Here is a 54867-nt window from a genome sequence, read left to right as displayed (position 1 = left end):
CCGAGGTGCTGGAGAACGTCAAGAACATCGACACCGTCGTGCTCGACAAGACGGGGACCGTGACCACCGGTGCGATGAGCGTCGTGGCCGTCCGGCGCAGCATCGGCTCCGGTGTCTCCGGCGCCGACGATATCCTGCGCATCGCCGCATCGGTGGAGTCGGCCTCCGAGCATCCGGTGGCCAAGGCCATCGTGGAGTCGGCGCGGACGCGTGGGCTGACCTTGTCGCCGGTGACGGGCTTCCGGAACGAGCCCGGTATCGGCGTTACCGGTGTTGTTGACGGCCAAGAGGTTTCGATTGAAGCCATCGCGGGTCAGAACACCACCGCGGCGGTCAGCTGGGGTGGATTGCGTCGCGGCGAGATCGAGGTGGCGGACACGGTGAAGCCCTCGAGCCGGCAGGCCATCGACGAGCTCAGGGCGATGGGCATCACCCCGGTGCTCTTGACGGGCGACAACGCCGAGGTGGCCGCACGGGTCGCCGGGGAAGTCGGCATCGCGGCGAGCAATGTCATCGCCGGCGTCAAGCCCACCGAGAAGGCCGACGTCGTGACACGTCTGCAGGCCGAAGGGAAGAAGGTGGCGATGGTGGGCGACGGCGTCAACGACTCCGCCGCCCTGGCCACTGCCGATATCGGGATGGCCATGGGCACCGGTACCGACGCGGCGATCGAGGCCAGCGACCTGACCCTGGTGCGCGGCGACCTGACCACCGTGCCGACGGCACTGCGGTTGTCGCGCAAGACGCTTGGCACCATCAAGGCCAACCTGTTTTGGGCCTTCGCCTACAACACCGCTGCCATTCCGCTTGCGGCCCTGGGTTTGCTCAACCCGATGATCGCGGGTGCGGCGATGGCGATGTCATCGGTCTTCGTGGTGCTGAACAGCCTGCGGCTGCGAACCTTCCGTTAGATTCCCCTGCCGTCGACACGCCGTGTGGTGGCGGTTCCGTATCGCACGTTGTCGCCACAAGGCGGCGTGTCGATGTGGGAACTAGAAGAGCAGGCGCCACAGGCCGATCAGGCCCACCACCACGATGACCACACGTAATGCGCCGGGCGAGAGCCCGCGTCCCCAGCGCGCACCCGCGAGCCCACCCACGAACGAGCCCACCGCGATGATTCCGGCCGCCGTCCAGCTCACCCGGTCGAAGGCAACGATCGTGTATGCGAGGGCGGCAACGATATTGGTGATCATGGCCAGCACATTTTTGGCCGCGTTCATCCGCTGCATCGATTCGGGTAACAGTGCGCCCATTACCGCGATCTGCATGATCCCTTGGGCTGCAGTGAAATACCCGCCATAGATCCCGACAAGGAAGTTGCCCCCGGTGAGCGCAGCCATGCGGCCCGGAGGTACATCATCGGCATCCAGGCCCTGCGCTTCGGAACGCCGGCGCGCCCAGGCCTGGATTTTCGGGCCGACTACCACGAGAACCAGTGCGAGGATCAGCAGCACCGGCACGATGGTGACGAACGTCTTCTCGGGCAGATGCAGTAGTAGGAATGATCCGATGAGGGCGCCAAGCAGCACCGCGGGTATCTGCCACTTGAGCCGGGGCCATTGTCCGGATAGCTCACGGCGATATCCCCACACGCCGGTCATGCTGCCGACGGTCAGTCCGACCGCGTTCGACATGGTCGCCACCACGGGCGGGTAGCCGAAAGCGATGAGGGTGGGGAAGGTGATGAGCGTGCCGGATCCGGCAACCACGTTGATCGCGCCGGCACCGAACGCGGCAAGCGCGATCAGAATCATCTCCTGCACCGGCACTCGTGCCAGCCTACGACCGTTAGCCAGTCGAACCAATTCCTCCTCTCAGTGAAACCCGCCACAGCGTGAGGCTCGACGCAGCGGTTCAGATGGGCAAAATGGTGGGCATGCGTCTGAGTCGATCCGCCGGTATGGCGGCGCTAGTGCTGGCCTTGTCCATTCCTGGGTGCACCCGGGACCAGCCCACAGCCCCGGTGGTGTCGAACGTGCCCATCCCGACCTTCGATAACGCGCAGCTGAGCATGCGTTTTGCCGCGTGTGCCGATCTCAATGGGTTTGTGAACGCCAAGTGGATCGAGCAGGCCACCATCCCCGCGGACAAGTCCAGCTATGGCAGCTTCGACATGCTGGCCGATGAGTCCCGGAAGGTTCAGCACGAGATAGTCGAGGGCGCGGTGTCCGGACTAGGCACCGCCGATCATGAGTCGGTCAACTATCAGGTTGGTCTCCTTTATCGTGCCGCTACGGACGACGCGAAGCTCGACGCTGCCGGATATGACCCGATTCGTCCGACGCTCGCGGCGATCGATCAGATCAACTCACCCGAGGAGCTCGCGGCTTTCCTGGCCGCCGACGCCGCCACCGGTCAGCACTTGGTGTTCGGGTTCGAGGCCGGCGCCGACTACGCCAACGCCACCGAGCAGATCGGCTACGCCAGGGCCGATGCGCTGGGTATGCCCGCCAAGGACTACTACACCGATCCCAAGTACGCATCGGTCTTCAATGCCTATCGCACCTACATCGCATCGACGTTCGGATTGATCGGAGCGGACCAGGAGGTTGCCAAGGCCCGCGCCGAACAGGTGGCCGCGCTCGAATCAGCACTGGCCGCCGCGACGTTGAGCCCTGTGCAGCAACGTGATCCGGCCAACCAGTACAAGCTGGTCACCGTCGCGCAGGCGGATGCGCTGACACCACATTTCGAATGGGGTGCCTACCTGAAGGCACACGGCGCTCCGGCCGTCAGCTCGTTCTCCCTTGCCGAGACCGAGTTTTTCACGACGTTCGATCGGCTACTCGCCACCATGGATCTGGACACCTGGAAGTCGTATCTGACCTTCCATGCCGTGCACAGGTCTGCCGACGCGCTGTCACAGGCATTCCGCGACAACGCCTTTAAATTCAAGTCGGCCCTTACCGGAACCACGGCACAGAAGCAGCGCTGGGAGCAGGGCCTGGAGATCGTCAACACGCTGGTGGGCCCCGCGCTGGGACAGTTGTACGTCGACCGCATGTTCAGCGATCGCGCCAAGCGCTCGGCCACCGAAGTGGTGAGCAATGTCAAGGAGGCCCTACGTAAACGCATCGAGGCCGTCGACTGGATGAGCCCGCAGACCAAACTCGCCGCAAAGGGTAAGTGGGACAAGCTGATTCTCAAGGTGGGGTTCCCCGACAAAGACCGTGATTTCTCCAAGCTGAAGCTGACCGGCGATAACTTCTACGCCGATCGGGCAGCGGCGTTGAAGTTCAATCACGACTTCGACATGGCCAAGATCGGGCACCCCACCGACCGGTCGCTGTGGGGAATGACGCCGCAGACGGTCAACGCGCAGTACGACCCCACCGAGAACAGCATCACCATTCCCGCGGCGATCCTGCAGGCGCCGTTCTATGACCCCAAGGGCGACCCGGCGTTCAATTACGGCGGTATCGGTGCGGTGATCGGCCACGAGTTCACCCATGCGTTCGACGACGAGGGCAGCCAATTCGACGGTGAGGGCAACCGGGTCAACTGGTGGACACCGAACGATCGTGAGGAGTTCGAGAAGCGCGCCAACCGGCTGGTGGAGCAGTTCAATGCCTACACGCCGATCCCGGGCCACCCCGAGCTGCATGTCGACGGCAAGCTCACGTTGGGTGAGAACATCGCGGATCTGGGCGGCGTCAACACTGCCTATGACGCGCTGGTCGCCGAGCTGGCCAAGAAGAACGATGACCACAAGATCAGCGGCATTGTCGGGTTCAACGACACGCAGCGGTTCTTCCTGAACTACGCGCGGATCTGGCGCGACAAGCAGCGCCCCGAAGCTGCGATTACCCAGCTGGCCAGCGATCCGCATTCGCCCCCGGCGCTACGCGTCAACGGGGTGGTGTCCAATGTTGCGCCGTTTGCTGCCGAATTTGGTTGCGTGGCAGGCGATCCCATGGTGAACTCGCCGGAGAAATTTGTGAAGATCTGGTAGGCGCTCACCTTCGTTGCCGAACAGACGCATAGTGCAGGGAAATCCCAGGAAGCCTGTGCACTGAGCGTCTGCTCGCGAAAACGAGGCTAGGAGTAGGTCAGCAGCACGGCCTGCTCGAACGGGAGTTTCCCGAACGTGCGGCCCTTCACCAGCGTCGCCGCTTCGTCCCGGCTGACCACGCGCGGATTGACGACGTCGTGGGTCTTCCCTCTGCGCACGACCCTTCCGCCGCCGGCCGCCTGCAGGTTCTTCAGCCAGTCGCGGTCTGGACCGTAGGTCAGCAGGATTGCCACGCCATCGGGCGTCTTGAACGCGGTGACGGGCGTTCGGAACTCTTTGCCGGACTTGCGGCCCTTGTGCTCGATGATCGCGAAGCTCGGTGCCCAGCCCGCCCACAGCCGCTGGACGGGGTTGGTGACGTACTTGTTGAAGCGCGCGACCGATTGCGGTATTTGCATACCACCATCAAACTGTGATCCATGGCATACCTCAAGCCCCCATGGTTTGTGCGCAAGGTGTTCAACCGGGTGGCCATGGCCGCCAACATCGGCGAGACGCTCACCATCACCAAGCGGGCCAGCGGCGAGCCGCAGCAGATCCCGGTGGCCACCGTGGATGTCGACGGCATCAAGTACCTGGTGTCCACTCGCGGCGAGAGCCAATGGGTCAAGAACATCAGGGCGAACCCGCAGGTGACGCTGACGGTCAAGGGCTCCAGCGCCACGTACACGGCCAGCGAGGTACCGGTGGCCGACCGTGCGCCCATCATCGCCGCCTACAAGCCCAAGGCCGGCAAGGTGGTCGACGGCTACTTCGCGCAGCTTCCCGACGACGCCGATCACCCCACCTTTGCGCTGACACCCGACTGATCCACTACACCCTGTAGTGGACGATTTGGCGCCAGCTGAGACACTGGATGCCGTGTCTGATGCTCTTCGCGCAAGCGGCTCATCGCTGCCCGAGGCGACGCCCAACTCCGCACGTCTGTTCGCCGACGCCTCGGCCGTCATCCCAGGTGGAGTCAACTCACCGGTGCGTGCCTTCGCCGCGGTTGGCGGCGTGCCGCCGTTCATCAAGTCTGGTGCGGGATGCTGGCTCACCGATGTCGATGACAACCGGTACGTGGACCTGGTCTGCTCCTGGGGCCCGCTGATCCTCGGCCATGCGTACCCGGCCGTGGTGGAGGCCGTGCAACGGGCCGCCAAGGACGGCCTGTCTTACGGCGCGCCCATCGAGGGTGAGATCGATCTCGCACGCGAGATCGTCGATCGCGTACAGCCGGTAGAAAAGGTGCGTCTGGTCAACTCCGGCACCGAGGCCACCATGAGTGCGGTGCGCCTGGCTCGCGGATTCACCGGTCGGCCCAAGATCGTGAAGTTCGCCGGTTGTTACCACGGGCATGTGGACGCACTGCTGGCCGATGCCGGATCGGGCGTGGCCACCTTCGGCCTGCCTTCCTCGCCCGGTGTCACCGGCGCCTCCGCTGCCGACACCATCGTGTTGCCGTACAACGATATCGGCGCTGTGGCCCGAACCTTCGCCGAGCAAGGCGATCAGATCGCCGCCGTCATCACCGAGGCGGCCGCCGGCAACATGGGCACGGTTGCACCCGCCCCGGATTTCAACGCCGGGCTGCGGCGCATCACCGAGAACCATGGCGCGCTTCTCGTCATGGACGAAGTCATGACGGGTTTCCGGGTCAGCCGTTCGGGCTGGTTCGGGATAGACCAGGTGGCCGGTGATCTCGTCACCTTCGGCAAGGTGATGAGTGGCGGTATGCCCGCCGCGGCGTTCGGCGGCCGTGCCGACATCATGGAGCGGCTCGCGCCATTGGGCCCGGTGTACCAGGCCGGCACGCTATCCGGTAATCCGATCGCCGTTGCGGCGGGGCTGGCCTCGTTGCGTGCGGCAGATGCGAAAGCCTATGAAACGCTGGACCGTAACGCCGACGCGATCATCGCTCTACTCACCGCATCCCTGGACGCGGAGGGGGTGGCGCACCAGATCGGCCGGGCAGGCAGCATGTTCAGCCTGTTCTTCGGGGCCGAGCCCGTGCAGGACTTCGAGGGCGCCAAGGCAACCGAAACGTGGCGTTACCCCGCATTTTTCCATGCACTGTTGAGTCGCGGCGTGTATCCGCCGCCGAGTGCGTTCGAGACCTGGTTTGTTTCTACCACTCTCGATGACGAGGCGTTCGACCGTATTGCCGACGCTTTGCCCGCCGCTGCCCGTGCCGCGGCCTCTGTCGAGGAGAGGTAAGAAACTTTATGACTGACCGTCTTCGCGTAAGCGGCTCATCCCGGCCCCGCACCATCGTTCATTTGATGCGCCATGGCGAGGTACACAACCCCGAGGGCATTCTGTACGGGCGGCTGCCGAATTTCCGGTTGTCGGACAAGGGGCAGGCGCAGGCCGCGAAGGTGGCAGAGTCGCTGCGGAGCAACGGTATTGCCGCGGTCGTGGCCTCGCCGCTGCTGCGGGCCCAGCAGACTGCCACGCCCATTGCCGATGCCCATGGGCTCACCATCGTCACCGACGACGAACTCATCGAGGCCGGTAACTCCTTCGAGGGCATGAAGGTGTCGGTGGGTGACGGCGCATTGCGCGATCCCCGCAACTGGTGGAAGCTGCGCGACCCGTTCACCCCGTCCTGGGGGGAGTCGTACCGCGATATCGCGTCCCGGATGACGGCGGCGATCGACCGTGCGCGCAGTCGCGCCGAAGGTGCCGAGGTCGTGTGCGTGAGCCATCAGCTGCCGGTGTGGACTGCGCGCCAGTACCTGCTCGGTAAGCGACTGTGGCACGACCCGCGCAAACGCCAGTGCAACGTCGCCTCACTCACCTCGCTGGTGTTCGACGGGGACGAGTTGGTCGACGTTGTGTACTCGGAACCGGCAGGGTAGCCAGTGCGACGTGTGCTCGCGGCGACGGCCGCGCTGATTCTGCTCATCACCGCGTGTTCGACCGGTGATGACGCGGTGGCGCGCGGCGGGCAGTTCCAATTTGTGTCTCCCGGCGGTAAGACCGACATCTTCTACGATCCGCCCGAAGCACGTCAGACGCCCGGCCTGATCCAGGGGCCGAACCTGCTGGACCCCACAAAGACGCTGTCGATCAATGACTTTGCCGAGAAAGTCGTCGTCATCAACGTGTGGGGGCAATGGTGCGGACCCTGCCGTTCGGAGTTTTCGGCACTGGAAGACGTCTATAAGGCCACTCACGCTCATGGCGTCGAATTTCTCGGCATCAACGTCCGGGATAACGAGATCACCAAGGCGCAGGACTTTGTGACCGACCGCAAGGTGCCGTACCCGTCCATTTATGACCCGTCGATGCGCACGCTCATCGCGTTCGGCAGGAAGTTCCCGACCGGGGCCATTCCCGCGACCTTGGTGCTGGACCGACAGCATCGGGTGGCGGCGGTCTTTCTGCGCGAGCTGTTGACCCAAGACCTGCAGCCAGTGGTTCAGCGCATTGCCCAAGAACCTGTGAAAGAGCCCGCGGGGGTAAATAAGTGATCCTCGCCGATGCCGGCTCCGCGTTCCAGGACGCGGCTACTAGCGGGCCACTGCTGCTGGCCCTGGGCGCCTGTGCGCTGGCCGGGCTGGTGTCGTTCGCCTCGCCGTGCGTGATCCCGCTCGTGCCCGGCTATCTGTCCTACCTTGCTGCCGTGGTGGGTGCCGATGACCAGGATGGTGCCCGCGCGGCGCGGCTGCGGGTCGCCGGATCGGCATTGCTGTTCGTCGCCGGGTTCACCGCGGTGTTCCTGCTGGGCACCGTGGCCGTGATGGGCATGACGACCACGCTGATCACCAATCAGGTGCTGCTGCAACGCATCGGGGGGGTGATCACGATCGCGATGGGGCTGGTGTTCATCGGGCTGGTGCCGGCCCTGCAGCGCGATTTCCGGTTCACACCGCGCCGCATTTCCACGGTGGCCGGAGCGCCACTGCTCGGCGCGGTGTTCGCGCTCGGGTGGACACCTTGTCTGGGTCCGACCCTCACGGGCGTGGTCGCGGTGGCATCGGCCACCGAGGGAACCGACGTCGCTCGCGGAATCATGCTGGTGATCGCCTATTGCCTTGGACTGGGAATCCCGTTCCTGCTGCTGGCCTTCGGTTCGGCGCGCGCGGTGCGGGGTATGGACTGGCTGCGACGGCACGCCCGGACCATCCAGGTCATCGGTGGTATCGCGTTGCTGGCGGTAGGGGTCGCACTGGTCACCGGTGTGTGGGCTGATTTTGTTGCCTGGGTTCGTGATTCATTCGTTTCGGACGCGAGGTTGCCCATCTAGTGATGATCGCCAAGCGTCTCCTTGCTTACTCGCGCAACACCTGGCGCGGCCTGACGTCGATGGGCACCGCGCTGGCGCTGCTGGTGCTGCTCGCGCTGGGAGCTATACCCGGCGCGATGCTGCCGCAGCGTGCACTCAACCAGGCCAAGGTCGACGAGTATTTGGCAGAACACTCCACCATCGGCCCCTGGCTGGATCGTGTGCAGGCCTTTGACGTGTTCTCCAGCTTCTGGTTCACGGCGATCTACGTTCTACTCTTCGTCTCGCTGGTGGGGTGCATCATTCCCCGGACCGTCGAGCACGCCAAGGCCCTTCGTGCGCAGCCCGTTCCGGTGCCCCGGAACCTGGGGCGACTACCCAAATACCAGGAAAGGGTCGTCCGGGCCGACCAGTCCGACGTCGCGTCGACCATCGAGGGCCAGCTGAAGGGCTGGCGCAGAACCATCCGCGAAAAGGGCGAGATCACCGAGATTTCCGCGGAGAAGGGCTACCTGCGCGAGTTCGGGAACCTGGTCTTCCACCTTTCTCTCGTCGGTCTGTTGGTCGCGTTCGCGGTAGGCAAGCTCTTCGGATACGAGGGCAATGTCATCGTCATCGCCAACAACGGTCCGGGGTTCTGCTCGTCATCGCCCGCCGCCTTCGATTCGTTCCGGGCGGGCAACACCGTCGATGGCACCAACCTGGACCCGATATGCGTCAAGGTCAAAGACTTCAGGGCCACGTACCTTGCCTCGGGGCAGGCGCATTCGTTCGAGTCGAACATCGAGTACCAGGCCGGTGACGATCTTCAGAGCAACGTCTGGCGGCCGGAGCGGCTGGCCATGAACCATCCGCTGCGTGTCAACGGCAACCGCGTGTATCTGCTCGGCTACGGATATGCCCCCACCTTCACGGTGACCTTCCCGGACGGGCGTAAACGCAGCGAGACCATTCAGTGGCGGCCGGATGACCCCACCACGTTGCTGTCGTCAGGGGCCGTACGTATCGATCCTCCTGCTGGCAGCTATCCGGATCCCAATGTGCGCCGCAAGAACCAGATCGCTATCCAGGGTCTGTTCGCGCCCACAGAACAACTGCACGGCACCCTGCTCTCATCGAGCTTCCCGGAGATGCGCAAGCCTGCGGTGGCCATCAACATCTATCGCGGGGACACGGGCCTGGACTCGGGTCGCGCGCAGTCGATCTTCGAGCTCGATCCCCGCATGATCGAGCAGAAACGGCTCAATCAGGTGGCGCGCGCCAATCTGCTACCTGGGCAGTCGGTGAAGCTCAATGACGGCACCATCGTCAGGTTCGACGGTGCCGTCAACTTCGTCAATCTGCAGGTGTCGCGCGACCCCGCCCAACTGTGGGTGCTCGTCTTCGCGCTGACCATGATGTCGGGCCTGGTGGTGTCGCTCATCATCAAGCGCCGCCGAGTCTGGGCGCGGCTGTCTCCGGGGGCGGCCGCAGGTACGGTAAATGTCGAGCTGGGAGGGCTGGCACGCACCGACAGCTCCGGCTGGGGCGATGAATTCGAGCGGTTATGCGACCGTTGCCTGGAGGGTCTGCCCCGGCTGGGCACAGTCAGGGACGGGAACGGCCACAAAGATGAGGATGCCGAATGAATTCCACCAATATCGATGTGAATCTGGCCAGGTTCTCCGACTACGCCTTCACTTCGGCGATTGTGGTGATGGTCGGCGCGCTGGTGCTCTTGGCCATCGAGCTGGCCTACCGGCAGAGCAGCAAGACCGCCCAACGGGAGCTCGTCAGCTCCGGCGGCGAGGTGGTGTCTGCCGACGAGAATCAGCCGGGACTGGTGGTGCCGCAAGGCAAGCGCCCTCTTGGTGAGCGCGTCGGTGGCGCCGGGCTGGCGCTTGTATACCTGGGTATCGGCCTACTGTTGGCGTGCATCGTGTTGCGCGGCGTGGCCACCACCCGGGTGCCCTGGGGCAACATGTACGAGTTCATCAACCTGACGTGTGCGTGTGGACTGGTCACCGGGGCTGTGGTGCTGCGCCCGCGCGCCAACAGCGAACAGGGGCGCCGGGCGCTCTGGGTTTTCGTGCTGATTCCGGTGCTGATCCTGCTGACGGTGTCCGGCCGGTATCTCTACACCTATGCGGCCCCGGTGATGCCTGCCCTGCAGTCTTACTGGCTGCCTATTCACGTGTCGGTGGTGAGCCTCGGGTCGGGTGTGTTCCTGGTGGCAGGAGTGGCGAGCATCTTGTTTCTGCTCAAGATGTACTTCCCGGACAACACTGTGGTGCAGCGTCTGCCTGACGCGCAGTCGCTCGACCGGTTGGCGTATCGGACCACCATCTTCGGATTCCCCATCTTCGGGTTCGGCGTGATCTTCGGCGCCATCTGGGCCGAGGAGGCGTGGGGGCGGTTCTGGGCATGGGATCCCAAGGAGACCGTGTCCTTCGTTGCCTGGGTCGTCTATGCCGCCTACCTGCATGCACGGTCCACCGCAGGGTGGCGGGACAAGAAGGCGGCGTGGATCAACGTGGCCGGATTCGTGGCCATGGTGTTCAACCTGTTCTTCGTCAACCTGGTGACGGTCGGTCTTCACTCGTACGCTGGGGTGAGCTAGCGGGGGGTCCGGGGCAACTGTTCCGCCAGATCCGTTCATCACACCTGCGATAGGGTGCGATGCTGAGTCCTTCTGAACAGTTGTTCCGGGCTCTCCGTGTCCGAACTGCACATCCAACCAATGCATTGGGGGATCGATGTCTGACTATCCCGCGCACCGCGCGCCGGATGGACCGTCGCCGTACGCCGACGAGGCGCAGGGTGGACCTACGGCCCCGCCGTGGGCAGCACAGGAGCCCGCGCAGCCGGTGATGTACGGCCAGAGCGCGCCGCAGCAGCCCCACGAGATGACTCAACAGTTCCAGGCGGTCCCGTTCCAGGATCCGTTCGCACCACAGCAGGACATCGCGGGCCTGGGACATGATCCCTCAGTGCCCTCGCTGAATACGCTGGGCGGCTCATTCGCACCGCTCGATTTCACGCCGTCCGGTGGGCAGGAGGGCACCGATCCCACTGCGGTCGGTGCCGCCGGATCATCCGGCGGCCAAGGCGGCCCCGGAGGTTTCAGGGCCGACAACCGATTCAGCGACTCGGCCGAGCGGCCCGGACAGCTGACGCCCTTCACGGCGGACCGCTGGGCGAGCGACACTCCCGCATCGGGTATTCCTCAACAGACACAGCAGGGCCAGCAGCCCGCTGCCGGCGGCTCGCGGTACTACACCCCGGTCGGCGGCCAGCAGACCGGGATCGGATCCCAGATTCGGCCCGAGCTACCGCCGTCTTCGCGCGACCTGTCCACGTCAGCGCTGTTGCGCCCGCACAAGCCGGCGCCGTCCGCCGGGTGGCGCAAGACCGTCTACCGTGCGTCGTTCGGAACGATCAACCTCGGCGAGGGTACTAAGAAGACAGAGGAAAACGACCTCGTCGCGCAGGTGAATCAGCCGTTGCAGGGCTGCTACAAGATCGCGCTGCTGAGCCTCAAGGGAGGCGTCGGCAAGACGACCGTCACGGCAACTCTCGGCGCTACCTTCGCGTCCATCCGTGGTGACCGGGTCATCGCCGTCGACGCGAACCCGGACCGCGGCACGCTGAGCCAGAAGGTGCCGCTGGAGACGCCGGCCACGGTGCGTCACCTGCTGCGCGACGCCAACTCGATCCAGCGTTATAGCGATGTCCGCAGTTACACCTCGCAGGGGCCGAGCCGCCTGGAGGTGCTCGCGTCGGAAAGCGATCCGGCGGTGTCCGAAGCGTTCAGCGCCGAGGACTATTCGCGCACGCTGGAGATTCTTGAGCGCTTTTACAGCGTCGTACTCACGGACTGTGGTACCGGACTCATGCACTCGGCGATGTCCTCGGTGCTGGAGCAGGCCGACACCCTCGTGGTGATCAGCTCAGGCTCGGTTGACGGTGCGCGCAGCGCCTCGGCGACCCTGGACTGGCTCGATGCGCATGGTCATCGCGAGCTGGTGCGCCGCTCGGTTGCGGTCATCAACGCGGTGCGTCCGCGCTCGGGCAAGGTCGATATGCAAAAGGTTGTCGACCACTTTTCGCGGCGGTGCCGTGCGGTGCGTTTGGTGCCGTTCGATCCGCACCTGGAAGAGGGCGCCGAGATCAGCCTGGACCGGCTCCGTCCCGCGACGCGTCGTTCGCTCATTGAGCTGGCTGCCGTCGTCGCGCAGGGTTTCACCGGTACACAGCGCCAGCAACAGCAGACGTTCCAGGGCTAGTCGTTAGTCGTGCGGCCGGCCGGCCGCACCACCTCAGTGCTCGGACGGGTCGTCCCGACTGATGCGCCAGAGGAATTCGGGGTCATCGTCGGGGCCGGTCACGCGGGTCTGCGGACGGGTCGGGACCGACTGACTGATCCGCCATCCGGCGTAGACCAGCGCGCCGAGCACGACCGCGATGAGCACGTAGTACACAAGAGCCTCCTGAACAACTAACTCCGAATATACGCGCGGCTAAGGCTGGTGTTCGGTGCAGCGATAGGGTGGTGACGTGGCTGAACGGTCGCCGGGGAGCCGGCTCGCTATCGATATCGCGTTGTACACGCTGGCGCGGTTGGGTCTGGCGGTCGTCCTGACTCTCATCATCTTCTGGGCGGCCCGGCTCATCGGATACCAGGACTTCCCCTTGGCGATCGCGATCCTGTTCGCGTTGATCATCGCGCTGCCGTTGGGGATGGCGGTGTTCGCACCGCTGCGCCGTCGGGTGACTGCCAGTATCGCCGTCGTAGACGAGCGCCGCCGGGCCGTGCGTGCCGATCTGCAGGCGCGGCTGCGCGGCGAAAAACCCGATGAAGCCGCAGGGCCGTCGACCACCGACAAGGACTCCGCCTAGCGCTCGTGCAGCACGGACTGTGGCGCGTTATCCCAACATCCGCGCCGCCACCGCCGTCTGCCGTGCGGCGATGCGGGTGTGCCACTGCTGCGCCGTCACTGTGCTGTCCTTGTAGAACGGCAAGGTGCCGGGGAGACGGTCGAAATCCATCACTTCAGCATGGGGGCCGTCGTCGTCGAGGATGGGGCGGTCTGTCCGCTGCCAGCGGAACTTCAGGAAGCCGCGGCGGTGTCCCACGGTCTCGATCCAGTTGGCGATACCGGGGTTCTGGTCACTGATCACCAGCCGAATCATGCCGTCGGGGTCCACATGGGACTGCTGTGCGTTCAGTGACGTCTGATGGTTGGCGTAGTCCAGCGACACGTACCACATGCTGCCCACCTGGAAACCTTGGTACGGCGCATCGGATTTCGGCACGGTCACGACGAGAGCCTGGTGAGGTTCGAGTTCGAAGTAGCCCACCGATGAGAACTGGGTGGCTAGCCCGCCGGGAGTGATGCGCGGTGGTTCGAAGACATTGGCGGGATTGTTCATGTAGAACCACTGGGGGAACTGCAGCCAGGTCTTCACTCGATTGACCAAATGCAGCCCTGCGCCCATATATCGTCCGGCGATGAAGTCCTTGGTGATGGGGGAAGCCCCCGAGCCGATGGTGTCGGCACGGCTGATCACTACCGTGCCACGCTTTTCGGACCAGTCGTTGTAGGCCTCCCGGACGATCAGCTGAGCGGGCCGCGGCGCAATGGGGATGTGTTGGTGGCAGTCCGCGATTGGCGTCGCACCGATGCTGACCCGGTAGCTGCCGTCCTCGGCGATTATCAGGTCACGATCGTCGAAGGCGGTGACGTTGCCCGGTATTTCGGTATCGGTGTAGTCGCTGTCGAGCAGCTGGAAGTTGAGGTCGACGGTGCTGCCGCGAGTACCGCTGAGTACGTAGTCATGGCGTCCGTCGATCTGCGTGGCGAAGTACAGGAAATCCGGGTTGTCGAGCCCCATTTTGGTGAAAGGGCCTGTCCCGCTGAGCAAGATCGGATGATCGGTGCTGAAGTTGAAGACCAAATGCAGAGAAGCAGCGATACTCCCGGCGAGGTACTCGAGGCCTTCGAGGAGGTCCGATTCCGATTCGATATGAGGCGCGGTGGTGACGAGCCGTTCGGCCTCGGCAATGGCGTCGGTGAACGGTCGTGTCACCGCGTCGTCGAACTCATCGGTGCTCACGCACTCCACCACTTTCACGTTCGATCGAGAAGTACTCGACGTATCGTCGGTATGCGTCGTCCACCTCTGCTGTCGTCAGTCCGAATTGTTCGAGGCTGTATCGGTGCTCGCCATGCTTGTGCTGTTTGTTCCTGCGCAACGACGTCTGCATGGCCGCGACCGCTTCGTCAGAGAGTGGGCGTCCGGCCGCCTTACAGATACGGCGCGCTGCGCTCATCGGATCATTCAGCAGTTCAGGGTAATTGATGTCGATAAACGACTCAGGATGGTCGCCGCGAACCGCGATCGCGCGGTCGATGATCGCCGCGTTCTTGCCGAGCCAGTATCGGGAGAGCCGATGATGGTCCACGCGGTCGCTGAACAGTGCCTGGTAGTGCGCCAGCATGCTTGACGACGACGCCGTGGTCTGTGCCGGGTCCCGGTGGGTCCAGACCACCACTGCGCCCGGGTAGACCCGCAGTAGCACGTCCATGTGCTCCAGGTGCGCAGGGGTTTTGAGTATCCAGCGCCCGCGGGGCTGTTGCCACTGGAGTACTTGGAGAAGTAGTCGGTGCAGCTCGTAGGCGGGCTGCATGTCCTGTACGGCAAGCCAACTCGCATAGGCTGGGACGTGGAACATCACCTCGGGCATCTGGCTGTGCAGCGCAAAATCGAGCAACAGAACATCCTCCTCGGGCGACTCCGCCTCCACCGAGTGGATGGCGAAGAACTGAGGTGCCAGATACCGCAACGAGCTTTCGTCTTTGGCGGCCTTGGCTATTCGCAGATCGGCCGCGCCGGCGGATTCGCGCGGGTGGGGGAGAGGCTGGGCGCCTTCCCACGACCTCATCGAGCCCGCTGCCGGGTCGGCAGCAAGGAGCCGGTGCAGCAGGGTGGTTCCGGTGCGCTGGAGGCCGACGATGACGATCGGCGGCTCCACCTGCAGTTCCGCGATCTCGGGGTGTCTTCTGATCAGTTCACGCAAACGCAGGCGCGTGCTCAACATCCCGATGAGACGCACTTGCACCATCTTTCGGCCCAGGAAACTGAGCTCTGCTTCGTCGCGCAGCGAGGCCACCAGAACCTCCAGCGCGGTGTCGAGGTAGCTGTCGGGAATCCATGGCAATCCGGCGGCTCGGCTTGCCGCGACCCGTAGCCCCTGCGCGTCGAGCCTCGGGGCCGCGCCGATCCGCGCAAGCGGTCGTCCGGCATGATTCAGCATGCGGATCGGCCACGGACGGGTGACGTGGAATGCCGGTCTCGTCATTGCCTGGTCCAACGGTCCTATCCCGCAGCACTTTGTGAGAATAGGAGATTGTCGTCCTGGACTGGTTGCGCGCGTGCCATCCACATGTCCCGGTAGTAGTTCATGCTCAGCCGCCACGGCGGTCTCGATCCCTGGCGTGGCAGGTCGGCCAGCACGCGTTCCACATAACCCGGGCGGTACCCCGTGAATGGCTCCAGAGTCACCGATTCGTCATTGAGATGTGGTGTCACAGAGGCGATTCGGTTGGAGGTGAGGTAGTCGAGCAGCCTGCTGACGTACCGCGACACGATGTCTGCCTTGAGCGTGTAGCTCGCCGCCTGATATCCGACGGTGAATGCGAAATTCGGTACCCCGTCGAGCATCATCCCCTTGTAGCAGACGGTACTGCTGAAGTCGATGGGCTCGTCGTCGCGGTAGAACTCGATACCGCCGAACAGGCGCATATGAAATCCGGTGGCCGCCACCACGACGTCGGCCGGCACCTGCTCACCGGAGGTGAGAACGAGGCCGGTCTCGGTGAACCTCTCGATTTCTCCGGTCACCATGCTGAGGTCCCCGCGTCCGATCGATTCGAACAGGTTGCCGTCGAGGATCAGGCACAACCGGTTGTCCCAGATCTTGTAACGCGGCCGGAAATGGGTCTCAAGGTCGTAGCCTTCTGGGAGTTCGCGTTTGGCACGGGCAATGATGGCCTCGCCCATGCGTTCTGGGACCCGGCGGGCGAGGTAGAGGGAAAGTGTCATGAGGGAGATGTTCTTGGCGCGGATGATCTGCAGTGCCAGGCTGTCGGGAAGCCAGCGCAAGAGCAGATTGGCGAAGCGATCACGTTGCGGGCGGCTGACAACGTAGCTTGGCGAGCGTTGCACCACGCTGACATGTCGGGCCTCCTCGGCCAGTCGCGGGGCGAGGGTCATGGCGGTGGCTCCGCTGCCGATGAGGGCCACCCTTTTGTCTTTCAGGACCAGGTCCTCGGGCCACTCCTGCGGATGCACCACGGGGCCTGGGAAGTTGTCGATCCCGGGAAACTCCGGCAAGTATCCCCCGTCGTAGCGGTAATAGCCGGTGCACACCATGAGAAACGAAGAAGTCATGGTCCGGAGGCCATCCGGGGTATCCACCACCACGGTCCACGTGGCGGTAGCCGATGACCACCGCGCCTCGCGCACTCCGTGGTTGAACCGGATGAGCCGCTCGAGATTCTCCTTGGCGACCACATCTTTGAGATATTGCAGGATCGTGTCACCGTCCACGATCGCGTCTTGGCCGGTCCACGGTGCGAAAGAGAAGCTGAGCGTGTACATGTCCGAGTCGCAGCGCACGCCCGGGTAGCGGAAGAGGCTCCATGTGCCGCCTATCTCCGAACGGTTTTCCAGCACCGCGACGTTCAACGACGGGCAGTGCCTGGCGAAATGCCACGCCGCACTGATTCCGGCGATACCGGCACCCACGACGAGGACGTCGACAGCTTGGTCGTGTTCGAAGCTCACCTGGGTCTCCCTGCCTGATTCGAAATGATTATGGCCGTATATTCCTGATCTATGCGCCGAACCAGCAGTCGATCGCTGGTCCTGACGGGTGCCACGTCCGGGCTTGGGTCAGCATTGGCTCAGCTCCTCGCCGACTCCGGCCCCTATGGACTGATTATGTTGTGCCGCAATGAAAGACGCCGCGATGAGTTGATCAGTCGATTCGGGGCAGATGGCGTGCACTACGTGGTGTGCGATCTCGCCGTGCTGGCGAGCATTCGGGAAGCCGCAGCCCAACTCAATGATGCTGTGCGCGTTGGTGACCTGAGGCCGATCGGCTCGGTGGTGCTCAACGCAGCGATTCATCCGGGGCGCCGACCGGGACCCGCGTACGGGGGCCTCGACGGCACGATGATCACCAATCTGGTAGGGCCGCACCTGCTGCTGGCGCTGCTGTCGCCGTCTCTGGGCGACGGAGCGCGGGTGGTGTTTGTGGGTTCCGGCGCTCACGATCGTCAACGTTGGTGGACCGGGCTTCCGCAACCCTCCAGTCTTCCACTGGCGCAGGCATGCCTGCCCGGTGCGCTGGGCGGGCCGCAAGCCTATGTGACCAGCAAGAGGGGCACGGTGGAGCTCTGTCGCGCCTACTCCGAACGAACCCCGGCCGACTACGCTGTGCTCTCGTACGATCCGGGGATCATGCCGGCGACCGGCATCACCAGAAACATGAATAGGGTGTCTCGCTGGCTGTTCCGTACGGTCCTCACCACATTGGAGCGTTCCGAGGGCTTCAGCACACCGGAACGGTCGGCCGACTGGTTGTACGGCTTCCTCACGTCCGGTGATACGCCGCCCGGTCTCGCCTACGCGAAGATTGATCACTATCTGTCGTGGCCCACCGCGAGTTCGATCGACGACGCGCGAGCGCTGTTTCAGGAGGCCAACGAAATCGCGGGTATAACTGCCGGTTTGGTGGCCCCGTGGTGGTTGGGGGCAGGTCCGCGGCAAGCAGGCTGACCCGCTCACATCGCCCGCTCCTTTGTGGCGGCCCGGGACAGGATGGACCCGGGCATGAGCCGCTGGAGCTGCCGTTTCACCATGTAGGTCGTCAGACCTGCGACACAACGCACCAGCGTGGCGTACACCGTGACCGGAGTGACACCGTCGAATCCTCGTTCCAGCCGGTCGACGGCCTCGGCCATGGTCCCGGTGGGAGGGAACAGCGGGGGGAAGAAGCGGCCGCGGCCCAGGACCACCTGGCAGCGCCGCAGGATCAGGTCTTCCATTGCCTGGCCCAGTAATTCCCCCATCAGGCCGTTCTCCTGGAACGGGAAGTATCGGGAATCCACGACAAGGCGTAGATGTGCGCCGTAGCCTTCGACCGACTGGTACAGCGGTGACCGGGATGCGAGACGGCGTAGACCGTCGGCGAGGGTGGCACGTTCGGCTCGGCGCTGGATGTGTAACTCTGGGGTGTCGACGCTCCGCAGGGCGTGCCAGGCAATGTGCGCACCGAGGTTGTTTCGATATCGGCTCTGTAGATCGGCCACCGCACGGGCGTTCGTTCCGCGCGCAGCGTCTACCACCGTCGATGTCGCTAGTGTCGCCGCCACCGGAAACATCATGTCCGATAAGGGTTTAGCGATGGTGACGATATCCACGGCGCCGGGCATCCATGTCTGTTGAAGCAGGAACGTCTCGGCGCTGCGCCACACGCCGGTGAGCACTTCGTCGATGCCGACGAGGAATCCGCGGCGTTGTCTGGCGTCGGCGACTATGCGCAATAGCTCGGGCGGTATCGCGCGGCATGACATCCCTTGGATCAGCTCACACCACACCAGCCCCACATCCGGGTGCTCCAGGGCCTTGGCGAGCTCCTGGGCTGCCTGGGCGCCGAAGGGGTCGATGAACACCACATCCGGGTAGTACGGCTCGAATGCGCCGTCGACGCTGGCCGAACGCTGGGGTCCATAGCGGCTGACATTGAGCGTAGAGATGGTCTTACCCGAGAAGTTGCCCCGGAAGGTGACGATCCGTGGTTTGTCGGGGCGTGCCAGCCGCGCCAGTGACAGCGCGGCCTCCACGCTCGTGGCCCCGCTGACCGCCGGCAGGATTTCATCGAAACCGCTTATTGCACACAATAACTTAGACAACCGTGCGGTGTAATCCGCCTGCTCGTCGTGCTCATTCAATACTGCTGCGAGGTCCGGTGGATTGTGCCCACGTAGGTTGGCGCCGTTACCGAGCGCGCAGTCAAGCAGTGTTGTGCCGTCCCGCAACAGGATCCGTGCTCCGTCGGCTTCCGAGAAGTCGAAATCGAGGCCGAAGGCCTCCATCAGGTCGGCTGCCGATGGATTCGAGAACCGGCGGAAGTGGTCGTTGCGCGCCCGACGCGACGTGTGGATATCGGCGAGCACCGTTTCCTGAAACTCGTCGACGTGCCCATGGCGGCGTAGTGTTTCGACAACCAGCGTCAACGCAGTGGCGTTCGCGGCGAATGTCGAGGTCTGCGCCATGGCGTCCAGCGGGTTGTTCCAGACGCCATACGCTTGTTGTGACATCGAGTAGGAGCCGAACGGAGCCTGGAAGTCGGTGAGGTTCTCACCGAAGACGAATACGTCACCGTCGGGCCATCGGCCGGCATCGGTGACACCCAATGGACGGCTCTCCGCTATCACTCGGATCATGTTGTGCCGCTGTGCTGTCGACAGCAGCTCAGCCGAGTCCTGGCCAGGATCGAGGACCACCAGCCCCGACCAGGGCCGCGCCGAGAGCTCCGTCAGTGCCTCTGTAGGAGATGACACGAACCGCACATGTCGTGTCATCCCCGCATGGTCGCCCTCGCCGAGAGGATCGAAGTACCGCCGCAGTCTTTCACCGCGGTCCGCAACCAGAATCCAGCTCTCGGAGTGTCGATCGTCATCCACCTTGCTGGTGTGACGGATCAACCGGATAGCCCCCGACAACGCCTCTTCCAGCGAGTTGCCGTAATAGGTGACGTAATCCGTACCGCTAGGTAGTAATTCGTTGATCAGGTATCCGGCCTGTGCGCTCTCAGCCGTGATCGCCAGTCCCGCGACGAGAATGTTGGGTCGTTTGGACTTGTTGAGCCCGATCAGGGTGTCGATCGTGTCCCGGGTGGCGGCACGGTACCTATCGGCGTTCAGGGCGGCGCCCGCCCGTTCTTGGCCGCTCACCTGGACATTGCCTCGGCAGTATCCAGTGCCGCCGATAATTCGGCGAGTGCCTCTTTGTACCCCGCGGCGATATCGGCGAGCGCGGGGATGATCTCGGGGCAAGCGATCAGCCCCACGTTGAGCCGGTCGTCGTGAGAGGCAACCGTGACGAACAGCGCACCACCGTCGAATGGTGCGCCGAAGGGATAGAACCCGGTCACCCGTGCTCCGGCGAAATACAGATCCGCGTGCCGCCCACCAATATTCGACAGCACGAGGTTCTGCATCACCTTGTGTCTGTCGGCCATGCGAAGACGGGAGTACGCACGGAACAACAGACCCCAGTACCGGGCACTGAAGTCGAACCAGTCGTGGATCCGCCCGGGCCCCAGCGCTTCGGCATGTACCTTGGCCGCATCGGTGATGGATGCGATCTCCCGTGCTCGCTGCACAGGGTCGTCGGTGCGCGTCTGCAGACTGGTCAGCAGACCGGTGGTGCGGTTGCGGCCATGCTGCCCGGGTTTGTCGTGCACCGAGACCGGGACGAAGGCTCGCAGCGGTTCGTCCGGGAGTTCGTCGCGTGCCATGAGGTACTTGCGCATCACGGTCGCGGTCAGCGCCAGCATGACGTCGTTGAGCTTGACGTCCAGCCTCCTTTTCACCTGCAGCACATCGGCGATCGGCAGGCTGACCCACGCCAGGTTTCGGTTGGAGGTCAGCGTGGTGTTGAACGACGTGCGCGGCGCGGACATCGGCGCGGGTACGCCGGGCGGAAGCTCCGGGGCATGGCCGTGGCGACGTGACCTGATGTTCTCGGCCAGCATTTTGGCCATTTTGAGGGGCTTACCAGTAAGGGTGCGCAAGCCCCCCAGCATCAGGGCGAGTGGCTCGATCGGCCCGGCATCGCGGACCACCGCCAACTCGGTGGCTTCATTGCCGCATAGCTGACCCAGCTGCGAATTGCCGCGAACGCCATCGAGGCTCGCGTTATGGCGCTTGATGAGAATCGCCACATTCCCGTCGCTCAGGCCCTCCAACACCCAGATTCCCCACAGCGGATAGCGCTGATCAAGGGGCACCGAGGCGATCTCGGAGCAGCGCTGGGCGAGCTGCGCGTCCGTGCCCGGCGAGGGGAGGACGACGCGATGCACATGGCGATTCAGGTCGAACGAGCTGTCAGCGACCCAGAAGGGATGCCCGAGGTTGTACCACGGGTCGTACGCCCTCTCGGTATAGGTGGGGATCTCGGCGACTCGCGAGTTCAGCCAGTCGCGGACGGCTTCAAAGCTGTAACCGTCCGGCATGGTGGACGTGTCGAGGATGACGACACCGTAACCCTGGTGATAGTGCGTGGGTGTCTCGAGGTATAGGAAGCTCGCGTCGTATCCGGTTAGCTGTTCCATGCTCAGTTCTTCCTATCGGCGGCAGCGGAATTCGGTTCGGTCACAAGGTTCTCGGGGTTTGTGATCACTGGCTTCACATCAGGGCTGATCGCTCCGATTCGACTTGGCGCGCCATCGGCAAGCGCTATCGTCATGGCATTGTTGGTTTCTGAATTTGGGGAGGTTGACATCGACTCGTCGGCGGAGGTATGGCAGGAGCGGGGCGGGCTCGTCGGAGTGATCCGCAGGGCTGTGCTGTCCGTGGGGCACCACAATCTGGCGGCGCCGATCCGGCGGTCCTCCGTCCTCGCGGACCGTGTGCTGTATCGGCTCGCGGGTGGGCGGTGGACCATCACGGCCGTCTCGCGGATTCCATCGTTGACCTTGTTGGTCACGAACGGGCGCGGAGAGGTAGTCGTTGTGCCGTTGCAGTACTTGATGATCGACGGGGCGGTATACGTGGTCGGCACAAACTGGTCTCGGCCGAACCATCCGCTGTGGTCGTCGTGGTTGATCAAACGGCCCAACTGTCGTGTGAACATCGGTGGCAGCGAGAGGGCCTGCACGGCAGAGCCTTTGCGGGGAGCCGAACGTGATGTTATCTGGGCCCGTATCTTACGGCTGTCTCCATACCACGCAGATGTAGAACGCAAGGCGCAACGCCAGCCCCGTGTGTTCAGGTTGAGGGAGTCCATTGTCAGCGTGAACTAACTACGCGCACAGCGAACTTGGGGGATGGAGAGCTGGAAGATACCCGGTTGGAGAGCCGGTAAGACGGAGAGCTGAGTTCCAGCGCGCGACGATGGATGATGCGCGCGAGCATGAGCTGCATCAACGATTCGGCCAGCCCCTTGCCGACGCACATGTGCGGCCCGCGTCCGAACGGTGAGTATGCACCTGGCGTGCGGTTGGGCCCCACCGAGTCGCCGTACCGGTCGACGTCGAACCGCATCGGGTCGGGGTAGAACTCGCTGAGGAAGTGGGGGACGGTGGTGCCGACAAACACCCCGTCGCCGCGCCGGATGCGATGCCCGTGGAACTCGAAATCCTGTGCTGCCACGCGAATGATGAAGGAGGCGATCGGGTGTAGCCGCATCGCCTCCATGACGGCCCCGTGTAGTACGGGGGTGGAGTGAAACAGGCCGTCATGGGTAATCCCACCCGCGGCGAACATGGCGTCCACTTCGTGCTGGATCCTCGCCAAGACCGTGGGGTGTTTGAGGATCAGGTAGAGCGCGTAGGTCGCTGTTGCCGAGGTGGTTTCGACGCCCGCGAAGTAGGGCAACACCGAGTGGAACAGCATATTGCGCTGGTTGGTTGTCTCGGGATCATCGCGGCAGGATTCGAGGATGTCTTCCAGCAGTGCCGACTGGCGGGGCGCGTCGCCCGCCTGTGCGCGCCGTGCCAGAGCGACGGCCGACTGCGCTACGCCGACCATGCGCGACCGTGCGTTGACGTAGCGCGGTAGGCGCAGCATGAACTTCGGAATATGTTGTACCGGAGCGATCTTCAGGATGTCGCGGGTTACGAGCGCGATATCCTCGATGTCGCTGTCTGTGGGCCGGACGCCGCCGACGAAGGTGCCGACCTGTGCGATTGACAGCTTCTGCATTGCAGGCAGGACCGGCACCGATCGCCCTGGCTGCCAGTGCTTGTCGACGGCATCGTCGATCACCTCGACGGCTTCGGCGTAACGGCCGGAGATGGCCTCGCGCGAGTAGCCTCGCTGCAGCAGTGTGCGCCACTGCTTGTGCTGGGGTCCGTCCACGGCAACCAGCGAGTCTCTGCCGCCGAACTGTTCCTCGACGAAACGCCATGAGCTGCCGACTGTCAGGCACTCACGCCCTTGCTTGCTGCTCATGAAGGTGGCCGCGTCCGCTCCGGCGAGCACCGTGTACGTCTGATACGGCGTCTTGACTGTGAACACGGGGCCATGCCGCAGATACTTGTCGAACAGGTAGAAGGTGGGATCCAACATCAATCCCACGGTGTCGCCCAACCGGGGGAACCTGGACAACGCCCGGGCCACGCGCAGGCCCGGAGGGCTGACATAGGTCGTGGGCGATCCGGCGCGCGGACCGCTAGCCGTTTGTGTCAATTTCCACCCCTAGATGCCTGACCTGACGAACGATCGAATGCCTGTTTCTCCAACAAGTTGACACACTAGAACGTGTACTAATTTCTGTCCGCGCAATCGATAACCTTGATATGGACACCCTGCGTGTGAGCCCGAACCGGTGGCCTAATCTGCATGTAAGCAATGCGAGTGATATCGCTTATCGCACTATTACCAGTAAAGATAGATAAATAGAAGGTGTTAAGCAAATATCAGAGGTTTTCTGAATTTTACGGGCCCCGTCTCGACGGACCGCCTATGATGCCTGGTGTAATTGACTAGAGGTTCTATTTTTTGATCCTGGGGGCCAGTAATTTCATGCAACCGCCGCAGTTGCCCTTCGCCCGTGAGGGATTGTTCGTGCCAGCACCTCTGCAGCGGGAGCTGCAACGTGCCGGGACCGTGCACCGTGTGATCACCGCTGTCGGAGACCCCGCGTGGCTAGTCACCGGACACGCGGCAGTGCGGCAGTTATTCGATGACGATCGCGTGGGCCGGTCGCATCCCGCACCTGATACCGCCGCCCGGTCCGGCAAATCGGCCTTCTTCGGCGGACCGATCGGCAACTATGAGACCGAACGCGACGACCACGCCCGGGGCCGGCGTCTCATGCAACCGCACTTCACGCCAAAGCAGATGCGGGCGTTGGAAAGCCGCGTGCGCGAGCTGGCTGCCGAACTGCTGGACGCGATGATCGAGCAAGGGCCGCCAGCGGATTTGTATACAGCCATCGCCCAGCCTCTGCCGATGATGGTGTTGTGCGAACTGCTGGGTGTGCCCTATGGGGACAGGGCCGAGTTTCGTGAATGGACCACGGCCGCATCGAATACTCGCGATCGGAGCTTGTCTGAGTGGGGGATGGGACAGCTTTTCGTCTACGGGATGCACCTAGTTGGTCGTAAGCGTGCGGATCCCGGCGATGACGTGATCTCCCGGCTCTGTGCGGTGGAGGGTGTTGCTGACCACGAGATCGCCTCGCAATCGATGGCATTGCTTCTTGGTGGGCATGAGACCACCGTCGTCCAGCTCGGTCTGGCCACCCTGCTGCTCTTGGCGAATCCCGAACAGTGGGCTTTGCTTGTGGCACAACCGGAACTGGTGCCCAATGCGGTGGAGGAAACCTTGCGTGCCTCGCGCACCGGCGGTGGGGAGATTCCCCGATATGCACGTGAAGATCTCGACCTCGACGGGGTACATATCGCCGCCGGAGACCTCCTCTTGCTGGACGTCGGTGCGGCCAATCACGATCGGGATGTGTTCGGAGGACCGGACCGGCTGGATGTCACCCGGCATGCTGCGGCTCATGTCACGTTCGGGTATGGCGCGCGTTATTGCGTGGGCGCACCGCTCGCACGGTTGCAGCTCACCGAGGTGCTTGGGCAGCTCGTCGAGCGGCTACCCGGCCTGTGCCTGTGCAAGGACGTCTCGGAACTGACGATGCGGGCCGATCTGCTCACTGGGGGCTTGCTCGAGTTGCCTGTGTGCTGGTAGGCCCGCTTGTCAACATAGATTGACATCACAAAGATGTCAATCTATGTTGACAGACATGAGCGATCTTCCGACTGCCGATCTGGATGCTGCCGTCAGCAGCACCGACCCGGCCGTGGGGCTCCGGGCCGTGCAGGCGCTGCGACGCCTGTGTGAACGGCTGGAGGCGATCCATGTCGCCAACGCCCGCGGTCAGGGCTGGAGCTGGCAGGCCATCGCCGAGGCGCTCGAAGTGAGCCGTCAGGCAGTGCATCAGAAATACAACCGTGCGAGGAAGTGAGCAGCCATGTTTGAGAAGTTTCAGAAGTCGGCCAAGGTCGCCGTGGTGCTGTCACAGGAAGAAGCCCGTGAGATGGCGGAATCGCGGATCGGGGCCGAGCACGTTCTGGTTGGGGTGCTGGACAGCGCCGGCGGACAGCTTTCGGAGCTGCTGGGCGGGTACGGGCTGACTGCCGACACGGTGCGCGACCGACTCCGTGCCGGAACCCACGAGCCGCCGCTGGATGACGAGGACGCGCAGGCGCTCAAAGCCATCGGCATCGATCTGTCCCAAGTGCGTGACAATGTATCGAAAGTCTTTGGGCCGCAGGCCTTCGACGGAGCCTTCGAAAAGTCGGGGCGTCGCAGGGGGCGCGTACGTGGATGGCGTCCGTTCGGGATGATCCCGTTCAACTCATCGGCCAAGAAGTGCCTGGAGCTGGCCCTGCGGGAAGCTATTGCGCACAAAGACAATTGGATCGGATGCGAGCACATGATGCTGGGAATCCTGCGCGGTGGCGACCCGGTGGCACTGGCGGTCATTACCGAGCGCGTGCCCGCCGAGGAACTGCGGCAAGCCGTGGTCGGCTTGCTCGATCAGGCTGCGTAACTATCCCGGCCGTTGATGGAACGAAGGCTCCGCCACGGTGGGGATGACCCGAGGTCCGTCCACATGTCGCGTTAGCTGAGACGCGCAGCTCAACGCGGTGTGTGCGGTACCTTCTCGGTCGCGACGAGACGGCCGCCTCGGCCATTATCACCGACGTGACATATGGTCAATAGCTCGTTGTCCACCGCCCCCGCCGGGATCGGCCGACTCCGGCCGCCTCGCCGTGCTGTCCTCGTCTTGCCGAGCTTTTTGCCCAGGTAGTGGATGGTTGTAACCACATCGTGGGCCGCATACCCCTACCGGGGTAAGGGTTTATCGATTTCTTAACTTCAGATTGAGTAAAAGTTAACAAAAGGTGTACTGTGGGTGACATACAAGCGGCGCCTAGCGCTTTCGTTGCCAGTGGGTTTCCGGGGGCCGCACCTGAATATGCGGATTTACGGAGTCACGATGTATGCACTCACGAAGGCACGGAACGTTCTTTGCTGTACGGCGCTGTTAGCTCTTCCCCTGTTCGGATTGGGAGTGCAGGGTGTCGATGTTCTGCGCGAGCCAGCGGTCGGGGAATCGCTGGCGGGCCCGATCGAGCCGCCAATACCCGGACCGGGCGGGGGAGACGGTTCCCGTCAGTCATTCACCAATCAGCAGCCCGGCAGGGATGGCAACAGCGGCTGGGGAACGCTTCCCCAGGGCCAGGGACATGCGTGCCAGAACAGCTGGATATTTTGCGATGCCACCGGTAACCCGAATCGCTCAGATCTGCCTCCGGGCTACAACCAGGGGGGCGGATGGGTGAGTGCGCCGGACCACACCGGTGTTACGTGCCAAAACACAGGTGTTGTCTGTAAGAACTTCTCCTGAGGCCATCGTGGCCCCAAGGGGTTTAGCTCAACCAGGCGAGCGCTGAGGCGGTGAGAATCGCCCAGCCGAGCATGGCGAGCCCGGTATCGCGTAGCGTCGGAATCAATTCTGGCCCTTGTGCTTTGATGACAACCGGTCGGGCAGCCTTGACCATCAACGGCAACATCACCAGCCCGAGCAGGCGCCACGGGTGCCCGAAACCCAGTCCGGCGCTGACCAGAGCCGGAACCGTCAACAGTGCCGGGAACAGGATGCGGGTACGCGCGTCGCCCAACCGCACAGCCAGCGTGATCTTGCCGGACTCTCGATCGGTGGGGATATCGCGCAGATTGTTGGCAACCAGCACCGCGCTGGAGAAGCTGCCGATCGCCACCGCCAGTGCGAGGCCGATGGGACTAGCCTTCGAGGTCTGCACATACTCGGTACCCAACACGGCCACGAGGCCGAAGAATATGAAGACCGCGATTTCGCCAAAACCACTGTACCCGTAGGGTTTCGAACCGCCGGTGTAGAACCAGGCGCCGGCGAGGCAGACCGCGCCGACGGCCACCAGCCACCAGGCGGTGGTGATGGCCAGCGCCAGCCCCGCTGCCGCGCCCAGGGTCAGGAATGCGATGGCGACGGTCTTGACGGCCGTCGGTGACGCCAGCCGAGAGCCGACCAGCCGCAGCGGTCCCACCCGGTCGTCATCGGTCCCGCGGATTCCGTCCGAATAGTCGTTGGCGAAGTTGACTCCGATAATCATGCATACCGATACGGCCAGCGCTAGAAGCGCTTTCCACCAGACGGGAGCGCCGGCGGCTGCTGCGGCACCCGTGCCGGCAATTACCGGGGCGAGGGCGTTGGGCCAGGTGCGGGGGCGGGAACCTTCGATCCATTGCGCAATGCTGGCCATGTGGCCGATCCTGCCATGGCCGCGTCGAAACCTTCGCTACGGGAAGATCAAGCCGGGTGTCTTCGAGAGCGCCGCGGAGAAACGCGCCTGGACATCCGGCCAGTTCACCACGTTCCAGAACGCCTTCACGTAGTCGGCCTTCACGTTCTTGTACTGCAGGTAGTACGCATGCTCGAAGACGTCCATACCCAGGAGCGGAACAGTACCGAACGGCACATTGGACTGCTGGTCGTACATCTGGAAAGTCAGCAGCTTCTTGCCGAGGGTGTCGTACCCCAGCCATGCCCAGCCCGAGCCCTGAACACCGTTGGCTGCCGCGGAGAACTGCTCGCGGAACTTATCGAAGCTCCCGAACTGCTGGTCGAGAGCGGCGGCTAGCTCGCCCTGTGGTTTGTCACCGCCGTTCGGGGAGAGGTTTTTCCACCAGATCGAGTGGTTCACGTGGCCGCCGAGATTGAACGCGAGGTTCTTTTCCAACAGCACGATCGTGGCGTTGTCGCCCGTCGCTCGAGCCTCGGCGAGCTGCTCCACGGCATCATTGGCACCTTTGACGTATGCGGCGTGGTGTTTGTCGTGGTGCAGTTGGTTGATCTCGCCGGAAATATGCGGTTCCAGGGCTGAATAATCCCAGTCGAGATTCGGTAATGCATACACGCCGGTTGTCTCCTTCGTAGGGGCCGTTCCTTCGCGGGGCTGATCGGCACAGGAGGCGAGTGCCAGGGCTCCGGCGGATGCCGCTGCGGTAGCTATCAGGAACTGTCTTCGATGTAGTTGAGGCCCAATCGAATTCATCTCTTCACCGTAGCCTTGACCGCAGACGCGTCAAGGCTGGAGAACGGGCCGCATCACCGGCGTGCAAGTGTGAATTTCCAACAGCAATTCATGTACTCGCCACGCGATGGCTGCGATCAGCAGTGTTAGTTCCACCATTCGGTTGCGGCAACTATGGGTATATTGCTTGGTGAATGTGAGAAAATTGCACCCGCAATATGTCGGGAACTATTGCAGGTATATGGGCGACTAATTGTTTGTAGAGTGCGGCCGTATACCCAACTGGTCGTAGGCCGAAGCGTTGAACGACAATGTCGGCATGCTCGCAGTGATCGGTGGTAGCGGTTTCTACTCGTTCTTCGACAAACCGGTGCGGACCGTCACCCCGACGACGCCGTACGGTCAGCCCAGTGCGCCCATCACGATTGGGCTGGTGGGGGAGCGTGAGGTGGCGTTTCTGCCACGGCACGGCAGTCGCCACGAATTCTCGCCGCACACCGTGCCCTATCGCGCCAACATGTGGGCACTACGTGCGCTCGGGGTTCGACGGGTCTTCGCGCCGTGTGCCGTGGGCAGCCTCACCCCCGATCTGGGTCCCGGCGCCATCGTGGTGCCCGATCAGCTGGTGGACCGCACTAGCGGGCGCGAGCAGACATTCTTCGACAGTGGCGGTATCCATGTGGAATTCGCCGACCCGTACTGCCCGGGGCTGCGGGCCGTATCGCTGCAACCGGAGAGCGTCGACGGAGGCACGATGGTGGTGGTGCAAGGACCGCGGTTCTCGACCCGGGCCGAAAGCCGGTGGTACGCGTCGCAGGGTTTCACTCTGGTCAACATGACCGGATACCCCGAGGCGGTGCTGGCTCGCGAACTTGAAATTTGCTATGCCGCAATCGCTTTGGTCACCGATCTGGATGCCGGAATCGAACACGGGCAGGGCGTCCGGGCAGTCGACGTGTTCGCCGAATTCGAGCGGAACATCGGCGGATTCAAGGAGCTGGTGCGCTCCGCGGTGACCGCGACCGAATCCGTCGACACCTGTGGGCACTGCCGTGCACATGACGGCGTCACACTGCCGATCGAACTTCCTTAGGGAGCGTAGCGGGTCTGTCCGTGCGGGCTCTTGGCAAAGGACAGCACCTTCGACGGCACCACTGTGTATACGACGGCGAATTGATCGCCCTCGCCGAATCCGCCCTCGCTGGGTGTGAACTTCCAGTCCTCGCCGTACTTTTCGAAGTAGGCGTCCGCGAGGTTTTGTAGGACTGCGGCATCGAGCACGCGTTTGGCCGTCCCTTCGACGACGACGTCATGCCCGTCATTCCAGGTGTTGACGCCGGTCGCGACGGCCACCGTGCAGTTCGCGTCGAGATTACGGGCCTTCTGCTCGGCCGGGCCCGTGCAGAACACGAAGAAGTCCCCTTGCCACAGGCCGACCAATGGAGTCATGTGCGGTCTGCCATCGGCGCGGACAGTGGTCATCCAGTACAGCTCGGCAGTAGCCAGCAGCGCAGATACGTCGTGCCATGCGGGCGCGGTGGCACCGGGCTCGCTGAACCGCTGATCGAAATGAGAAATGAGGGTCATGGTGATACAGACCCGGCCCGCCACCGAGATTCATCGCGGGTACCGTAACGCCATGCGTGATTCGGTCACCGTGCACATCGCCGCTCCCGCCGACAAGATTTGGGCATTGGTCAGTGATATCACCAACACCGGGAAGTTCAGTCCGGAGACATTCGAGGCCGAATGGCTCGACGGCGCCACCGGCCCTGCGGTGGGTGTGCGTTTCCGCGGTCATGTGAAGCGCAACCAGAAGGGGCCCGTCTACTGGACGGTGTGCCGGATCGTCGAATGCGACCGCGATCGTTCCTTTGGTTTCGCAGTGCTCTGGCCCAACGGTAAGACGGTGATCACCTGGCGCTATCGGTTCGAGCCCGTCGGCGACGGCACCGACGTCACCGAATCCTTTGAACTGACACCGACATTGCAGCTGCGCATCTATTGGGCCCTTCTGGGCTGGGCACGCGGACGCACAAACCGTAACGGCATGCGTGTGACCCTCAACCGGATCAAGGCGGTCGCCGAGGCCGCCTGACTCGGTCGCCGGGGCCGCCTGATCAGAGGGAGTCCAACGCCGACAGGCCCCGCCCCTCGGACCACACCGCGCTCTGAACGAAGTGATTGTCGTAGGTTTCCTGCGCGGCCTGCAGCTTGCCGATATCGGCTTGGCCGTGGACGATTCGGTCGAGCAGCCGGAAGTAGTCGAAGCGCTGAACCCCGGGGGAGAGCACCGTGAAGATGTTGGCGTCGCTGTTCGCGGCGGCGCCGAACGCGTGCGGCATCAGCCGGGGAACCAGCAGTGTGTCACCCTGTTCCAGAATCTCGATGCGATCTCCCGCCAGGATTTCCAGCCGCCCCGACACCAGGTAGAAAAGCTCGATGGATCGAGTGTGGAAATGTGGGGCCGCGCCGTTGGCGCCCCTGGGCAAGTAGATGCTCAGGACACTGACCGCCCCAGCTGTCGCGTCGGAGTCCATCACCAATCCGGTCTCGTTACCTGCTGCGGTGCTGACAATCTCGCGGTCGCCGTCCCGAACCAGAAGCGCGGACCCCGGCACAAACTGCTTACGTGTCATGGCGTCAACGCTATGAACTCAAGTCAGCTTGAGGTCAAGAGAAGCGTTTGACGAGGGCGCGGCGGTCCAGTTTTCCGATCCCGCGCCGGGGTAGTTCATCGAGGAGGTGTAGTTCACGCGGGGCGGCGGTGTCATCGAGCGTTGCGTTGACGTGCGCGCGGAGATCCTCCAGCGTCGGGATGCCCTCGGGGGAAGGCACCACCGCGACGGCGACCCGCTGGCCCAGCCGGTCGTCAGGAACGCCGAATACAGCGCATTCGGCCACCAGCGGGTGGGTGGCAAGGGTGGCCTCCACCACCTGCGGAACCACGGTGAGCCCGCCGGTGCCGATGGCCTCGTCCAATCGTCCCAGCACCCGCAACCGGCCGTCGTCGAGCTCGCCGAAGTCATCAGTATGGAACCATCTAAGATCTGCAAATGCCTTGTGGTCCGGAATATTTCGATACCCGGATGCCACCGTGGCACCACCGAGGCTGATCCGTCCCTCCGGGCCGATGCGCACCTGGACCCCGGCGAGAGCCACCCCGTCGTATACGCACCCGCCGCAGGTCTCGCTCATGCCGTAGGTCCGGACTACCGGGACACGTGCCTGCGCTGCCCTGATGGCCACGGATGCAGGGAGCGGACCACCGCCCAGGAGCACGGCGTCAAAAGAGGCGAGTGCCTCCGACGCTGCGGGATCTTTCAGCGCCTTCGCTAATTGTGTTGCTACCAAAGAGATGTACCGACGATTCGCGGTCATCTCGGTGGCCGCGCGCACGAAGTCGGATATGGAGAAACCGGCCGAGACGTCCATGACGACGGGTTCGGTTCCGGCCTGAATGCTGCGCAGCAGCACCTGCATTCCGGCGATGTGATGGGGCGGTAGTGCCAGTAGCCATTGGCCAGCACCGCCCAGGCGGGCATGCGTGGCCGAACCGCTGGCGGCGAGGGCATCGCCGGTAAGCATGGCGCCCTTGGGTTTTCCCGTTGTACCTGACGTCGAGATCACCACCGCGACATCCTCGGCGATCGGTTCGTCGGCGGCGAGTTCAGAGGCGAGGAAATGGGCCTGATCGGCGTCGTCGGCGGGCACGGGCAAGACCGCGTCGCCACGGCCATCCAACAGCTCCGCCAGGCGGGGCAAGAGGCCGAGCATGGTCTGCCCGCTGGGTACGGGCACGGCGCGCAGTAGCCGGGTCACGCCGGGTGGTCGGAGGCCTGACCGGAGCCCGGTTCCTCACGGTGATCTGCGGGCTCACGCGGATCATCAAGGGGCCACCCCTTTTTCGCCAGTCGCTCGCGGATGCGCTCGATATCGTCTGCGGTCGGCAGCTCGTCGGTTACCTGGGTGATGAGCACGGCGATGTCGATGTTGTCGAAGTCGCCGCGGGCCATCAGTTCACGGGCCACGGTTTTGACTTCGTCGTTACTCAACCTGCGGCCCAGCAGCGCCAACAGCGGGACATAGTCAGGCGGCGGGACGCCTTCGGGGTATCCCGCCCGAAGCCAGGTGACGATCTTGCTCAGAAATGCGTTCACGGCCTCAAACTCCTGTACGGACGGGCGGCCGTCCTCTTCGTGTCGACTGCTAGGGATCGTAGTGCTGTTGGCTGGTGTTGTCGCCAGGCAAAACTAGCCGCAATCAGCCAGGAAGCCCGCGCGCATTCCGAACAGTCAGCACCCGGAAGGTTAACGGAATGTGAACTCCTTGCGGGAAATATCAAACTGGCCGGTCAGCGCCCAAACTTGGTCTTCCATCAGCTGGTCAAAGTCAAGGCCTTTACCCCAGAATTAGCGCCATGGACGCAACCATGATCATTCTGGTGCTGTTGATCGCAACAGCACTGGCCTTCGACTTCACCAACGGGTTTCATGACACCGGTAACGCCATGGCGACGTCCATCGCAACGGGCGCGCTCAAGCCCAAGACCGCGGTTCTGCTCGCGGGCGTCCTGAACCTTGTCGGCGCCTTCCTGTCCGTCGAGGTCGCGGTCACCGTGACCACCTCGGTCATCAAGGTGCAGGACAGCAAGACCGGTCATTTGCTGCCTAACATCACCCCGTCTATGGGCCTGACGATCATCTTCGCGGGTCTCATCGGCGGCATCCTGTGGAACCTGCTGACCTGGCTCTTTGGTATTCCGTCCAGCTCGTCACACGCGCTCTTCGGTGGCCTTATCGGTGCCGCCCTCGCCGCCATCGGCTTATCGGGCGTCAAGTGGGACGGCATTCTGCAGAAGGTCATCATCCCTGCGCTCGCTGCGCCGCTCATCGCGGGATTGGTTGCCGCTGCCGGCACGTGGCTGGTCTATCGGATCACTCGCAACGTGGTGAAGAAGCGTCGCGAGGAGGGCTTCCGCTGGGGCCAGATTGCCACCGCGTCCCTGGTTGCGCTGTCACACGGAACCAATGACGCGCAGAAGACCATGGGTGTCATCGCCCTGGCACTCATCACCACCGGCCACCTGACGGGCAACGTCAAGGAGACCGGCCTGCCGTTCTGGATCATCGCCAGCTGCGCGCTTGCGATCGGCCTCGGCACCTACCTTGGCGGGTGGCGCGTCATCCGCACCCTGGGCAAGGGCCTGGTCGAGATCGAGTCGCCGCAGGGTCTGGCCGCAGAGGCGTCCTCGGCCGCGATCATCCTGAGTTCCAGCGCCGCCGGCATGGCCCTGTCCACCACGCACGTGGCCACCGGTTCCATCCTGGGTAGCGGTGTCGGCAAGCCCGGCGCCGAGGTGCGCTGGGCCGTGGCCGGCCGCATGGTGCTGGCCTGGCTGGTCACCCTGCCTGCTGCCGGCATCGTCGGCGCGCTGTCCTACTGGCTCTCCAAGGGCATCGGTGACCTCACCACTCCGATGATCGGCGACCTCATCATCTTCGCCCTCCTCGTTGGGCTCTCCGGTTACATGTGGTGGCGCGCTCAGCAGGAGAAGGTCGACTCCAGCAACGTCAACGCCGATTGGGACGACTCCACCAACTCGGTGGTGCCCGCCGATGTCCGCGAGGCCAAGACCGACGCGTCCGTCGTCAGCAAGGATGCCTCGAACAAGGACTCGGCCAACGACACGGCCTCGGTCTAACCAGCCCAGCGACCCAGACCCGAAGCGACGTAGACCCAAAGAATAGTAAGGAAGCCTCAATGAACTACTTGGAAGCCATCGGCAAGGTGCTCGTTGTTGGGTTGGTCCTCGGTGCGGGTCTGCCGGCGGTGTTCGCGGCGGGCCTGGTCGCCTACTCGTCGGGAGTCGGTGGCACCAATGACGACGGCACGGTCACCGCATCCAACCCGGCCGTGAAGTTCCTGGGACTGGCGCTCTTCACTCTGGTTGGAGCGGTTGTCGTCCTCGCGCTGTTGTGGATTACCCGGACAACGATCATCCACCACACGGGCGTCGACTTCTTCCCGTTCGTCAAGTAATAACGCGGCCAACTCCAAAGACACCCGGCGGAAGCTACCGCCGGGTGTCTTTGCGTAATGGGTGGTCCGGGGGGATCTGCACGAAAATCAGCGTGACGCCGTCGGGGTCGGCGACATGCATTTCGTGGAGGCCCCATGGCTCTTGCTGCGCGGCACGGGTTATCGACACCCCGCGGCCCTCGAGGTCGGTTTGCGCGGCGTAGACGTCGCGTACCTGGAGCCACAACGCACCGGGAAATGCCGCCGGCGGCCCCTCTGTACGGCCGTGCCCGGCGATCTCGACGAGGGACTGTCCGGCGAAGAACACCATGCCCGCCCCGTAGTCGCGGGCTATGGCAAGGCCCAGCGTGTCTCGGTAGAACGTAAGCGTTGCGTCATAATCCTTAGGACGCAACAGTATTCGGCTGGACAATATCTCCATACCCGTGTCTACCACGGAGACGGAGCCCTATCAGAGAGTTTCGCGCCCCGACATTGCCACCCGTGTCACCAGGCTGGGTGCCACGGCATTGGTGGCAGCCGACATCACCGAGATCCTCGGTGCGATGCGCACCACGCGCGTGCGGGCTGCCAGCACCATCCACTCGGCGGCCTCCGCGGAGGTCAGCGCCGCCGCGTTGGTGTATGCCTCGGTCGGCGCAATCATCGGGGTGCGCACCAAGGGGAAGTACAGGGTGGTGGTGTGCACGTTGTACTTGCCGTATTCGGCATCCACGATCCGGCTGACCGTCGACAACGCGGCCTTGGAAGCGTTGTACACCGCGAACTGCGGCACGACGTCCGTGAGCACGCCCCAGGTGGCCACGTTGATGATGTGGCCACTGCGGCGCTCGACCATGCCGGGAGCGAACCCGCGGATCAGGCGCAACGGCGAGAAGTAGTTGAGCTGCATGGTCCGCTCGGCGTCATGCCAGCGATCCAGAGACTCGTAGGTCTTACGCCGGATGGAGCGGCCGGCGTTGTTGACCAGGATGTCGACTCCGCCGTGACGCTCGTTCACGGTCTCCACCAGCTTGTCGATGGCGTCGAGGTCGGACAGGTCGCATGCGATGGCATCCGCGGTGCCGCCGGCGGCGGTGATGCGCGCGGCGACCTCGTTCAGCAGGTCCTCACGTCGTGCCACCACGATGACCTTGGCGCCGAGCTTGCCGAATTGGTACGCGGCCTCCTCGCCGATACCCGAGGACGCGCCGGTGATGAGGACGCGCTTGTCCTTGACCGAGACGCCGTAGTTTGCGTCGAGCTTCGCCCGGAGGAGCGATGGGCTGGGGAAAGGCTGCATCAGGGCGCGGGCAAAGGCGGTGTTGAGTCGCTTGCTCACCGAGTTCTTACTCACGAGTAAGAATGGTAGGCCCCACGAACTGAATGGGGTACCGGTGGGCCCTCGTGACGTACGTCTCGTCCTAGGCTGGGCCCCACTGACCCGATGACGACAAGGACGTAGCTATGGGATCACTGGCAGGTAAGACCATCATCATGTCGGGAGGCAGCCGCGGCATCGGGCTGGCGATCGCGCTTCGGGCCGCGCGGGACGGCGCGAACATCGCGATCATGGCGAAGACGGCCGAGCCGCACCCGAAGCTTCCCGGCACCATCTACACCGCTGCCGAGGAGATCGAGGCCGCCGGTGGCCATGCACTCCCCATTCTCGGCGATGTCCGCGACGACGAGATTGTGGCTTCGGCTGTGGCGCAGACGGTCGAGAAGTTCGGCGGCATCGACATCGTGGTCAATAATGCGAGTGCGTTGAATCTCGCTCCCTCGGAATCGATTTCGATGAAGGCCTACGACCTGATGCAGGACATCAACGCCCGCGGCGCCTTCTCGCTCTCGAAGTCGGCGATCGGCGCGCTCAAGGAGGCCGAGAACCCGCACATCTTGACCCTGTCACCGCCAATCACGCTGGAACCCAAGTGGTTCGATCAGACCACCACCGCATACACCATCTCGAAGTTCTCCATGAGCCTGGTGGCCATCGGGCTGGCCCAGGAGCTACGCGAGTACGGCATAGCGTCGAACTCGCTGTGGCCGCGCACCACAATCGATACCGCCGCCATCCGCAACATCCTCGGCGCGGAGCTCGTCGCCCGTTGTCGCTCGGCCGAGATCATGGCCGACGCCGCGTACGAGATTCTGACCAAGCCCAGCCGTGAGGTCACCGGAAATAGCTTCATCGACGACGAGGTGCTCACCGAGGCGGGAGTCACCGACTTCTCCAAGTATCGCCAATGTGCCGAAGAAGAACTGGAACTCGACTTCTGGATGCAGCGCACGGCAAGGTAGCCACACAGAAATCGAGCCTCAGGGCTTAGTAATGCCAGGGGTACGGTGACCAGTCCGGCTTGCGCTTCTCCAGGAATGAGTCACGGCCTTCGACTGCCTCATCGGTCATGTAGGCCAATCGTGTTGCCTCCCCGGCGAACAGCTGCTGCCCGACAAGTCCGTCATCGGCGAGATTGAAGGCGTACTTCAGCATTCGTTGTGCCTGCGGTGACTTCTCGTTGATGGCGGCGGCCCATTCCAGCGCGACCGTCTCCAGGTTTTCGTGGTCGACGACCTCGTTGACCGCGCCCATGTGATGCATCTGTTCGGCTGTGTACGGCCGGCCCAGGAAGAAGATCTCACGGGCGAATTTCTGCCCAACCATCTTGGCCAGGTATGCGCTGCCATAGCCGCCATCGAAGCTGCCCACATCGGCGTCGGTCTGCTTGAAGCGAGCGTGTTCGCGGCTGGCCAGTGTCAGGTCGCACACCACGTGCAGGCTGTGCCCACCGCCGGCGGCCCAGCCATTCACCAAGGCGATCACCACCTTTGGCATGAAACGGATGAGGCGCTGCACCTCCAGGATGTGCAGGCGGCCCGCACGACCCGGGTCCACGGTCTCGGCGGTCTCGCCCCCGGCGTACTGGTAACCGGTGCGGCCCCTGATGCGTTGATCGCCGCCGGAGCAGAATGCCCAGCCGCCGTCCTTGGGGCTGGGGCCGTTCCCGGTGAGCAGCACCGCTCCAACATCGGAGGTCATCCGTGCGTGATCCAGGGTTCGATAGAGCTCATCGACGGTGTGTGGCCGGAAGGCGTTGCGGACCTCGGGCCGGTCGAAAGCGATCCGCACGGTGCCCTGTTTGACGCCCTGGCTGACGTGCCGGTGATAGGTGATGTCGGTCAGATCCTCGAATCCCGCCACCGGCTGCCAGCGAGTCGGGTCAAAGGGATTGGCGGTCTGCCCGTCGTCTTGGGTCATGGCTCCGACTCTAGAGGCCGCCCGGTGCGTAGTCGGTCGACGGCTACCGGTGAACTTCTACGCGGACGACTGTGCCGAGGATGTCGTCCACTGGGTGAACAGGCCCGGCGGTGGCTGCTGGCACCACGCCCACTTGCCGCCCTCCTTACGGAACTGGTTCGGCTTGATCTGGGTCTGGGTCGCGGCACCGCCCAGGCTGTACGTCGCGGTGATGTCGCCGGTGGCGCTGTCCCCGACGATCTTGATGTTGTCGATCGCGAACTTCTCGACCGTGGTGGACTCGCGGATCACCTGTAGCACGGTGGCGGTGTAGGCGAACTGGTCGCGGTTGACTATCGCCTTGACGAGCGTCGCGCGCTCGCCGCTACCCGCACTCGGGAACCGTTGTGCCACATTGCTGGACAGCGTCGAGGTATCGCCATACATCAGCGCCTGCTCAGCGCCCTTCCAGGAATTGATCGAGGGGACCAGGGCCTCGTCGGCGGTGCGGCTGGACACCTGGTAGCGCGGGCAGGTCAGGGCGTTGCCGGCGTCCAAATCGAGGCTTCCAAGCACCTTTCCCATCTGGGCGGTCACTTGCCGGATCTGCTCTTGGTCACTGATCTGCGAGGCCGTGGCCGGTGGCGGGGGAGTCTCCGCGGGCTTCGTGAGTGTCTTGTAGACGGTGCACCCGGACAGGGCGGTGGCGAGCGCCACGGCGAGTATCGCCGAGCGCGCTGTCTTACGGAAATATGTGGCACGCACCTGCGGCATCGTCGAATACCTTCCCCGTGAGATAAGTCAGTGACCAGATCATTAGTCTGGCTTAAGAAATCTAACTCATGGTCGCCCGGTTGTATTCCCGGCCTAGGCCGTCGGGCGTCAGCGCCTTTTGATCGGGTGGCGGCTCAGAATCGAGATCCGGTTGAAGGTGTTGATCATGATGGCCGACCACACCAGCACGGATATCTGATCGTCCGACAGATCTTCACGTGCGGCGGCGTACTGCTCGTCGGTGAGATGGTGGTCGGCGACTTCCGTCACCGCTTCGGCGATCCTCAGCGCAGCGCGCTCCACGTCGCTGAACAGCTCGGCCTCCTGCCACACCGGCAGCACCGCGATCCGCTGAGAGGACTCGCCTTCCTCTAGCGCGATGCGGGTGTGTAGATCGAGGCAGAACAGGCAGCGATTGAGTTGAGATACTCGAATGTTGATTAATTCCAACGTTATTCGCGAGAGTCCGGCCTCGGTGGCCCGGGCGCGGAGCTCTGCGGCGGTCTTGGTCAGCCCCTGGTAGACGGACGGGGTTTGCTTGTCGATGTAGACACGATGATCGGTCATCCCTGGCGCGCCTCGACGGCGGCCAGCGCCTCGCGCGTCACCGGGCGCACCACGTCGTCGAACTCATGGTGCTTACCTACGAACTTCCGGACGTACGGGCATACCGGGACGATCCTGCGTCCCGTGGACCGTGTGGATGTCAGCGCCGACTCCACCAGCGTCCCGGCCAGGCCGCGTCCGCCGAACTTCTCGTCGACCTCCGTGTGATAGAAAATCCGCACTTCGGTGCCGTCCAGGGCGGTGTCCAGGTATTCGGTGAAACCCGCGAGTTCACCGTCTGCAGTGATCTCGAACCGGTGGTTATCGGGCGCGTCGGCGACCGTCGTGCTGGCGTCGGATTCGTCCATGGTGACCAACTATGCCGCACATGCCGCGAGTTCGGCCGATGATGGTCATATGAGCAATACGGAGACCACCCCGACGGAAACCCGCTGCGAGGGCGGCCCATGCTCGCGGGATGGAGCCGGACACCCTGTGGTCGAAATACTCACTCCCCGAGAGGTTCCGCTCGGCGGACCGCGTGCGATGACGGTGCTGCGGACCCTGCCCCAGGCCCGGCGATCGCTGATCGGCGCCTGGTGCTTCGCCGACCATTACGGGCCCGACGACGTCACGCAGACCGGCGGAATGGATGTCGCACCTCATCCGCATACCGGACTGCAGACGGTGAGCTGGCTGTTCACCGGGGAGATCGAGCATCGCGACAGCCACGGAGTGCATGCGATGGTGCGCCCGGGTGAGCTCAACCTGATGACGGGTGGCCACGGTATCTGTCATTCGGAGGTGTCGACGGCCCAGACCACCACACTGCACGGTGTGCAGTTATGGGTCGCCCTGCCCGATGAATCCCGGGACGCGGCACGTGATTTTCAGCATTACGCGCCGCAGGCGGTGGCCGTGGGCGGGGCGAGTCTGCGGGTGTTCGTGGGGACCCTGGCGGGGCAGGCGTCCCCGGTGCGTACCGCCACCCCATTGCTGGGCGCCGAATTGCTGCTTGAACCGCGGAGCGTGGCGCGGTTCGATGTCGACCCAGGGTTTGAGCACGGATTGCTGCTGGATACCGAGGCAGTTGAGTTATCCGGCACCAGGTTGTCGCGGGGCGAGCTCGGTTACGTGGGCACCGGAGTCGATCAGCTCACCGTCCTCAACCCGACAAGTGCCGTAGCGCGGGTGATCCTGTTGGGCGGCACGCCGTTCGGAGAGCAGATCGTCATGTGGTGGAATTTTGTCGGCCGTGATCACGACGAGATCGCCGAATTCCGCGAGGAATGGCAGGCCGAGTCCGAACGCTTCGGTCATGTCGATGGATATCAGGGTGCGGTAGCGCGCCTGCCTGCTCCGCCGCTACCCACCGTGCGTATGGTCCCCAGGCGCAATCCGCCGACCGCCAATCCGGAGAGCTAGATGCCGCTGAACAGAATTGTCATGTATATCCGGTCTACCGCCTGGATGAGTTTTCTGATCCAGTGGTGGACCGAGCCGGTTCCCACGGGCTGGCTGCGAGCTTTCCTGCGCGCACGCAAGCTCGATAGGACCGTGCGCAACCTCATCGGCGGGTATGCGTTGATCTTCGCGGCGATCTGCGTCGCGGTGCAGTTCAGCGACACAGGGCCCCGAAGCACCGTGGGCCGCGCCATCGTCGGGGTGTGCGCCGTGGGGGCATTGGGCTGGGCGGTGCGCTGGGTGGTGGGGCCATGGCCGTCCCTGCGCGAGGCGGTTGCCTTCGTCGCTTTCGCGGACGTCGGGATCGCGATCGCCTGCTGGCAGGACTCCGACCCACTGGCAGGTCTGGTGGGCACGGTGCTGTTCACGCCGGTCGGCGCGTACGTCAGCTTCTTTTTGGGGAACCGGTTGTTGGTGGCGCATGTGGCCTGGTGTGCGCCCATGATCATCGCGTTGTCCTCGCGCCTGTTCGCGGAGGGCACGGTGGGTGCGGCGATGACCGCGGTGGTGAAGCTGACGAGCATGCTGCTGGTGGTGGTGTTGATACCCGCGGTCATCCAGTTCGGCATCGCGGTGGTGCGGCTTGACGCGCTTGCCGCACAGCGTGATCCACTTACCGGTTTACTCAACCGCCGCGGGATCTTCGGTGAGTGGCAGCGCCTGCACAGCAGCGTGTCCCATGAGTTCGGGCTGGAAGGCGATCAGGTCATCGCCTGTGCCATCGTCGATATCGACCGGTTCAAGTCGATCAACGATCGGTATGGCCACGGTACCGGCGACCGGGTGCTCGTCGACCTCGCCAAGGCGCTCACCGCCGAGTCGATTCGCGGGAACCTGGTGGGCCGCTCGGGTGGTGAGGAGTTCCTCGTAGTGACGGTCTGCTCGGCAGAGGCCGTTGCCGAATTCGCTACGCGGCTCAGGGAAGCCGTGACGGCCTCCACGCCGGTGGGTATTGCCGTGACCGCGAGTGTGGGTGTCGCCGCGCAGCCGGTTGCGAGTGTGGCATCGGCGACTTCCGAGGAGGCGATCGACGTGTTGACCGCCTGCGCCGACCGCGCGATGTACGAGGCAAAGCGCAACGGCGGCGACCAATCCCGAATTCTTCATCCGGGTCACGCCCTCGAGGATGACTATTTGTGAGGGCGGGTATCTAGCTCTCCCATGGATCGAATCGGAACACCGCGGCGATCCCGGCGAGTGCCTCGAACTCATCCGGCGTGCCCTCCTTGACCAGCCCGGCGTTTCTGATGAAGCCGACTCCGGTGGGCACCTCGATCGGAAACGCGCGTAGCACCGGGCGGGAGTCCTCGGGTGACAGCTCCACGATATGGACCCGCTGGGTATGGCGCCCCTGCGTCAGGGTGCCCTCCTTGGCCTTGCGTGCGTTGGCGATCCAGGCCGATCCGGGAACTCCGCCGACGCCGTAGCGCTGGCCGTCGAGCGTGAATGGGGTGATGGGAGTCGAACGTGGCTTGCCGGACTTGGCGCCCGGGACCGTGAGGACCACCATCGGTAATTTGAGTCCTACCTTGTGCCCGCCGATGACGACCTTGTTGAAGTATCTGAGCCATCGGGGAACGGGCTTGATGTCAACTGGCATGACATTACGGTACCCCTGTCGGGGTGCGCTGGCTAGGGGGTCTTGCCGTTCAAAATATCGCCCAGTATCTGGTTCACGTGCTCCTCGGCGAGAATCGCGTTAAGTCCCAGTTCGGCCATCTTCCGGGACGTGTCGGTGTGGCCGGACAGGATCGCAAGCAGGAGGTGTTCGGTCCCGATGTAGTTGTGACCCAACCGAAGTGCGGTATGCAAGGTGGCTTCCAGGGCCTCTTGTGCGTCACTGTCGAACTCGGTGGTGGGCAGCTTCGGGGCGAGGGCCTCATAGTCGGGCGCCGGCCGATCGGGGATTCCGAGCGCGTCCGGCGTGATCCCGGCCTGTGAAACGATAAGTGCGGCAAGCCCTTTTGGGTCTATCATGGCGCCGGCAAGCAGGTGATCGATGGTGACCGGTGTGCCGTCGGCGAGGGCAAAACCTGCGGCGGCGACGACGGATCGCCTGGCTCGGTCGGTGAAGCGGGAGAACATCCGTACCGACGGCACGAAGCGCTTTTGTGCGGCTTGTTTGGACACGCCCATACTGGAGCCGATCTCACTCCAGGAGGCGCCGGAGCGCCGGGCCTGGTCGACGAAATGACCGATCAAGGCATCGGCATGATCGGAGAGTCGTCCCGCCAGCAGCATTGCGCCGGAGAGGTGGTCCAGGGCGGTGCCGTCGGGATCCATCCCGCGCACGGCGTCGATCAGGCTGTCGAGGGAGACAGGAAACGCGGCCATGCGTCAACCATAGGTTGACGAATATCTGGCTGTCAACCAAAAGTTGACCAGTTGATGGTGTCAATTGATGCGCGGCCGGAATCGCCTGCGCGCCGCATGGATGGCCCCGATCGAGCGGCCCAGGCGAGTTGCCACTTGCGCGGCGGTCGATGACGCATCCAGCGCCGTGTCGATTTCCTCGGTGGTCCAGGGCTTCTGCCAGTTCAACGGATGATCGGCGGCATCGGCGAAGTAGCGCTGGGAGCGTCGGGTGGCCCGTTGGTTGATCTGTTCCCAGCGTTCACGTTCCGCATCGCCGATCCGCTGCAGTCGCTGCGACTCTGCCGCCGAGCAGCCCCTGCATCGGCAACCCGATTGATATCCCGCGACACCGTGAACCGTCAGCATGTGCTCTCCTTCGCATATCCGCCGATGTGGGCAGATTTGCATCCGGCAGCGGTGCGCCTCTAGAAACCAAAGTCACTTTCGGCGGCGGGGCGCTGCCGATCGCCTGGACGTTCTGAATCGTGTGCGACGATCGGAAGGTGGAGCTGCGCCGGATCTATGTCGTGACGCATCCGGAGTCGACCCATCATCTTGATCGGCTGGTGGGGGGTTGGTACGACTCGGCATTGACGCCGGCCGGGCAAAGTGCCGCCGGCGCGATTGCCGTGTCGTTGCGGGCACGTGTCCCCGACGGAAGCGAAGTCGAGGTGTACACCTCGGATCTCATCCGTGCGGCACATACCGCCGCGGCGATCGGTGATGCACTGGGCACCGTTCCGATCATCGATTCACGCCTGCGTGAGAAGTCGTATGGCGAAGCAGGGGGCAGACCGCAGGAGTGGCTGGACAGGAGGTTCGTGCCGCCGCCCGCGGTGGGCGACCGGATGGCACATGATGAAGGGATTGCCGGCGCGGAGACCAAAAGCACTTTCGCGCAACGGATCTACGAGGCCGCCGGGGAGATCCTAGAGAGTCGCTGCCGTCACCAGGTCATCGTGACGCATGGCGGCGCGCTGACCTTCGTGGTGTCCGCGTGGATCAAGATGCCTATCGAATCGGCCGGTTACGTATCGTTCCGCGGGCCGCCCGGCAGCATCACCGTGCTCAGCGAGGACGACTACTTCCACAACCGAACGGTCGCGGAGCTGGGGAGTACCGCTCACCTCGGTTCGTCCTAGCGTGCGACGATCGCAGGTGTGGAGCTGCCCGCGCTAGACGATGTGCTCGACCGGTTGCATGTCGTCGCATTGCCCATGCGGCTGCGATTCCGTGGCATCACCACCCGTGAGGTGGCGCTGATCGACGGCCCGACGGGTTGGGGAGAGTTCGGCGCCTTCCCCGAGTACGAGGCACCCGAGGCGTCCGCTTGGCTATACGCCGCCGTCGAGGCCGCCTACACCGAGCTTCCCCCGGCCCGGCGCACCCGCATCCCCGTCAACGCGACGGTGCCCGCGGTGGCGGCCGCGCAGGTGCCCGAGGTGCTGGCCCGCTTCCCCGGCGCCCGTACCGCCAAGGTCAAGGTGGCCGAGCCAGGGCAGACGCTCGATGACGATGTGGCCCGCGTCGACGCGGTCCGCGCGCAGATCCGCACTGTGCGGGTGGATGCGAACGGAGGGTGGACCGTCGAACAGGCGGTCCAGGCGCTGACCGCACTGGCCCGTGGCGGACCTCTCGAGTACGCCGAACAGCCCTGTGCCACTGTCGAGGAGCTGGCGGAGGTGCGCCGGCGCCTCCCGGATGTGCCGATCGCCGCTGACGAAAGCATCAGGCGGGCAAGCGATCCGATGCGCGTCGCACGAGCCCGGGCGGCCGATGTCGCGGTGCTCAAGGTGGCCCCGCTCGGTGGTGTGGGCGCGCTGTTGGACATCGCGGAGCGCATCGGTATGCCCGTGGTGATCTCCAGTGCCCTGGACAGCGCGGTGGGTATCGGCATCGGTCTGCGTGCGGCCGCGGCGCTGCCGGTGCTGGAACATGCCTGTGGATTGGGAACCGGAGGGTTCTTTGTCGAAGACGTGGCCGCGTCCCCGGCCCCCGAGGACGGTTACCTGGCGGTGGCGTCGTTCACCCCCGACCCGGCCCGGCTGGCGACGCTTGCTGCCCCGGCTGACCGGCGCGAATGGTGGCGGCACCGAGTGGCCGACTGCTATCCACTGCTGAACCGGTAGGTTCAGTCAACGTGCCTCTCGCGAACATCAACGGCATCCAGATCAGTTACGACGATCGTGGGCCCCTGGCGCTCGGCGCCTCCGGTGATCCCGTCGTCTTCATCTCCGGGCGCGGCGGTGCGGGGCGCAGCTGGCATCTGCACCAGGTACCGGCATTTCGCGCCGCCGGATATCGCACGATCACCTTCAACAACCGGGGGATACCGCCGACCACCGAGTGCGCCGATGGCTTCACCCTGCAGGACATGGTGGCCGACGCCGCAGCGCTCATCGAGGATCTCGGGGCTGCCCCCGCCCGGTTGGTCGGGTTCTCCATGGGAGCGCTCATCGCCCAGGAGCTCGCGCTCACCCGTCCGGACCTCGTGACCGCCGCGGTGTTCATGGGGACCCGGGGGCGGGAGGACTCCACCCGGTCGTTCTTCCGTAAGGCCGAGCTCGAACTGTCCGCATCGGGGGTCGAGGTGCCGGCGTCCTACCAGGCGGCCATGCGCCTGCTGTTGAACTTCTCTCCGAAGACGCTCAACAACGATGCCGCCATCAAGGACTGGATAGACATGTTCACGCTGTGGCCGGAGCCGGCCTCGGGTGGCATCGATCACCAGCGCAGCGCCATACCCGCCCCCGATCGGCCCGGTGCGTACGCGGGCATCACCGTTCCGTCACTGGTCGTCGGGTTCAGTGACGATATGACGCTGCCGCCCTACCTCGGTCAGGAGGTGGCCGATGCCATCCCCGGCGGCAAGTACGTCGAGATTGCCGACGCCGGGCATCTGGGCTTCATCGAACGCCCCGACGAGGTCAACCGCGTGATCCTGGAGTTCTTTGCGAGCGCCTCTCGGGCGGTATGACACCCTGATGGCATGAACCCGTCGACCGCTCAGGCCCATGCCGTCGTCGACGAGCTGATCCGTGGCGGCGTCCGCGATGTCGTGCTGTGTCCAGGGTCGCGCAATGCCCCGCTGGCCTTTGCGTTGCACGACGCGGACAAGGCCGGGCGGTTGCGGCTACACGTGCGCATCGACGAACGCACCGCGGGCTTCCTGGCCATCGGGCTGGCCTCTGCCAGCGGCGCCCCGGTGCCGGTGGCGATGACGTCCGGGACGGCGGTAGCCAATCTGGGTCCCGCGGTCGTGGAGGCCAATTATGCCCGGGTTCCGCTGATTGTGTTGTCTGCCAACCGCCCCTACGAACTGCTCGGCACGGGCGCCAACCAGACGATGGAGCAGCTGGGCTACTTCGGTACCCAGGTTCGCGCTGCCATCAGCATCGGTCTGGCGGAAGACGGTTCGGAGAAGATCGAGGCGCAGAACCCGCACTGGCGTTCGGCGACGTGCCGAGTCTTGGCCGCTGCCAAGGGTTCCCGTACTGCTAACGCCGGCCCCGTGCAGTTCGACATCCCGCTGCGGGAACCGCTTGTGCCCGATCGCGACGGAGGACCGATACCCGCGGGCCGTCCCGGTGGGGTGCCATGGACGCACACCCCGGACGCGACGTTCGATGAACCCGTCGAGATCGATCTGACCCCCGATACCGTGGTGATCGCGGGCCACGGTGCACCTGCTCATGCCAACCTGTCGATGTTGCCCACGGTGGCCGAACCGACTGCGCCCCAACCTGACAACCCGGTACATCCGCTGGCGCTCAGCCTGCTGCATCCGCAGCAGGTGATCATGTTGGGCCGGCCGACCCTTCATCGGCAGGTCTCATCCCTACTGGCGGACAACCGGATTCCGGTATACGCGTTGACCACCGGCCCGCGCTGGCCAGATGTGTCGGGCAACTCGCAGGCCACCGGCACTCGGGCTGTCCTATCCGGAAAACCGGATGCCGCATGGCTGCAACGGTGCGCGCACGCGCATCAGAAGGCGCTCGATGCGGTGCGCGGACAGTTGAGTACCCATCCGCTGACCACGGGTTTGCATGTGGCAGCCAAGGTTTGTGGATCATTGCGCGATGGTGACCAGCTGGTGCTCGGCGCCTCCAACCCGGTACGTGATGTCGCGCTCGTTCCCTGGGGTGCCAAAGATGTTCGCGTGCGCTCCAACCGCGGGGTGGCCGGCATCGACGGCACGGTGTCGACCGCGATCGGTGCGGCGCTGGCGCACAAGGGCGGCCGCACCCTGGCGTTGATCGGCGATCTGACCTTTGTCCACGACAGCTCCGGCCTGCTGATCGGCCCGACCGAGCCGCGCCCCGAGAACCTGACCATCGTGGTCTCAAACGACAACGGCGGCGGGATTTTCGAACTGCTGGAGCAGGGCGACCCCCGATTTCGCGACGTTTCCTCCCGCATCTTCGGCACCCCGCATGACGTCGATATCGCGGCCCTGTGCCGCGCCTACCACGTGGATTCGCGATCCATCTCGGTGGAGGAGCTCGGCCCCGCGCTGGACGAACCGGCCGGCGGCATCAGGGTTCTGGAGGTCAAGGCGGACCGTTCGACCCTGCGCGAGCTGCACGCAGCCATCAGGGCCGCGCTGTGAAGCGGCGTTCCCGTGTCGTCAAGAGGCTCCGGATCGCGGTGTTGATCCTGGCGGGTTTGATGACTCTGCAGTCACTGCTACTGGTCGCGGGTGCCTGGCGAAACGACAAGGCCATCGAACGGGATATGGGTGTCGCGCTGGCCGAGGTGCTCAGCGCCGGGCCGCGGCGATCGACCATCGAGTTCGTCACACCCGAACGAGTCACGTATAGACCCGAATTGGGCGTTCTTTACCCATCCGAACTCAGCCCGGGCATGCGGATCTACGTCGAGTATGACAAATCCAACCCGGATTTGGTTCGCGTACAAGGACGTAACGCATCACTGTCGATTGTTCCCGCCGGTTCCATCATCGTCGTGGTGTGGATGGTCGCTGGGACGTTGCTGCTGGGGCTTGCGTGGATACAGCGCCGAAGTCCGGCGCCCGTGCACGCTTAAGTTTGCGCTACGTATGCCTGGGGGCAACCTAACTGCCAAGTGACGCTGACATGCTTTCAGCGTGCGCATCGCGATCGTCGCCGAGTCGTTCTTGCCGAACGTCAACGGAGTTTCCAACTCGGTGCTGCGGGTGCTGGAGCACCTCCGCCGCACCGGGCATGAGGCCGTCGTCATCGCACCGGACACCCCCCGCGGACAGGCTCCCGCCGGCACCGAACACGACGGGGTGCCCGTGCACCGGGTGCCGGCCATCATGTTCCCCAAGGTGAGCACCCTGCCGCTGGGCGTGCCACAGCCGCGCATGGTGCGGATCCTTCGTGATTTCGCGCCCGATGTGGTGCACCTGGCCTCACCGTTCGTCCTGGGATATGGGGGACTGCGGGCTGCGCAGCATCTCGACATCCCCACCGTCGCCGTCTACCAGACCGATGTGGCCGGATTCGCCGACAGTTATGGCGCCGGGTTCGCGGCTCGCGCCGCTTGGCGCTGGACCAGACACCTGCACGGCCGCGCCGACCGTACGTTGGCACCGTCCTCGTCCGCGATGGAAGGCCTTGCCGCACACGGAATCCCACGGGTGTTTCGGTGGTCGCGCGGTGTGGACATCGAACGCTTCGCACCCTCGGCGCGCGACGAAGATCTGCGGCGATCCTGGTCGCCCGAGGGCAAGTCGATCATCGGGTTCGTGGGGCGGCTCGCTCCCGAGAAGCATGTGGAGCGTCTGGCCGTGCTGGCCGAACGCGACGACATGCAGCTTGTCATCGTGGGCGGCGGCGTGGAGCGGGACGCTCTCGAAAAGCTGATGCCCACAGCGATTTTCACCGGCGAGCTGACCGGTTCGGCGCTGTCGCGGGCATACGCCAGCCTCGACGTCTTCATCCACCCGGGCGAGCACGAGACCTTCTGTCAGGCGGTGCAGGAGGCACTGGCCAGCGGCGTTCCGGCCATCGCCCCGGATGCCGGTGGGCCGCGAGACCTGGTGGTCCCGGGACGTAACGGAATGCTGCTGCCGGTGGCCGATTTCGAGGCATGCCTCGGCATGGCGGTTGAGCACCTGGTGCAGCCGGCAACGCGCAGCCGATTCTCGGCGGCCGCGCGCCGGGGTGTGCTGTCGCGCACATGGCCCGCCATCTGCGATGAGCTGCTTGAGCACTACGCCGCCGCGGCGGGCACCACGCTGGGCCGCGGCATCATGACGGCTTAGTGCGCTGTACCGTCACGGTATGAACCGCGCCACCCTGGAAAAGGACCCGCACGAGGTCGCGTCCATGTTTGACGCGGTGGCCAAGCGATACGACATCACCAATACCGTGTTGTCCTTTGGCCGGGACCGCGCCTGGCGCCGCGCCACCCGCGAATCGCTCAAGCTGAAGCCCGGAGACAAGGTCCTCGATATCGCCGCGGGGACCGCGGTCTCGACGGCCGAGCTCACCCAGTCCGGCGCCTGGTGCGTGGCGGCGGACTTCTCTGTCGGCATGCTCAAGGCCGGTGCGCATCGCGATGTGCCCAAGGTTGCCGGGGATGCGACACGGCTTCCGTTCGCGGATCACTCGTTCGACGCGGTGACCATCAGCTTCGGGCTGCGCAATGTGGTGGATCACGTCGAGGGGCTGCGGGAGATGGCCCGTGTCACCAAACCCGGTGGTCGCCTTGCGGTATGCGAATTCTCGACTCCGGTCAATCGCCCGTTCCGCACGCTGTACATGGAGTACCTGATGAAGACGCTGCCGTCGGTGGCCCGTGCTGTTAGCAGTAATCCTGACGCGTACGTGTACCTGGCCGAATCGATCCGGGCCTGGCCCGATCAGGAGGCGCTGGCTCAGCAGATCATCTCGGCGGGCTGGTCGAATGTGCGGTGGCGCAACCTCACTGGAGGTATCGTCGCCCTGCACGTGGCGGTGCTCTAACCGCGAGCGGATATCAGCTGAACGGCGGACGCGCGTCGAGGCGGCGTGAGCCGCCGCCCGCCGCCCGCCAGGCACGAGCAATCGCGTCATGGTCCTCGTCGGTCACAAGATTTCCCATGAGTCGTACGGCAATTCGCATCAGCGCCGGAGAGCGCATGCCGACCGGGCCCATGAGGGGCAGGAAGCGCGGGAGTGTCAGCAGCGCCGCAAGGCGTCGTGCAATCGAGAACGACCGGCCGTACCGGTCCCGTAGCAGCTCGGGCCACAGCTGCGAGTAGTCGTTGGCGTCGAGAACCTCGGCGGCCAGGTGCCCGGTCTCCAGCCCGTAGTCGATGCCCTCGCCGTTGAGCGGATTGACGCATGCCGCGGCGTCGCCGATGAGCATCCAGTTGGGGCCCGCGACGCCCGACACCGCCCCGCCCATTGGCAGCAGCGCCGAGGCGATGGAGTGCAGGCGTCCACTGAGCCCGAAGTCCTCGCGCCGCAGTTCGGCGTAGTACTCGATGAGCGGACGCAACGCCGCATCAGCCGGGCGTTTCGAGGTGGCAAGTGCGCCGACACCGATGTTGATCTGTCCGCCGCCCAACGGGAAAATCCAGCCGTACCCGGGTAGCACCTGGCCCTCGGGTGAACGCAGCTCCAGGTGCGACGTCATCCATTCCTCGTCGCCGCGCGCCGACTCGATATACGCGCGTCCCGCGACGGCAAACACGGTGTCCTTATGCCACTCACGCCCGAGGACTTTCCCGAGAGGGGAACGCACTCCATCGGCGACAATGACAGCCTTACAAGCGATCTCGCCGGGCCCGCTGTCGTCGAGCACCCGGACGGAGGTGACTCGGCCCGCTGAATCGCGTTCCACGTCAACGGCCTTGGTGGACTCGGCCGTCTTGGCCCCGGAGTCCACCGCCACCTGCCGGATCTTGTCGTCCAGCTCGGTGCGGCGCACCGCACTGCCAGTGCCACCGAAAGATGGCCCAGGCCAAGGAACTTCGATATTTCCACCAAACCCGTACAGGCGCAGGCCCTGGTATCGGATGTGTTCGTCGAGCCATGGCCCGAGACCGAGTAGCTCAAGTTGTTCGACGGCGCGGGGGGTCAGCCCATCGCCGCAGGTCTTGTCCCGGGGGAACACCGCCGAGTCGATCAGGACCACCTCACGCCCGGATCGCGCGGCCCATGCCGCGGCCGCCGATCCGGCTGGTCCGGCACCGACGACGACCAGGTCCGCTGAGGTCTGCACCTTCCCAGTATGTTGGACCGGTGAGTAACTCGACCACGGTGGCCGGAGTTGATCTTGGCGATCCCGTATTCGCCGCGAAGGTGCGCGACCATTTGGGCGCCATCGAAGCCCTCATCGTGTCCGAACTGGGGCAGTCCGATCCGCTCTTGACGGAGTCTGTGCTGCATCTTTTCCATGCCGGCGGTAAGCGCTTCCGCCCGCTGTTCACGGTGCTTGCTGCCCAGACCGGACCGGATCCGGACAACGACGAGGTGATTCTCGCGGGCGCCGTGTGCGAGCTCATTCACCTGGCCACGCTGTACCACGACGACGTCATGGACGAGGCGCAGAAGCGTCGGGGCGTGCCCAGCGCCAACGCCCGGTGGGGTAACAACGTGGCGATCCTTGCGGGGGACTATCTGCTGGCCACGGCCTCGCGGCTGGTGTCCCGGCTCGGCCCCACGGCCGTGCGGATCGTCGCCGAGACCTTCGCCGAACTCGTCACCGGCCAGATGCGGGAAACCGTCGGGGTACCCGGGGGCGGCGATGAGACCGAGCACTACCTCAAGGTGATCCACGAGAAGACCGGATCACTGATCGCGGCGGCGGGGCGGTTCGGCGCGATGACGTCCCGGTGCGACGACGAGCAGATCGAACGGCTGAGCCGGCTGGGTGCGATCGTCGGGACCGCGTTCCAGATCTCCGACGACATCATCGACATCGAGAGCCTTACGGATGAGTCGGGCAAGACACCCGGCACGGATCTGCGTGAGGGGGTGCACACCCTGCCCATGCTGTACGCCTTGCGTGATACCGGCCCCGACGCCGACAGGCTGCGGACCTTGCTGGCGGCGCCCATTACGGACGATGCCGAGGTTGAGGAGGCGTTGACACTGCTGCGGGCCTCCCATGGACTCGTGGCGGCGAAGTCTGTCGTCGTCGAATATGCCGACCGCGCCAAGGCGGAACTGGTGGAACTGCCCCCGGGTGCCGCCCGCGACGCGCTCGGCGTGCTGATCGAATACACCGTCCGCCGGCACGGCTAGGTACCTGGCAACCTGTCCGGAACCCAGGAGCACTGTCCTTCGTTAGCTTGGTGAACCAGCTAGAGGGAAGGGACACCATGCACGGCCACGCCAATGGACTCAAGACAGTGCTGCTGCTCGGCGGCATGTCGGCGATGATTGTGTTCATCGGCTCGCTGTTCCACAGCAAGAGCATCCTGCTGCTGGCCATTGTGTTCGCCGTCGGCATGAATGCGTTCATGTACTTCAAGAGCGACACCTTGGCGCTGCGTGCCATGCACGCCCAGCCGGTGACGGAGTTGCAGCAGCCCGCGATGTACCGGATCGTCCGGGAGCTCGCGACCGTCGCGCGCCAGCCGATGCCGCGGTTGTACATCAGTGACACCAATGCACCCAATGCCTTTGCCACGGGCCGTAATCCGCGAAATGCGGCGGTCTGCTGCACGAGCGGCATTCTCGATCTGCTCTCCGAGCGTGAGCTGCGCGCGGTGCTGGGTCACGAGCTCTCGCACGTCTATAACCGCGACATCCTGATCTCGAGTGTGGCTGGTGCGCTGGCCGCCGTCATTTCGGGGCTGGCCAATATGGCGATGCTCATGAACTTCTTCGGCGGTGGGGGCGAAAACCGTCCGAATCCCTTTGCACTGTTCCTGGTTTCGATGCTGGGTCCGATCGCCGCCACGGTCGTGAAGATGGCGGTATCCCGTTCACGGGAGTATCAGGCCGACCAGTCCGGTGCCGAACTGACCGGAGATCCGCTGGCATTGGCCTCCGCGCTGCGCAAGATTTCCGGCGGGGTGCAGGCCGCGCCGTTGCCACCGGAACCGCAGCTGGCCAGCCAGTCGCACCTGATGATCGCCAACCCGTTCCGGGCCGGCGACCGCATGGCATCGCTGTTCTCGACGCACCCGCCGATGGCTGATCGCATTGCGCGCCTTGAGGATATGGCCCGCTTCTAACCGGCGACGCTGCTTAGACGGGTCGCCCACTGAGCGCGGCCAGCCTCTCGAGTGCTGGTGCGTTCGCGGCGACGGGCTGCGGAGTGCCAAACTTCCCGGAGCGCGCGAAGGCGCCGGAGAGCTTCTCGACGAAGCCCACTGCGTTCTCGACGAGGTCGGTGGGCAGGTCCGCGGGAACGCCGACGGACTGCGCCAGGTCCCAGCCGTGGGTCAACAGGTCGGCCATGCGGACCTCAAGCTGCTTGTCGCCGGTCGTGTGTGCGAACGGGCCGGGATAGTTCTGCTCGAGTACACCCGGAAGCGCCAGTGCGTCACTCAAGGCTTGCGCTGACTGCTGGTACGCCGCCACGGGGTCGCCGTCAGTGCCGCCGCTGGGCCCGCCGAAGCGCTCGGACAGCGAGTAGTTCACCTCGACGAGGTGGTTCACCAACTGGCGCAGATTCCACTCGGTGCAGGGCGTCGGGGCGTCCCATTGGTCTGGACGCACGGCCGCGATCATTGCTTCGATAGCCGCCGAGGCCCGCAGGAAGTCGTCGGCGGGCCTCATCAGTGTGTGAGCTTCTTCGCTCGCGCTCATCAGCGGTACACCATGACCGTGGTGGTGCCATGCGCTACCAACCTGCCCTGGGAGTCGACGACCTTGCCCTCGGCCGTTGCCACCCGGCGGCCAGGATGCAGGACGTTGCCCGTCGCGACCAGCCGCTCGCCGTCCGTGGGGACAGTCCGGACATAGTTCACCTTGAGTTCGAGTGTCCCGTAGCCGATCCCGGGCTCCAGAGTGGAGTGCACGGCGCAGCCCAGCACGGAGTCGAGCAGCGTCGCGCAGATCCCGCCGTGCAGGGTGCCGAGCGGATTGGCGAACTCGGGCCGGGTCACCACGCTGAAGGACACCGAGCCGAATTCGATCTCCTCCATCTGCATCCCGAGCAGACGCCCGATGGGCGGCATCCCATCAGACTTCCCGCCCATGCTGCGCAGCAGCTCGAGTCCGGTCAGGTTCTCGATTTCCGTGGTCATGGCCACCCTTCCGCGTAGACTGATTGGTCCATACGACGGTAGCAGGCGATGGACCGACTGGTCCATATCGAGTGAGGAGGCCGAGGTGACGACGGGTCCACGGCAGCGTCTGATCGACAGCGCGATCGTCATGATGCGCGAACGCGGGGTGCATGCCACGGGCCTTGCTGACCTGCTCAAACGCAGCGGCACCGCGCGCAACTCCATCTACCAGCACTTCCCAGAGGGCAAGGGGGAGCTCCTTGCCGAGGCCGAGCGGGAGGCCTCGGCGCAAGCCAACGCGTTCCTTGGCGCTTTGCGGGCCCGCGGAGATGTCGAGTATGTCCTCGCCAAATTCATCAAGTGGTGGACAAATCAGCTGCAGACCCACGACTTCGACACCGGATGCCCTCACGCGGCGGCCGCGCTCGCGGGTCCGGGTGAGGAGCAGATCCGGACCGCGGCCCACGATGCGTTCCTGGGGATGCGGGCCCAGCTAGAGGATTCATTGCGGGACTCGGGCGTGGTCGACGGCGCAGACGGCGTGGCGTCGCTAATTGTCAGCGCGATCGAGGGGGCGCTGCTACAGGCGCGGGTGGCGCGCTCGGTGCAGCCACTGCACGAGGCTGAGCGTGAACTCGTCGCGCTGATTCGCGCTCGGCGGCGGTGAGGCGAAAGTCCTTATTCCGCTTCGACTTCCGTGAGATCGGTGGGG

At 64.3% G+C, this 54867-nt stretch carries 60 protein-coding genes and 2 pseudogenes (2 of these 62 cut by a window edge); 34 read left to right on the top strand and 28 right to left on the bottom strand.

The window, feature by feature from the left end; translation table 11 throughout:
• Window positions 1-911, top strand: partial view of a heavy metal translocating P-type ATPase gene (locus AC5Y5C_RS13940; protein WP_499972942.1) — the 3' end only. It extends 1267 nt beyond the left edge of the window; 911 of the gene's 2178 nt are visible here — the last part of the coding sequence; its start codon lies off the left edge, out of view; its stop codon occupies window positions 909-911.
• An 81-nt stretch (window positions 912-992) separates the two neighbouring features.
• Here AC5Y5C_RS13940 and AC5Y5C_RS13935 read toward each other — a convergent pair whose 3' ends face one another.
• The gene (locus tag AC5Y5C_RS13935) at window positions 993-1772 is read right to left on the bottom strand and encodes a sulfite exporter TauE/SafE family protein (protein ID WP_499972939.1); all 780 of its coding nucleotides are present in this window, start codon (window positions 1770-1772) and stop codon (window positions 993-995) included.
• A gap of 98 nt (window positions 1773-1870) precedes the next feature.
• Here AC5Y5C_RS13935 and AC5Y5C_RS13930 point away from each other — a divergent pair, with 98 nt between their 5' ends.
• Window positions 1871-3955 carry a M13 family metallopeptidase gene (locus AC5Y5C_RS13930; protein WP_499973249.1) on the top strand — a complete coding sequence of 695 codons (2085 nt, stop codon included), beginning with the start codon at window positions 1871-1873 and terminating at the stop codon, window positions 3953-3955.
• 86 nt (window positions 3956-4041) lie between these two features.
• On the opposite strand, the gene AC5Y5C_RS13925 is transcribed toward AC5Y5C_RS13930, so the two are convergent.
• Window positions 4042-4413 carry a nitroreductase family deazaflavin-dependent oxidoreductase gene (locus tag AC5Y5C_RS13925; RefSeq protein WP_499972937.1) on the bottom strand — a complete coding sequence of 124 codons (372 nt, stop codon included), beginning with the start codon at window positions 4411-4413 and terminating at the stop codon, window positions 4042-4044.
• Window positions 4414-4434: 21 nt separating this feature from the next.
• On the opposite strand from AC5Y5C_RS13925, the gene AC5Y5C_RS13920 reads away from it, so the two are divergent.
• The 8 genes from AC5Y5C_RS13920 to AC5Y5C_RS13885 all read left to right on the top strand — a co-directional run bounded on the left by AC5Y5C_RS13920 (window position 4435) and on the right by AC5Y5C_RS13885 (window position 12493).
• Complete coding sequence (locus AC5Y5C_RS13920; protein WP_499972936.1) at window positions 4435-4824, top strand: nitroreductase family deazaflavin-dependent oxidoreductase; 390 nt, start codon at window positions 4435-4437, stop codon at window positions 4822-4824.
• An 85-nt stretch (window positions 4825-4909) separates the two neighbouring features.
• On the top strand, window positions 4910-6214 hold the full coding sequence (hemL, locus tag AC5Y5C_RS13915) for a glutamate-1-semialdehyde 2,1-aminomutase (RefSeq protein WP_499973244.1): 1305 nt from the start codon (window positions 4910-4912) through the stop codon (window positions 6212-6214).
• An 8-nt stretch (window positions 6215-6222) separates the two neighbouring features.
• Window positions 6223-6858 carry a histidine phosphatase family protein gene (locus AC5Y5C_RS13910; protein WP_499972934.1) on the top strand — a complete coding sequence of 212 codons (636 nt, stop codon included), beginning with the start codon at window positions 6223-6225 and terminating at the stop codon, window positions 6856-6858.
• 3 nt (window positions 6859-6861) lie between these two features.
• Window positions 6862-7473, top strand: coding sequence for a TlpA disulfide reductase family protein (locus AC5Y5C_RS13905; RefSeq protein ID WP_499972932.1), 612 nt, complete (start codon window positions 6862-6864; stop codon window positions 7471-7473).
• Complete coding sequence (locus AC5Y5C_RS13900) at window positions 7470-8249, top strand: cytochrome c biogenesis CcdA family protein (protein WP_499972930.1); 780 nt, start codon at window positions 7470-7472, stop codon at window positions 8247-8249. Before AC5Y5C_RS13905 ends, AC5Y5C_RS13900 begins: the two co-directional genes overlap by 4 nt.
• Window positions 8249-9856, top strand: coding sequence for a cytochrome c biogenesis protein ResB (gene resB, locus AC5Y5C_RS13895; protein ID WP_499972928.1), 1608 nt, complete (start codon window positions 8249-8251; stop codon window positions 9854-9856). Before AC5Y5C_RS13900 ends, resB begins: the two co-directional genes overlap by 1 nt.
• Entirely contained in the window at window positions 9853-10827 is a 975-nt protein-coding gene (ccsB, locus tag AC5Y5C_RS13890) for a c-type cytochrome biogenesis protein CcsB (protein ID WP_499972926.1), read from the top strand. The genes resB and ccsB overlap by 4 nt, the downstream gene beginning before the upstream one ends.
• Window positions 10828-11077: 250 nt before the next feature.
• Complete coding sequence (locus AC5Y5C_RS13885) at window positions 11078-12493, top strand: MinD/ParA family ATP-binding protein (RefSeq protein WP_499973242.1); 1416 nt, start codon at window positions 11078-11080, stop codon at window positions 12491-12493.
• 33 nt (window positions 12494-12526) lie between these two features.
• On the opposite strand, the gene AC5Y5C_RS13880 is transcribed toward AC5Y5C_RS13885, so the two are convergent.
• Window positions 12527-12688 (bottom strand): hypothetical protein, encoded by a 162-nt coding sequence (locus AC5Y5C_RS13880; RefSeq protein ID WP_099051365.1) that lies wholly within the window; start codon window positions 12686-12688, stop codon window positions 12527-12529.
• A 76-nt stretch (window positions 12689-12764) separates the two neighbouring features.
• On the opposite strand from AC5Y5C_RS13880, the gene AC5Y5C_RS13875 reads away from it, so the two are divergent.
• Window positions 12765-13106: a DUF4229 domain-containing protein gene (locus AC5Y5C_RS13875; protein WP_499972924.1), complete on the top strand. Its 342-nt coding sequence runs from the start codon at window positions 12765-12767 to the stop codon at window positions 13104-13106.
• A 27-nt stretch (window positions 13107-13133) separates the two neighbouring features.
• On the opposite strand, the gene AC5Y5C_RS13870 is transcribed toward AC5Y5C_RS13875, so the two are convergent.
• Genes AC5Y5C_RS13870 through AC5Y5C_RS13860 form a run of 3 tightly spaced genes read right to left on the bottom strand, consistent with a single transcriptional unit; the run spans window position 13134 to window position 17057 of the window.
• On the bottom strand, window positions 13134-14297 hold the full coding sequence (locus AC5Y5C_RS13870) for a hypothetical protein (protein ID WP_499973240.1): 1164 nt from the start codon (window positions 14295-14297) through the stop codon (window positions 13134-13136).
• Between the two features lie 13 nt (window positions 14298-14310).
• The gene (locus AC5Y5C_RS13865; protein ID WP_499972922.1) at window positions 14311-15570 is read right to left on the bottom strand and encodes a sulfotransferase; all 1260 of its coding nucleotides are present in this window, start codon (window positions 15568-15570) and stop codon (window positions 14311-14313) included.
• A 17-nt stretch (window positions 15571-15587) separates the two neighbouring features.
• Window positions 15588-17057: a flavin-containing monooxygenase gene (locus AC5Y5C_RS13860; protein WP_499972921.1), complete on the bottom strand. Its 1470-nt coding sequence runs from the start codon at window positions 17055-17057 to the stop codon at window positions 15588-15590.
• 51 nt (window positions 17058-17108) lie between these two features.
• Between AC5Y5C_RS13860 and AC5Y5C_RS13855 the strand changes: the two genes are divergently transcribed.
• Window positions 17109-18053, top strand: coding sequence for an SDR family NAD(P)-dependent oxidoreductase (locus AC5Y5C_RS13855; protein ID WP_499972919.1), 945 nt, complete (start codon window positions 17109-17111; stop codon window positions 18051-18053).
• Between the two features lie 5 nt (window positions 18054-18058).
• Here AC5Y5C_RS13855 and AC5Y5C_RS13850 read toward each other — a convergent pair whose 3' ends face one another.
• Window positions 18059-20203 (bottom strand): aminotransferase class III-fold pyridoxal phosphate-dependent enzyme, encoded by a 2145-nt coding sequence (locus tag AC5Y5C_RS13850; protein ID WP_499973239.1) that lies wholly within the window; start codon window positions 20201-20203, stop codon window positions 18059-18061.
• A gap of 26 nt (window positions 20204-20229) precedes the next feature.
• The gene (locus AC5Y5C_RS13845; RefSeq protein ID WP_499972917.1) at window positions 20230-21615 is read right to left on the bottom strand and encodes a wax ester/triacylglycerol synthase family O-acyltransferase; all 1386 of its coding nucleotides are present in this window, start codon (window positions 21613-21615) and stop codon (window positions 20230-20232) included.
• A 216-nt stretch (window positions 21616-21831) separates the two neighbouring features.
• On the opposite strand from AC5Y5C_RS13845, the gene AC5Y5C_RS13840 reads away from it, so the two are divergent.
• Window positions 21832-22305, top strand: coding sequence for a nitroreductase family deazaflavin-dependent oxidoreductase (locus AC5Y5C_RS13840; protein WP_499973238.1), 474 nt, complete (start codon window positions 21832-21834; stop codon window positions 22303-22305).
• Here the strand turns inward: AC5Y5C_RS13840 and AC5Y5C_RS13835 are convergent.
• The gene (locus AC5Y5C_RS13835) at window positions 22292-23623 is read right to left on the bottom strand and encodes a cytochrome P450 (protein ID WP_499973235.1); all 1332 of its coding nucleotides are present in this window, start codon (window positions 23621-23623) and stop codon (window positions 22292-22294) included. The two genes, AC5Y5C_RS13840 and AC5Y5C_RS13835, sit on opposite strands and share 14 nt — an antisense overlap.
• Before the next feature lie 405 nt (window positions 23624-24028).
• On the opposite strand from AC5Y5C_RS13835, the gene AC5Y5C_RS13830 reads away from it, so the two are divergent.
• The 3 genes from AC5Y5C_RS13830 to AC5Y5C_RS13820 are packed head-to-tail and all read left to right on the top strand — an operon-like array spanning window position 24029 to window position 26066.
• Entirely contained in the window at window positions 24029-25201 is a 1173-nt protein-coding gene (locus AC5Y5C_RS13830; protein ID WP_499972914.1) for a cytochrome P450, read from the top strand.
• Between the two features lie 55 nt (window positions 25202-25256).
• Window positions 25257-25478, top strand: coding sequence for a helix-turn-helix domain-containing protein (locus AC5Y5C_RS13825; protein ID WP_499972913.1), 222 nt, complete (start codon window positions 25257-25259; stop codon window positions 25476-25478).
• A 6-nt stretch (window positions 25479-25484) separates the two neighbouring features.
• Entirely contained in the window at window positions 25485-26066 is a 582-nt protein-coding gene (locus AC5Y5C_RS13820) for a Clp protease N-terminal domain-containing protein (protein ID WP_499972911.1), read from the top strand.
• 883 nt (window positions 26067-26949) lie between these two features.
• Here AC5Y5C_RS13820 and AC5Y5C_RS13815 read toward each other — a convergent pair.
• Complete coding sequence (locus AC5Y5C_RS13815; RefSeq protein ID WP_499972910.1) at window positions 26950-27822, bottom strand: 1,4-dihydroxy-2-naphthoate polyprenyltransferase; 873 nt, start codon at window positions 27820-27822, stop codon at window positions 26950-26952.
• A gap of 36 nt (window positions 27823-27858) precedes the next feature.
• On the bottom strand, window positions 27859-28476 hold the full coding sequence (locus AC5Y5C_RS13810; protein ID WP_499973233.1) for a superoxide dismutase: 618 nt from the start codon (window positions 28474-28476) through the stop codon (window positions 27859-27861).
• Between the two features lie 436 nt (window positions 28477-28912).
• Here AC5Y5C_RS13810 and AC5Y5C_RS13805 point away from each other — a divergent pair, with 436 nt between their 5' ends.
• Window positions 28913-29686: an S-methyl-5'-thioadenosine phosphorylase gene (locus AC5Y5C_RS13805; protein ID WP_499972908.1), complete on the top strand. Its 774-nt coding sequence runs from the start codon at window positions 28913-28915 to the stop codon at window positions 29684-29686.
• On the opposite strand, the gene AC5Y5C_RS13800 is transcribed toward AC5Y5C_RS13805, so the two are convergent.
• A complete protein-coding gene (locus AC5Y5C_RS13800; RefSeq protein ID WP_499972906.1) occupies window positions 29683-30180 on the bottom strand; it encodes a pyridoxamine 5'-phosphate oxidase family protein in 498 nt (165 codons plus the stop codon). The genes AC5Y5C_RS13805 and AC5Y5C_RS13800 overlap by 4 nt on opposite strands.
• A gap of 52 nt (window positions 30181-30232) precedes the next feature.
• Between AC5Y5C_RS13800 and AC5Y5C_RS13795 the strand changes: the two genes are divergently transcribed.
• Complete coding sequence (locus AC5Y5C_RS13795; protein WP_499972904.1) at window positions 30233-30691, top strand: SRPBCC family protein; 459 nt, start codon at window positions 30233-30235, stop codon at window positions 30689-30691.
• Window positions 30692-30713: 22 nt separating this feature from the next.
• Here the strand turns inward: AC5Y5C_RS13795 and AC5Y5C_RS13790 are convergent, their stop codons facing one another.
• From AC5Y5C_RS13790 to AC5Y5C_RS13780, 3 genes are read right to left on the bottom strand one after another with little or no spacing between them, the layout of a single operon-like run.
• Window positions 30714-31232 (bottom strand): cupin domain-containing protein, encoded by a 519-nt coding sequence (locus AC5Y5C_RS13790; protein WP_499972903.1) that lies wholly within the window; start codon window positions 31230-31232, stop codon window positions 30714-30716.
• Window positions 31233-31266: 34 nt separating this feature from the next.
• Window positions 31267-32415: an o-succinylbenzoate--CoA ligase gene (menE, locus tag AC5Y5C_RS13785; protein ID WP_499972901.1), complete on the bottom strand. Its 1149-nt coding sequence runs from the start codon at window positions 32413-32415 to the stop codon at window positions 31267-31269.
• Entirely contained in the window at window positions 32412-32753 is a 342-nt protein-coding gene (locus AC5Y5C_RS13780) for a DUF3349 domain-containing protein (protein ID WP_499972899.1), read from the bottom strand. The genes menE and AC5Y5C_RS13780 overlap by 4 nt, the downstream gene beginning before the upstream one ends.
• A 61-nt stretch (window positions 32754-32814) precedes the next feature.
• Between AC5Y5C_RS13780 and AC5Y5C_RS13775 the strand changes: the two are divergent.
• From AC5Y5C_RS13775 to AC5Y5C_RS13765, 3 genes and pseudogenes are all read left to right on the top strand, one after another.
• A pseudogene (locus tag AC5Y5C_RS13775) lies at window positions 32815-33029 on the top strand (hypothetical protein).
• Window positions 33014-34297: an inorganic phosphate transporter gene (locus tag AC5Y5C_RS13770; protein WP_499972896.1), complete on the top strand. Its 1284-nt coding sequence runs from the start codon at window positions 33014-33016 to the stop codon at window positions 34295-34297. The pseudogene AC5Y5C_RS13775 and the gene AC5Y5C_RS13770 overlap by 16 nt, the downstream one beginning before the upstream one ends.
• A 59-nt stretch (window positions 34298-34356) precedes the next feature.
• Complete coding sequence (locus AC5Y5C_RS13765) at window positions 34357-34635, top strand: hypothetical protein (protein ID WP_499972894.1); 279 nt, start codon at window positions 34357-34359, stop codon at window positions 34633-34635.
• A gap of 34 nt (window positions 34636-34669) precedes the next feature.
• Here the strand turns inward: AC5Y5C_RS13765 and AC5Y5C_RS13760 are convergent, their stop codons facing one another.
• Window positions 34670-35056, bottom strand: coding sequence for a VOC family protein (locus tag AC5Y5C_RS13760; protein ID WP_499972893.1), 387 nt, complete (start codon window positions 35054-35056; stop codon window positions 34670-34672).
• A 30-nt stretch (window positions 35057-35086) separates the two neighbouring features.
• Window positions 35087-35971: an SDR family oxidoreductase gene (locus tag AC5Y5C_RS13755; RefSeq protein WP_499972892.1), complete on the bottom strand. Its 885-nt coding sequence runs from the start codon at window positions 35969-35971 to the stop codon at window positions 35087-35089.
• 110 nt (window positions 35972-36081) lie between these two features.
• Between AC5Y5C_RS13755 and AC5Y5C_RS13750 the strand changes: the two genes are divergently transcribed.
• Window positions 36082-36918, top strand: coding sequence for an SDR family oxidoreductase (locus AC5Y5C_RS13750; protein WP_499972891.1), 837 nt, complete (start codon window positions 36082-36084; stop codon window positions 36916-36918).
• Window positions 36919-36943: 25 nt separating this feature from the next.
• On the opposite strand, the gene AC5Y5C_RS13745 is transcribed toward AC5Y5C_RS13750, so the two are convergent.
• From AC5Y5C_RS13745 to AC5Y5C_RS13730, 4 genes are all read right to left on the bottom strand, one after another.
• A complete protein-coding gene (locus AC5Y5C_RS13745; RefSeq protein ID WP_499972889.1) occupies window positions 36944-37876 on the bottom strand; it encodes a 1,4-dihydroxy-2-naphthoyl-CoA synthase in 933 nt (310 codons plus the stop codon).
• A gap of 57 nt (window positions 37877-37933) precedes the next feature.
• Window positions 37934-38629, bottom strand: a complete 696-nt coding sequence (locus tag AC5Y5C_RS13740) for a hypothetical protein (protein ID WP_499972888.1) — start codon at window positions 38627-38629, stop codon at window positions 37934-37936.
• A gap of 108 nt (window positions 38630-38737) precedes the next feature.
• Window positions 38738-39196 (bottom strand): carboxymuconolactone decarboxylase family protein, encoded by a 459-nt coding sequence (locus AC5Y5C_RS13735; protein WP_499972886.1) that lies wholly within the window; start codon window positions 39194-39196, stop codon window positions 38738-38740.
• A complete protein-coding gene (locus tag AC5Y5C_RS13730) occupies window positions 39193-39543 on the bottom strand; it encodes a GNAT family N-acetyltransferase (protein WP_499972883.1) in 351 nt (116 codons plus the stop codon). The genes AC5Y5C_RS13735 and AC5Y5C_RS13730 overlap by 4 nt, the downstream gene beginning before the upstream one ends.
• 49 nt (window positions 39544-39592) lie before the next feature.
• Between AC5Y5C_RS13730 and AC5Y5C_RS13725 the strand changes: the two genes are divergently transcribed.
• Window positions 39593-40600, top strand: coding sequence for a pirin family protein (locus tag AC5Y5C_RS13725; RefSeq protein ID WP_499973231.1), 1008 nt, complete (start codon window positions 39593-39595; stop codon window positions 40598-40600).
• On the top strand, window positions 40601-41779 hold the full coding sequence (locus AC5Y5C_RS13720; protein WP_499972882.1) for a GGDEF domain-containing protein: 1179 nt from the start codon (window positions 40601-40603) through the stop codon (window positions 41777-41779).
• 10 nt (window positions 41780-41789) lie between these two features.
• On the opposite strand, the gene AC5Y5C_RS13715 is transcribed toward AC5Y5C_RS13720, so the two are convergent.
• From AC5Y5C_RS13715 to AC5Y5C_RS13705, 3 genes are read right to left on the bottom strand one after another with little or no spacing between them, the layout of a single operon-like run.
• On the bottom strand, window positions 41790-42239 hold the full coding sequence (locus AC5Y5C_RS13715; protein ID WP_499972878.1) for a nitroreductase/quinone reductase family protein: 450 nt from the start codon (window positions 42237-42239) through the stop codon (window positions 41790-41792).
• Window positions 42240-42271: 32 nt separating this feature from the next.
• Window positions 42272-42973 (bottom strand): Clp protease N-terminal domain-containing protein, encoded by a 702-nt coding sequence (locus AC5Y5C_RS13710; RefSeq protein ID WP_499972874.1) that lies wholly within the window; start codon window positions 42971-42973, stop codon window positions 42272-42274.
• A gap of 60 nt (window positions 42974-43033) precedes the next feature.
• Window positions 43034-43360: a hypothetical protein gene (locus AC5Y5C_RS13705; RefSeq protein ID WP_499972872.1), complete on the bottom strand. Its 327-nt coding sequence runs from the start codon at window positions 43358-43360 to the stop codon at window positions 43034-43036.
• A 137-nt stretch (window positions 43361-43497) separates the two neighbouring features.
• Here AC5Y5C_RS13705 and AC5Y5C_RS13700 point away from each other — a divergent pair, with 137 nt between their 5' ends.
• The 7 genes from AC5Y5C_RS13700 (at window position 43498) to AC5Y5C_RS13670 (ending at window position 49950) form a co-directional block, all read left to right on the top strand.
• A complete protein-coding gene (locus AC5Y5C_RS13700; RefSeq protein WP_499973230.1) occupies window positions 43498-44136 on the top strand; it encodes a histidine phosphatase family protein in 639 nt (212 codons plus the stop codon).
• A gap of 18 nt (window positions 44137-44154) precedes the next feature.
• On the top strand, window positions 44155-45123 hold the full coding sequence (locus tag AC5Y5C_RS13695; RefSeq protein WP_499972869.1) for an o-succinylbenzoate synthase: 969 nt from the start codon (window positions 44155-44157) through the stop codon (window positions 45121-45123).
• An 11-nt stretch (window positions 45124-45134) separates the two neighbouring features.
• Window positions 45135-45971 carry an alpha/beta fold hydrolase gene (locus tag AC5Y5C_RS13690; RefSeq protein WP_499972868.1) on the top strand — a complete coding sequence of 279 codons (837 nt, stop codon included), beginning with the start codon at window positions 45135-45137 and terminating at the stop codon, window positions 45969-45971.
• A 12-nt stretch (window positions 45972-45983) separates the two neighbouring features.
• The gene (menD, locus tag AC5Y5C_RS13685; protein WP_499972865.1) at window positions 45984-47606 is read left to right on the top strand and encodes a 2-succinyl-5-enolpyruvyl-6-hydroxy-3-cyclohexene-1-carboxylic-acid synthase; all 1623 of its coding nucleotides are present in this window, start codon (window positions 45984-45986) and stop codon (window positions 47604-47606) included.
• A complete protein-coding gene (locus AC5Y5C_RS13680; protein ID WP_499972864.1) occupies window positions 47603-48043 on the top strand; it encodes a DUF3592 domain-containing protein in 441 nt (146 codons plus the stop codon). The genes menD and AC5Y5C_RS13680 overlap by 4 nt, the downstream gene beginning before the upstream one ends.
• Window positions 48044-48104: 61 nt before the next feature.
• Window positions 48105-49247, top strand: a complete 1143-nt coding sequence (locus tag AC5Y5C_RS13675) for a glycosyltransferase family 4 protein (protein ID WP_499972861.1) — start codon at window positions 48105-48107, stop codon at window positions 49245-49247.
• 19 nt (window positions 49248-49266) lie between these two features.
• Window positions 49267-49950, top strand: coding sequence for a demethylmenaquinone methyltransferase (locus AC5Y5C_RS13670; protein ID WP_499972859.1), 684 nt, complete (start codon window positions 49267-49269; stop codon window positions 49948-49950).
• Window positions 49951-49963: 13 nt separating this feature from the next.
• On the opposite strand, the gene menJ is transcribed toward AC5Y5C_RS13670, so the two are convergent.
• On the bottom strand, window positions 49964-51193 hold the full coding sequence (menJ, locus tag AC5Y5C_RS13665; RefSeq protein WP_499972857.1) for a menaquinone reductase MenJ: 1230 nt from the start codon (window positions 51191-51193) through the stop codon (window positions 49964-49966).
• 38 nt (window positions 51194-51231) lie between these two features.
• Here menJ and AC5Y5C_RS13660 point away from each other — a divergent pair, with 38 nt between their 5' ends.
• Window positions 51232-52218, top strand: a complete 987-nt coding sequence (locus tag AC5Y5C_RS13660; protein ID WP_499973228.1) for a polyprenyl synthetase family protein — start codon at window positions 51232-51234, stop codon at window positions 52216-52218.
• A 77-nt stretch (window positions 52219-52295) separates the two neighbouring features.
• Window positions 52296-53156 carry a zinc metalloprotease HtpX gene (gene htpX / locus AC5Y5C_RS13655; protein ID WP_499973226.1) on the top strand — a complete coding sequence of 287 codons (861 nt, stop codon included), beginning with the start codon at window positions 52296-52298 and terminating at the stop codon, window positions 53154-53156.
• Window positions 53157-53169: 13 nt separating this feature from the next.
• On the opposite strand, the gene AC5Y5C_RS13650 is transcribed toward htpX, so the two are convergent.
• Window positions 53170-53733: a TIGR03086 family metal-binding protein gene (locus tag AC5Y5C_RS13650; RefSeq protein ID WP_499972854.1), complete on the bottom strand. Its 564-nt coding sequence runs from the start codon at window positions 53731-53733 to the stop codon at window positions 53170-53172.
• Window positions 53733-54173: a PaaI family thioesterase gene (locus tag AC5Y5C_RS13645; RefSeq protein ID WP_499972852.1), complete on the bottom strand. Its 441-nt coding sequence runs from the start codon at window positions 54171-54173 to the stop codon at window positions 53733-53735. The genes AC5Y5C_RS13650 and AC5Y5C_RS13645 overlap by 1 nt, the downstream gene beginning before the upstream one ends.
• A gap of 48 nt (window positions 54174-54221) precedes the next feature.
• Here AC5Y5C_RS13645 and AC5Y5C_RS13640 point away from each other — a divergent pair.
• Window positions 54222-54822, top strand: a pseudogene (locus tag AC5Y5C_RS13640) (TetR/AcrR family transcriptional regulator).
• An 11-nt stretch (window positions 54823-54833) separates the two neighbouring features.
• Here the strand turns inward: AC5Y5C_RS13640 and AC5Y5C_RS13635 are convergent.
• Window positions 54834-54867, bottom strand: the end of a protein-coding gene (locus AC5Y5C_RS13635) for a DUF4873 domain-containing protein (RefSeq protein ID WP_499972850.1). The gene runs 332 nt beyond the window's last position; the window shows 34 of its 366 coding nt (coding positions 333-366); the start codon falls outside the window, past its right edge — the gene reads right to left on this strand; its stop codon occupies window positions 54834-54836.

This window comes from Mycobacterium sp. NGS15 (assembly GCF_059813245.1).
The sequence above is the reverse complement of the archived record's forward strand: the minus strand, read 5'-3'. Positions and strand labels throughout refer to the sequence as shown.

Bases quoted from the DNA above. Each gene is read 5' to 3' on its own strand.
- AC5Y5C_RS13930 (WP_499973249.1), top strand. From the start codon at position 1,871: ATGGTGGGCATGCGTCTGAGTCGATCCGCCGGTATGGCGGCGCTAGTG.
- AC5Y5C_RS13925 (WP_499972937.1), bottom strand. From the start codon at position 4,413: ATGCAAATACCGCAATCGGTCGCGCGCTTCAACAAGTACGTCACCAAC.
- AC5Y5C_RS13920 (WP_499972936.1), top strand. From the start codon at position 4,435: ATGGCATACCTCAAGCCCCCATGGTTTGTGCGCAAGGTGTTCAACCGG.
- AC5Y5C_RS13910 (WP_499972934.1), top strand. From the start codon at position 6,223: ATGACTGACCGTCTTCGCGTAAGCGGCTCATCCCGGCCCCGCACCATC.
- ccsB (WP_499972926.1), top strand. From the start codon at position 9,853: ATGAATTCCACCAATATCGATGTGAATCTGGCCAGGTTCTCCGACTAC.
- AC5Y5C_RS13885 (WP_499973242.1), top strand. From the start codon at position 11,078: ATGTACGGCCAGAGCGCGCCGCAGCAGCCCCACGAGATGACTCAACAG.
- AC5Y5C_RS13865 (WP_499972922.1), bottom strand. From the start codon at position 15,570: ATGACGAGACCGGCATTCCACGTCACCCGTCCGTGGCCGATCCGCATG.
- AC5Y5C_RS13855 (WP_499972919.1), top strand. From the start codon at position 17,109: ATGCGCCGAACCAGCAGTCGATCGCTGGTCCTGACGGGTGCCACGTCC.
- AC5Y5C_RS13845 (WP_499972917.1), bottom strand. From the start codon at position 21,615: ATGGAACAGCTAACCGGATACGACGCGAGCTTCCTATACCTCGAGACA.
- AC5Y5C_RS13830 (WP_499972914.1), top strand. From the start codon at position 24,029: ATGCAACCGCCGCAGTTGCCCTTCGCCCGTGAGGGATTGTTCGTGCCA.
- AC5Y5C_RS13825 (WP_499972913.1), top strand. From the start codon at position 25,257: ATGAGCGATCTTCCGACTGCCGATCTGGATGCTGCCGTCAGCAGCACC.
- AC5Y5C_RS13820 (WP_499972911.1), top strand. From the start codon at position 25,485: ATGTTTGAGAAGTTTCAGAAGTCGGCCAAGGTCGCCGTGGTGCTGTCA.
- AC5Y5C_RS13815 (WP_499972910.1), bottom strand. From the start codon at position 27,822: ATGGCCAGCATTGCGCAATGGATCGAAGGTTCCCGCCCCCGCACCTGG.
- AC5Y5C_RS13805 (WP_499972908.1), top strand. From the start codon at position 28,913: ATGCTCGCAGTGATCGGTGGTAGCGGTTTCTACTCGTTCTTCGACAAA.
- AC5Y5C_RS13800 (WP_499972906.1), bottom strand. From the start codon at position 30,180: ATGACCCTCATTTCTCATTTCGATCAGCGGTTCAGCGAGCCCGGTGCC.
- AC5Y5C_RS13795 (WP_499972904.1), top strand. From the start codon at position 30,233: ATGCGTGATTCGGTCACCGTGCACATCGCCGCTCCCGCCGACAAGATT.
- AC5Y5C_RS13790 (WP_499972903.1), bottom strand. From the start codon at position 31,232: ATGACACGTAAGCAGTTTGTGCCGGGGTCCGCGCTTCTGGTTCGGGAC.
- AC5Y5C_RS13770 (WP_499972896.1), top strand. From the start codon at position 33,014: ATGGACGCAACCATGATCATTCTGGTGCTGTTGATCGCAACAGCACTG.
- AC5Y5C_RS13765 (WP_499972894.1), top strand. From the start codon at position 34,357: ATGAACTACTTGGAAGCCATCGGCAAGGTGCTCGTTGTTGGGTTGGTC.
- AC5Y5C_RS13760 (WP_499972893.1), bottom strand. From the start codon at position 35,056: ATGGAGATATTGTCCAGCCGAATACTGTTGCGTCCTAAGGATTATGAC.
- AC5Y5C_RS13750 (WP_499972891.1), top strand. From the start codon at position 36,082: ATGGGATCACTGGCAGGTAAGACCATCATCATGTCGGGAGGCAGCCGC.
- AC5Y5C_RS13745 (WP_499972889.1), bottom strand. From the start codon at position 37,876: ATGACCCAAGACGACGGGCAGACCGCCAATCCCTTTGACCCGACTCGC.
- AC5Y5C_RS13740 (WP_499972888.1), bottom strand. From the start codon at position 38,629: ATGCCGCAGGTGCGTGCCACATATTTCCGTAAGACAGCGCGCTCGGCG.
- AC5Y5C_RS13735 (WP_499972886.1), bottom strand. From the start codon at position 39,196: ATGACCGATCATCGTGTCTACATCGACAAGCAAACCCCGTCCGTCTAC.
- AC5Y5C_RS13730 (WP_499972883.1), bottom strand. From the start codon at position 39,543: ATGGACGAATCCGACGCCAGCACGACGGTCGCCGACGCGCCCGATAAC.
- AC5Y5C_RS13725 (WP_499973231.1), top strand. From the start codon at position 39,593: ATGAGCAATACGGAGACCACCCCGACGGAAACCCGCTGCGAGGGCGGC.
- AC5Y5C_RS13720 (WP_499972882.1), top strand. From the start codon at position 40,601: ATGCCGCTGAACAGAATTGTCATGTATATCCGGTCTACCGCCTGGATG.
- AC5Y5C_RS13715 (WP_499972878.1), bottom strand. From the start codon at position 42,239: ATGCCAGTTGACATCAAGCCCGTTCCCCGATGGCTCAGATACTTCAAC.
- AC5Y5C_RS13710 (WP_499972874.1), bottom strand. From the start codon at position 42,973: ATGGCCGCGTTTCCTGTCTCCCTCGACAGCCTGATCGACGCCGTGCGC.
- AC5Y5C_RS13705 (WP_499972872.1), bottom strand. From the start codon at position 43,360: ATGCTGACGGTTCACGGTGTCGCGGGATATCAATCGGGTTGCCGATGC.
- menD (WP_499972865.1), top strand. From the start codon at position 45,984: ATGAACCCGTCGACCGCTCAGGCCCATGCCGTCGTCGACGAGCTGATC.
- AC5Y5C_RS13670 (WP_499972859.1), top strand. From the start codon at position 49,267: ATGAACCGCGCCACCCTGGAAAAGGACCCGCACGAGGTCGCGTCCATG.
- htpX (WP_499973226.1), top strand. From the start codon at position 52,296: ATGCACGGCCACGCCAATGGACTCAAGACAGTGCTGCTGCTCGGCGGC.
- AC5Y5C_RS13650 (WP_499972854.1), bottom strand. From the start codon at position 53,733: ATGAGCGCGAGCGAAGAAGCTCACACACTGATGAGGCCCGCCGACGAC.
- AC5Y5C_RS13645 (WP_499972852.1), bottom strand. From the start codon at position 54,173: ATGACCACGGAAATCGAGAACCTGACCGGACTCGAGCTGCTGCGCAGC.